The organism is Enterobacter sp. BWH52 (genome assembly GCF_001037565.1).
In the GTDB taxonomy this organism is placed as follows: domain Bacteria; phylum Pseudomonadota; class Gammaproteobacteria; order Enterobacterales; family Enterobacteriaceae; genus Enterobacter; species Enterobacter hormaechei_C.
In genome coordinates this window covers 2,228,565-2,286,235 of sequence record NZ_KQ089854.1, presented here as the reverse complement: position 1 = coordinate 2,286,235, position 57,671 = coordinate 2,228,565, and the positions used below count along the sequence as shown (strand labels likewise).

At 56.4% G+C, this 57,671-nt stretch carries 51 protein-coding genes and 2 pseudogenes (2 of these 53 cut by a window edge); 22 read left to right on the top strand and 31 right to left on the bottom strand.

What is annotated here, in order from left to right; all coding sequences use genetic code 11:
• Positions 1 to 1,085: the 3' portion of an elongation factor G gene (gene fusA, locus SK47_RS10750; protein ID WP_003857019.1), read on the top strand. It extends 1,018 nt beyond the left edge of the window; 1,085 of the gene's 2,103 nt are visible here — the last part of the coding sequence; the start codon falls outside the window, past its left edge; it ends in the stop codon at positions 1,083 to 1,085.
• A 67-nt stretch (positions 1,086 to 1,152) separates the two neighbouring features.
• Here the strand turns inward: fusA and SK47_RS10745 are convergent, their stop codons facing one another.
• From SK47_RS10745 to SK47_RS10735, 3 genes are all read right to left on the bottom strand, one after another.
• On the bottom strand, positions 1,153 to 1,578 hold the full coding sequence (locus SK47_RS10745; RefSeq protein WP_003857021.1) for a DUF3828 domain-containing protein: 426 nt from the start codon (positions 1,576 to 1,578) through the stop codon (positions 1,153 to 1,155).
• On the bottom strand, positions 1,578 to 1,940 hold the full coding sequence (locus SK47_RS10740) for a hypothetical protein (protein WP_022651231.1): 363 nt from the start codon (positions 1,938 to 1,940) through the stop codon (positions 1,578 to 1,580). The genes SK47_RS10745 and SK47_RS10740 overlap by 1 nt, the downstream gene beginning before the upstream one ends.
• 125 nt (positions 1,941 to 2,065) lie before the next feature.
• Positions 2,066 to 2,638: a flavin reductase family protein gene (locus SK47_RS10735; RefSeq protein ID WP_003857024.1), complete on the bottom strand. Its 573-nt coding sequence runs from the start codon at positions 2,636 to 2,638 to the stop codon at positions 2,066 to 2,068.
• 105 nt (positions 2,639 to 2,743) lie between these two features.
• Between SK47_RS10735 and nhoA the strand changes: the two genes are divergently transcribed.
• Positions 2,744 to 3,589: an N-hydroxyarylamine O-acetyltransferase gene (nhoA, locus tag SK47_RS10730; RefSeq protein WP_003857025.1), complete on the top strand. Its 846-nt coding sequence runs from the start codon at positions 2,744 to 2,746 to the stop codon at positions 3,587 to 3,589.
• A 79-nt stretch (positions 3,590 to 3,668) separates the two neighbouring features.
• On the opposite strand, the gene narI is transcribed toward nhoA, so the two are convergent.
• The 6 genes from narI to SK47_RS10700 form a co-directional block, all read right to left on the bottom strand.
• The gene (gene narI / locus SK47_RS10725) at positions 3,669 to 4,349 is read right to left on the bottom strand and encodes a respiratory nitrate reductase subunit gamma (protein ID WP_003857027.1); all 681 of its coding nucleotides are present in this window, start codon (positions 4,347 to 4,349) and stop codon (positions 3,669 to 3,671) included.
• A complete protein-coding gene (gene narW / locus SK47_RS10720; protein ID WP_048244133.1) occupies positions 4,346 to 5,041 on the bottom strand; it encodes a nitrate reductase molybdenum cofactor assembly chaperone in 696 nt (231 codons plus the stop codon). Before narW ends, narI begins: the two co-directional genes overlap by 4 nt.
• Positions 5,041 to 6,585, bottom strand: coding sequence for a nitrate reductase subunit beta (gene narH / locus SK47_RS10715; protein WP_003857031.1), 1,545 nt, complete (start codon positions 6,583 to 6,585; stop codon positions 5,041 to 5,043). The genes narW and narH overlap by 1 nt, the downstream gene beginning before the upstream one ends.
• Positions 6,582 to 10,322, bottom strand: coding sequence for a nitrate reductase subunit alpha (locus SK47_RS10710; RefSeq protein WP_048244131.1), 3,741 nt, complete (start codon positions 10,320 to 10,322; stop codon positions 6,582 to 6,584). The genes narH and SK47_RS10710 overlap by 4 nt, the downstream gene beginning before the upstream one ends.
• Before the next feature lie 67 nt (positions 10,323 to 10,389).
• The gene (locus tag SK47_RS10705; RefSeq protein ID WP_003857034.1) at positions 10,390 to 11,775 is read right to left on the bottom strand and encodes a NarK family nitrate/nitrite MFS transporter; all 1,386 of its coding nucleotides are present in this window, start codon (positions 11,773 to 11,775) and stop codon (positions 10,390 to 10,392) included.
• A 211-nt stretch (positions 11,776 to 11,986) separates the two neighbouring features.
• Positions 11,987 to 12,562 carry a TetR family transcriptional regulator gene (locus SK47_RS10700; RefSeq protein ID WP_003857036.1) on the bottom strand — a complete coding sequence of 192 codons (576 nt, stop codon included), beginning with the start codon at positions 12,560 to 12,562 and terminating at the stop codon, positions 11,987 to 11,989.
• A 116-nt stretch (positions 12,563 to 12,678) separates the two neighbouring features.
• On the opposite strand from SK47_RS10700, the gene SK47_RS10695 reads away from it, so the two are divergent.
• Positions 12,679 to 14,169: an MFS transporter gene (locus tag SK47_RS10695; protein WP_048244129.1), complete on the top strand. Its 1,491-nt coding sequence runs from the start codon at positions 12,679 to 12,681 to the stop codon at positions 14,167 to 14,169.
• 45 nt (positions 14,170 to 14,214) lie between these two features.
• Here the strand turns inward: SK47_RS10695 and ompC are convergent, their stop codons facing one another.
• Positions 14,215 to 15,288: a porin OmpC gene (gene ompC, locus SK47_RS10690; protein WP_023314189.1), complete on the bottom strand. Its 1,074-nt coding sequence runs from the start codon at positions 15,286 to 15,288 to the stop codon at positions 14,215 to 14,217.
• Positions 15,289 to 15,915: 627 nt separating this feature from the next.
• On the bottom strand, positions 15,916 to 16,794 hold the full coding sequence (yddG, locus tag SK47_RS10685; protein WP_023314188.1) for an aromatic amino acid DMT transporter YddG: 879 nt from the start codon (positions 16,792 to 16,794) through the stop codon (positions 15,916 to 15,918).
• 220 nt (positions 16,795 to 17,014) lie between these two features.
• Here yddG and fdnG point away from each other — a divergent pair, with 220 nt between their 5' ends.
• Genes fdnG through fdnI form a run of 3 tightly spaced genes read left to right on the top strand, consistent with a single transcriptional unit; the run spans position 17,015 to position 21,607 of the window.
• Positions 17,015 to 20,062: a formate dehydrogenase-N subunit alpha gene (gene fdnG / locus SK47_RS10675; protein WP_156172555.1), complete on the top strand. Its 3,048-nt coding sequence runs from the start codon at positions 17,015 to 17,017 to the stop codon at positions 20,060 to 20,062.
• An 11-nt stretch (positions 20,063 to 20,073) separates the two neighbouring features.
• A complete protein-coding gene (gene fdxH / locus SK47_RS10670; protein WP_003857048.1) occupies positions 20,074 to 20,958 on the top strand; it encodes a formate dehydrogenase subunit beta in 885 nt (294 codons plus the stop codon).
• On the top strand, positions 20,951 to 21,607 hold the full coding sequence (fdnI, locus tag SK47_RS10665; RefSeq protein ID WP_003857050.1) for a formate dehydrogenase-N subunit gamma: 657 nt from the start codon (positions 20,951 to 20,953) through the stop codon (positions 21,605 to 21,607). Before fdxH ends, fdnI begins: the two co-directional genes overlap by 8 nt.
• A 59-nt stretch (positions 21,608 to 21,666) precedes the next feature.
• On the opposite strand, the gene ppk2 is transcribed toward fdnI, so the two are convergent.
• Positions 21,667 to 22,485 carry a polyphosphate kinase 2 gene (ppk2, locus tag SK47_RS10660; protein WP_003857052.1) on the bottom strand — a complete coding sequence of 273 codons (819 nt, stop codon included), beginning with the start codon at positions 22,483 to 22,485 and terminating at the stop codon, positions 21,667 to 21,669.
• A gap of 161 nt (positions 22,486 to 22,646) precedes the next feature.
• Here ppk2 and araJ point away from each other — a divergent pair, with 161 nt between their 5' ends.
• Positions 22,647 to 23,822, top strand: a complete 1,176-nt coding sequence (gene araJ, locus SK47_RS10655) for an MFS transporter AraJ (RefSeq protein WP_048244124.1) — start codon at positions 22,647 to 22,649, stop codon at positions 23,820 to 23,822.
• A gap of 38 nt (positions 23,823 to 23,860) precedes the next feature.
• Here the strand turns inward: araJ and SK47_RS10650 are convergent, their stop codons facing one another.
• Complete coding sequence (locus tag SK47_RS10650; protein ID WP_048244122.1) at positions 23,861 to 25,063, bottom strand: NAD(P)/FAD-dependent oxidoreductase; 1,203 nt, start codon at positions 25,061 to 25,063, stop codon at positions 23,861 to 23,863.
• Between the two features lie 130 nt (positions 25,064 to 25,193).
• On the opposite strand from SK47_RS10650, the gene SK47_RS10645 reads away from it, so the two are divergent.
• Positions 25,194 to 25,703, top strand: a complete 510-nt coding sequence (locus tag SK47_RS10645; RefSeq protein WP_015570482.1) for an RrF2 family transcriptional regulator — start codon at positions 25,194 to 25,196, stop codon at positions 25,701 to 25,703.
• 39 nt (positions 25,704 to 25,742) lie between these two features.
• On the opposite strand, the gene adhP is transcribed toward SK47_RS10645, so the two are convergent.
• From adhP to SK47_RS10610, 7 genes are all read right to left on the bottom strand, one after another.
• Positions 25,743 to 26,753, bottom strand: coding sequence for an alcohol dehydrogenase AdhP (gene adhP / locus SK47_RS10640; RefSeq protein ID WP_023314184.1), 1,011 nt, complete (start codon positions 26,751 to 26,753; stop codon positions 25,743 to 25,745).
• A gap of 206 nt (positions 26,754 to 26,959) precedes the next feature.
• Positions 26,960 to 28,669 (bottom strand): ABC-F family ATP-binding cassette domain-containing protein, encoded by a 1,710-nt coding sequence (locus SK47_RS10635; protein WP_048244120.1) that lies wholly within the window; start codon positions 28,667 to 28,669, stop codon positions 26,960 to 26,962.
• Between the two features lie 387 nt (positions 28,670 to 29,056).
• Entirely contained in the window at positions 29,057 to 30,754 is a 1,698-nt protein-coding gene (locus SK47_RS10630; protein ID WP_003857058.1) for an NAD-dependent malic enzyme, read from the bottom strand.
• Positions 30,755 to 30,930: 176 nt separating this feature from the next.
• The gene (sra, locus tag SK47_RS10625; RefSeq protein ID WP_003857059.1) at positions 30,931 to 31,068 is read right to left on the bottom strand and encodes a stationary-phase-induced ribosome-associated protein; all 138 of its coding nucleotides are present in this window, start codon (positions 31,066 to 31,068) and stop codon (positions 30,931 to 30,933) included.
• Between the two features lie 95 nt (positions 31,069 to 31,163).
• Positions 31,164 to 31,379, bottom strand: a complete 216-nt coding sequence (bdm, locus tag SK47_RS10620; RefSeq protein ID WP_003857061.1) for a biofilm-dependent modulation protein — start codon at positions 31,377 to 31,379, stop codon at positions 31,164 to 31,166.
• Between the two features lie 141 nt (positions 31,380 to 31,520).
• Entirely contained in the window at positions 31,521 to 32,042 is a 522-nt protein-coding gene (locus tag SK47_RS10615; protein WP_023324678.1) for a VOC family protein, read from the bottom strand.
• Between the two features lie 51 nt (positions 32,043 to 32,093).
• Entirely contained in the window at positions 32,094 to 32,945 is an 852-nt protein-coding gene (locus SK47_RS10610; protein ID WP_032666370.1) for a Vmh family MBL fold metallo-hydrolase, read from the bottom strand.
• A gap of 111 nt (positions 32,946 to 33,056) precedes the next feature.
• Between SK47_RS10610 and SK47_RS10605 the strand changes: the two genes are divergently transcribed.
• On the top strand, positions 33,057 to 33,944 hold the full coding sequence (locus tag SK47_RS10605) for a LysR family transcriptional regulator (protein ID WP_003857067.1): 888 nt from the start codon (positions 33,057 to 33,059) through the stop codon (positions 33,942 to 33,944).
• A gap of 69 nt (positions 33,945 to 34,013) precedes the next feature.
• Positions 34,014 to 34,442 (top strand): OsmC family protein, encoded by a 429-nt coding sequence (locus SK47_RS10600; RefSeq protein ID WP_003857069.1) that lies wholly within the window; start codon positions 34,014 to 34,016, stop codon positions 34,440 to 34,442.
• A gap of 23 nt (positions 34,443 to 34,465) precedes the next feature.
• On the opposite strand, the gene SK47_RS10595 is transcribed toward SK47_RS10600, so the two are convergent.
• Positions 34,466 to 35,371: a LysR family transcriptional regulator gene (locus tag SK47_RS10595; protein WP_048244118.1), complete on the bottom strand. Its 906-nt coding sequence runs from the start codon at positions 35,369 to 35,371 to the stop codon at positions 34,466 to 34,468.
• A 136-nt stretch (positions 35,372 to 35,507) separates the two neighbouring features.
• Here SK47_RS10595 and SK47_RS10590 point away from each other — a divergent pair.
• Positions 35,508 to 36,257: pseudogene (locus tag SK47_RS10590) on the top strand (SDR family oxidoreductase).
• Here the strand turns inward: SK47_RS10590 and SK47_RS24465 are convergent.
• The 8 genes and pseudogenes from SK47_RS24465 to SK47_RS10555 form a co-directional block, all read right to left on the bottom strand.
• A complete protein-coding gene (locus SK47_RS24465) occupies positions 36,211 to 36,321 on the bottom strand; it encodes a hypothetical protein (protein ID WP_349861263.1) in 111 nt (36 codons plus the stop codon). The pseudogene SK47_RS10590 and the gene SK47_RS24465 sit on opposite strands and share 47 nt — an antisense overlap.
• Positions 36,278 to 37,078, bottom strand: a pseudogene (locus SK47_RS10585) (ABC transporter ATP-binding protein); the annotation flags it as partial. The pseudogene SK47_RS10585 and the gene SK47_RS24465, both read right to left, overlap by 44 nt.
• A gap of 94 nt (positions 37,079 to 37,172) precedes the next feature.
• Positions 37,173 to 38,159, bottom strand: coding sequence for an ABC transporter ATP-binding protein (locus SK47_RS10580; protein ID WP_003857075.1), 987 nt, complete (start codon positions 38,157 to 38,159; stop codon positions 37,173 to 37,175).
• Complete coding sequence (gene ddpC, locus SK47_RS10575; RefSeq protein WP_003857076.1) at positions 38,156 to 39,052, bottom strand: D,D-dipeptide ABC transporter permease; 897 nt, start codon at positions 39,050 to 39,052, stop codon at positions 38,156 to 38,158. The genes SK47_RS10580 and ddpC overlap by 4 nt, the downstream gene beginning before the upstream one ends.
• A complete protein-coding gene (locus SK47_RS10570) occupies positions 39,049 to 40,071 on the bottom strand; it encodes an ABC transporter permease (protein ID WP_003857077.1) in 1,023 nt (340 codons plus the stop codon). The genes ddpC and SK47_RS10570 overlap by 4 nt, the downstream gene beginning before the upstream one ends.
• A gap of 23 nt (positions 40,072 to 40,094) precedes the next feature.
• Entirely contained in the window at positions 40,095 to 41,627 is a 1,533-nt protein-coding gene (locus SK47_RS10565; RefSeq protein WP_003857078.1) for an ABC transporter substrate-binding protein, read from the bottom strand.
• A gap of 15 nt (positions 41,628 to 41,642) precedes the next feature.
• Complete coding sequence (gene ddpX / locus SK47_RS10560; RefSeq protein WP_003857079.1) at positions 41,643 to 42,215, bottom strand: D-alanyl-D-alanine dipeptidase; 573 nt, start codon at positions 42,213 to 42,215, stop codon at positions 41,643 to 41,645.
• Between the two features lie 12 nt (positions 42,216 to 42,227).
• The gene (locus SK47_RS10555; protein ID WP_022651219.1) at positions 42,228 to 43,082 is read right to left on the bottom strand and encodes a MurR/RpiR family transcriptional regulator; all 855 of its coding nucleotides are present in this window, start codon (positions 43,080 to 43,082) and stop codon (positions 42,228 to 42,230) included.
• Between the two features lie 266 nt (positions 43,083 to 43,348).
• On the opposite strand from SK47_RS10555, the gene SK47_RS10550 reads away from it, so the two are divergent.
• The 11 genes from SK47_RS10550 (at position 43,349) to dsbG (ending at position 56,315) form a co-directional block, all read left to right on the top strand.
• On the top strand, positions 43,349 to 44,824 hold the full coding sequence (locus SK47_RS10550; RefSeq protein ID WP_048244116.1) for an alpha/beta hydrolase: 1,476 nt from the start codon (positions 43,349 to 43,351) through the stop codon (positions 44,822 to 44,824).
• A gap of 87 nt (positions 44,825 to 44,911) precedes the next feature.
• The gene (locus tag SK47_RS10545) at positions 44,912 to 46,123 is read left to right on the top strand and encodes a diguanylate phosphodiesterase (protein ID WP_003857082.1); all 1,212 of its coding nucleotides are present in this window, start codon (positions 44,912 to 44,914) and stop codon (positions 46,121 to 46,123) included.
• An 88-nt stretch (positions 46,124 to 46,211) separates the two neighbouring features.
• Positions 46,212 to 47,108: an aminoimidazole riboside kinase gene (locus SK47_RS10540; protein ID WP_032609241.1), complete on the top strand. Its 897-nt coding sequence runs from the start codon at positions 46,212 to 46,214 to the stop codon at positions 47,106 to 47,108.
• A 171-nt stretch (positions 47,109 to 47,279) separates the two neighbouring features.
• A complete protein-coding gene (locus tag SK47_RS10535; protein ID WP_048244115.1) occupies positions 47,280 to 48,797 on the top strand; it encodes a carbohydrate porin in 1,518 nt (505 codons plus the stop codon).
• Positions 48,798 to 48,863: 66 nt separating this feature from the next.
• Positions 48,864 to 50,234 carry a sucrose-specific PTS transporter subunit IIBC gene (locus SK47_RS10530; RefSeq protein ID WP_048244113.1) on the top strand — a complete coding sequence of 457 codons (1,371 nt, stop codon included), beginning with the start codon at positions 48,864 to 48,866 and terminating at the stop codon, positions 50,232 to 50,234.
• Complete coding sequence (locus SK47_RS10525; protein WP_048244111.1) at positions 50,234 to 51,640, top strand: sucrose-6-phosphate hydrolase; 1,407 nt, start codon at positions 50,234 to 50,236, stop codon at positions 51,638 to 51,640. Before SK47_RS10530 ends, SK47_RS10525 begins: the two co-directional genes overlap by 1 nt.
• 28 nt (positions 51,641 to 51,668) lie before the next feature.
• Positions 51,669 to 52,685, top strand: coding sequence for a LacI family DNA-binding transcriptional regulator (locus SK47_RS10520; RefSeq protein WP_048244109.1), 1,017 nt, complete (start codon positions 51,669 to 51,671; stop codon positions 52,683 to 52,685).
• Positions 52,686 to 52,780: 95 nt separating this feature from the next.
• The gene (locus SK47_RS10515) at positions 52,781 to 54,331 is read left to right on the top strand and encodes a methyl-accepting chemotaxis protein (RefSeq protein WP_048244106.1); all 1,551 of its coding nucleotides are present in this window, start codon (positions 52,781 to 52,783) and stop codon (positions 54,329 to 54,331) included.
• 189 nt (positions 54,332 to 54,520) lie between these two features.
• Positions 54,521 to 54,934, top strand: coding sequence for a hypothetical protein (locus SK47_RS10510; protein WP_032609233.1), 414 nt, complete (start codon positions 54,521 to 54,523; stop codon positions 54,932 to 54,934).
• Positions 54,935 to 54,939: 5 nt separating this feature from the next.
• On the top strand, positions 54,940 to 55,497 hold the full coding sequence (locus SK47_RS10505) for an RNA polymerase sigma factor (protein ID WP_022651213.1): 558 nt from the start codon (positions 54,940 to 54,942) through the stop codon (positions 55,495 to 55,497).
• Between the two features lie 41 nt (positions 55,498 to 55,538).
• Positions 55,539 to 56,315 carry a thiol:disulfide interchange protein DsbG gene (gene dsbG / locus SK47_RS10500; protein WP_022651212.1) on the top strand — a complete coding sequence of 259 codons (777 nt, stop codon included), beginning with the start codon at positions 55,539 to 55,541 and terminating at the stop codon, positions 56,313 to 56,315.
• 39 nt (positions 56,316 to 56,354) lie between these two features.
• Here dsbG and SK47_RS10495 read toward each other — a convergent pair whose 3' ends face one another.
• Together SK47_RS10495 and SK47_RS10490 are read right to left on the bottom strand one after the other, a co-directional pair.
• The gene (locus SK47_RS10495; protein WP_032658450.1) at positions 56,355 to 57,644 is read right to left on the bottom strand and encodes a glycoside hydrolase family 10-like protein; all 1,290 of its coding nucleotides are present in this window, start codon (positions 57,642 to 57,644) and stop codon (positions 56,355 to 56,357) included.
• 7 nt (positions 57,645 to 57,651) lie between these two features.
• Positions 57,652 to 57,671, bottom strand: partial view of a VF530 family protein gene (locus tag SK47_RS10490; protein WP_003857097.1) — the final stretch only. 268 nt of this gene lie beyond the right edge of the window; only the last 20 of its 288 coding nucleotides appear in the window; its start codon lies beyond the right edge, outside the window — the gene reads right to left on this strand; the stop codon is at positions 57,652 to 57,654.

Here is a 57,671-nt window from a genome sequence, read left to right as displayed (position 1 = left end):
TACTGCGTAAAGGCGACGCGGTGTACAACCCGGTGAAGGGCAAGAAAGAGCGTATCGGGCGCATCGTGCTGATGCATGCCAACGATCGCCATGAGGTGGACGAGCTGCGCGCAGGGGATATCGCAGCCTGTGTCGGGCTGAAAGACGTCACCACCGGTGACACGCTGACCGACCCGAATGCGGTGATCACCCTTGAACGGATGGAGTTCCCGGATCCGGTTATTTCGTTGGCGATTGAGCCGAAAACCAAGGCCGATCAGGAGAAAATGGGGATCGCCCTACAGCGCCTGGCGGCGGAAGATCCGTCGTTCCGCCTGCACACGGACGAAGAGTCCGGTCAGACGATTATCTCCGGGATGGGCGAGCTGCATCTGGAGATCATCGTCGACCGCATGAAGCGCGAGTTTGGCGTTGAGGCGAACATTGGTCGTCCGCAGGTCACCTACCGTGAAACCCTGCGTAAAGCGGTGAAGGATATTGAAGGTAAATTTGTCCGACAGTCCGGCGGGAAAGGGCAGTACGGTCATGTGGTCCTGAGCCTTGAGCCGTTAGCAGCCGGGAGTGGTTTTGTGTTTGAAGATGCCACCAAAGGCGGGGTGGTGCCGCGGGAGTACATCCCGTCGGTGGAAAAAGGGTTGCGAGAAGCCATGAATACGGGTGTGCTGGCGGGCTATCCGGTGGTGGATGTGAAAGCGACCCTGACGTTTGGTTCTTACCATGACGTTGACTCCTCGGAGATGGCCTTCCGCATGGCGGCGATCCTCGGCTTCAAAGAGGGCGCACGGCGGGCGGACCCGGTTATTCTTGAGCCGGTCATGCACGTTGAGGTGGAAACGCCGGAAGAGTATGCCGGGAACATTATGGGCGATCTCTCCTCCCGTCGCGGCCTGGTGCAGGGGATGGCAGAGCAGTACGGCAGCCAGATTATTCGCGCTGACGTCCCGCTGGCTGAGATGTTTGGTTATGCCACCACGCTGCGCTCGATGTCCCAGGGGCGCGCGACGTATACGATGGAATTCCATCATTTTGCGGAAGCTCCGCGGAATGTGGCGGATGAGATTATTGCGAAGCGTGTGAAGAGTTAATTAATTGCACATGGTAGTCATTTGGCTACCATGTGTCTTTATTATCGCGACAGGGAGTTTATGCCTGTTACTTAATTAGCGTCGCCGATCGCACTTTCCATTTTCCTTGCTCTTCAACGAGACAATCTGCAATAACATGATCTTGCTTCTTACCAAATGCGACATAGACGTTTGTGCATACGGCGTCAAAATCAGAATGTAAGACGGTTATCTGATTCCAGTCATCATCCCAGTCCTGCGCTTTGATAAACATATCCGCATCGGGCATATCTTTATCGTTACTGTCGCCAGAGTACATTTCTTTAATTGCTGCAATGGTCCCTGAGGCTACGTACTCGTTCATAATGTCTGGATTGAGTACGGGTGGTTTGTTCTGATCTAACTGCGCTATATACCATTGATTGAATTTAAGTGCCGCCTGACCCGGTGCATAAATATTTTCTGCGGCCGCGAGCGGAGACAGGGCGAAAAGTAAAAAGTAGAGTGGTTTCATTAATCATGCCTGAACAGTTCGTAATGAGGTTGTATGTTGCGGTAAGCCTGCCCAGGATACATGGTGCGTTGCACAAAATCGCTGATCCACTGTTGACCATCGTATATACAAACGTGACCGCTATCATGACCAACTATATTTTGGATAACTGCGACGTCACCAGCATGGGGTTGATCATATACCAGGTGAAAGCCTGCATTGACTAATGTGCGCCCCATATCTTTTGCCAGACGCGTGTTGGGGAGTTTTAATCGACCACCCGCTCTGATCGCTTCTGTTACGTAACGAGCACAATTACCCGTGCTGCTGGGCTGCGCGTGTGATTTCGCATATGATATTGCGCCATCTTTGTTCCATGACATGGATATTTCCTTTACGAAAGATTGTTTATACAACAGCTTCTGAAATATCCTCCGTTTAACATCGTCATGATAAACATAAAATGCCATAGAAATTTTATATAATTCATATGGGTATAATTAAAAAATCATTCCAGCGCCTTCACCATTTTCCCGCTCGCGACAAACGTACCCGCTCCCAGATGATGCAGCGTATTCAGCTTATCCCCGTCAAACTGCCAGCGTCCGGCGACAAATGCGCGTTCATCCGCCGCGGCGGAAACCACTTCGCCAAACAGAGTGTCATATTTCTCTGCCGCAGAGGTGACAGGTAATAACCGGCACTCCATCCAAGCCAGACATTTCTCTTCTATAACCGGCAGGTCAAGCTCAGGGCCATAAATAACCGGGATCCCGTAGCAGTTAAATTTATCCTCGTCGCGCCCGCTGACGCTGCCGACCGCCCAGGTCCAGTTGGCTGCCGCCACGCCGGGGATCACAATGCCGAATTTCCCGCTGCGTTCGATCAACTCCCGTGACCACGCGCTTTTGTCTACCACAATCGCGATACGCGGGGGTTCAAATTCCACCGGCATAGACCATGCGGCGGCCATGACATTGCGACGATCGATGGTCTCATCCCGGCTGGTGATGAGCACGGTTGGACCGTGATTCAGAAGGCGGCTGGCGTGACGTAATTCAACAGGGCGAAAGTGGCTCATAGGATCTCCTCGTGTACACGATGAGTATGACGAAAAAGCACTTTTACGCATATGCAAAAGGGAAAATAGTTTATAAACAGGGGATATCACCTCCTGGAGCAAATCATGTCCCCATTTCTGAGTGCTTATTTTGCCCGCACGGGCTGGCAGCAGCCCGTACAGGTTAATATCGATACCCTGCGGGGGCTGCATTTACACCATAACTGCGCGATCCCCTTCGAAAATATCGACGTCGTTTTGCCGCGGGAAATCCATCTGGACGACGGGTGTCTGGTGGATAAACTGGTCACCGCACGTCGAGGGGGGTATTGCTTCGAGCAAAACGGCTTGTTTGAGCGGGTATTGCGCGAAGTCGGGTTTACGGTGCGCAGCGTGCTGGGGCGGGTTGTGCTGGCCAATCCGTCGCAGATGCCGCCGCGTACGCACCGGTTGCTGCTGGTTGAGCTGAACGGCGAGCGCTGGATCGCCGATGTGGGATTTGGCGGACAAACGCTGACGGCGCCGATTCGTTTGATCGCCAACGAGGAACAGGAAACCCCGCACGGGCGTTATCGTTTGCTGAGCGAGGGTAACGACTGGATACTGCAATTCCGCCATCACGACCACTGGCAGTCGATGTATCATTTTGACCTGGCGACCCAGTACTTCAACGATTACGTGATGGGAAACTTCTGGTCGGCGCACTGGCCGCAGTCCCATTTCCGTCATCACCTGCTGATGTGTCGCCACCTGCCGGACGGGGGCAAGCTAACGCTGACCAACTTTAATTTTACCCACTGGCAGAACGGTCATGTGGAAGAGCAGATCCATTTGCCGGATGCGGAGGCGCTGTATCAGCTGATGCAGGCGCGGTTTGGCCTGGGCGTTGATGACCCGAAGCACGGCTTTACCCTGGCAGAGCTGACGGCCGTGATGGCGGGGTTTGATACGCATCCGCAGGCGGGGAAATAGCCCGGTGGCGGCTACGCCTTACCGGGCCTACGGGAGTGTGAACGTAGGTGGAATAAGGCGTAGCCGCCACCCGACAAAATTAACGGCGCGATCTCACAACCTGATAGCGACGGGTAAAATACTCAAACGGCGCGCTCCACACGTGCACCAGGCGGGTGAACGGGAAGATAAGGAAGATCGTCATCCCCAGCACCAGATGCACGCGGAAGATCGGCGCGACGCCGCTCAGCATTTCCGACGAGCCTCCCTTGAACGTCACGATCCCCTGCGCCCAGCCGACCAGCTTCATCATCTCGCTTCCGTCAGGATACTGGGCGGAGAAAGGAATGGTCGACAGCCCAAGGATGCACTGAAGCAGCAGGATACTCATGATGATAATATCCGGCGTGGTGGACGTGGCGCGCACCCGCTGGTTGAACAGGCGGCGGATCAGCAGCATAGAGCCGCCAATCAGCGTTAGCACCCCGCAAATGCCCCCCGCAATCATGGCTAACTGCTGTTTAACCGCGATGGGTAAAAACCAGGCGTACATCCAGTGCGGGGTTAACATGCCGAACAGGTGCCCGAAGAAGATCCCCAGAATGCCGATATGAAACAGGTTCGAAGCCCAGTTCATCCCGCGCTTGCTGAGCATCTGGCTCGACGAGGCGCGCCAGGTGTACTGCCCGTAGTCGTAGCGCAGCCAGCTGCCAAGGAAAAAGACGGTGGCGCAGATGTACGGATAAATGTCATAGAAAAACACGTTCAGGTAATGAGTCATTTTGGGCCTCCGGCGCTGACGTCCACGTACTGCGGCGCGACGTCCTGGCTAAAGCGTCGTTGATATTGCTGCATCGGCGAACTGTCGCACGATGTGGCGTTGTCTTCGATAAACTTGACCTGTTCCTCTTCCCACACGGCGTCCAGCGCCTGACGGGTATCATCCCGTATTTCACCGAACACCTGTTTCGCCACGCTGTCGCTGGAAAGCCGTGTTTCCGCCAGCGACAGCAGGGCGTCAAACAGCTGGTAATGCGCGACCTCGCGCTGTTTCAGGCGGCCTCCAATCAGCGCCAGTATAGGCGCGACGTTTTGCAGCCCTTCACGTGCCTCGTCGTCGCTGACGATACTGAGATATTCCAGATAGAGCGGCAGATAGTCCGGCAGCTCGCGGCAATCCAGCTCCAGCCCGGCTTTCTCATACTGGCTCATCAGGTCGACCATCGCCTGACCGCGATCGCGCGACTCGGCGTGAACGTGCTCGAACAGCAGCAGCGACGTTGCGCGTCCCCGCTCGAAGACTTCACACCATTCGGCCTGCTTATCCAGCAGCGGGGCGCTCAGGTGCTGCTGCGCAAACGGCAGCAGCATGGGCGCATCCTGTTCCACCAGGGAAAGCGCTTCGTCACGGTTTTCCCACAGCAGCTCATCGGGATACTCAATGAGCAGCGCGATGATTTTGAGGATTTGCATTACTCTCCCTCCCCGTGATCGCGCACTTCGGTGATGTTGATCGCGTCGATGCGGCTGCTGTTGAAGAGGTTGAATTTTGTGTCGGAGCCGTGACAGCCGTCGCCGAAGGTGAAGCCGCAGCCGTTTTTCTCCGGGAAAGCGTCGCGTGCCATTTCGCGGTGGCTGGTGGGGATCACGAAGCGGTCTTCGTAGTTAGCAATCGCCAGATAGCGGTACATCTCTTCAACCTGCGCTTCGGTCAGGCCGACCTCTTCAATGGCGCGGGTATCGGTCACGCCTTCCACGGTCTGGGAGCGCTTGTAGTGACGCATTGCCATCATGCGCTTCAGGGCGCGCAGCACCGGGCCGGTATCGCCCGCGCTGAGCATGTTTGCCAGGTATTGCACCGGGATGCGCAGGCTTTCTACCGCAGGCAGTACGCCGTCGCTCTGCGGCAGACCACCCGCGTCCGCGTAGGACTGAATCGGTGACAGCGGCGGCACATACCAGACCATCGGCAGGGTGCGGTATTCCGGGTGTAGCGGCAGGGCGAGCTTCCAGTCCATCGCCATTTTGTAAACCGGGGAACGCTGCGCTGCGTCGATGACGTTCTGCGGGATGCCCTGCTTCAGGGCTTCTTCAATCACCGCCGGATCGTTCGGGTTAAGGAACACGTCGCACTGGCGCTCATACAGATCGGTTTCATGCTCGGTGCTGGCCGCCTCTTCAATGCGGTCTGCGTCATACAGCAGCACCCCGAGATAGCGGATGCGTCCGACGCAGGTTTCCGAGCAGACAGTCGGCTGGCCGGACTCGATGCGCGGATAGCAGAAGATGCACTTCTCTGACTTGCCGCTTTTCCAGTTGAAGTAGATTTTTTTGTACGGACAGCCGCTAATGCACAGACGCCAGCCGCGGCATTTGTCCTGGTCGATCAGCACAATGCCGTCCTCTTCGCGTTTGTAAATCGCACCGCTCGGGCAGGTGGCGACGCAGCTCGGGTTCAGGCAGTGCTCGCACAGGCGCGGCAGGTACATCATGAAGGTGTTTTCGAACTGGCCGTACATCTCTTTCTGGATCTTCTGAAAGTTTCGATCGCGGGCGCGTTTTTCGAACTCGCCGCCCAGCAGCTCCTCCCAGTTTGGTCCCCAGACGATCTTATCCATCCGCTTACCGTCGATCAGCGAACGTGGGCGGGCGGTAGGGAGGTGATCCCCCTCCGGGGCGCGGTGCAGATCCTGGTAATCGAAGGTGAAAGGTTCATAGTAATCGTCAATCTGCGGCAACACGGGGTTGGCGAAAATTTTCGACAGGACGCCCATTTTTCCGCCGAGGCGTGGGGTCAGCTTGCCGTGAATACCGCGGATCCAGCCGCCTTGCCACTCATCCTGATCTTCCCAGTTTTTCGGATAGCCGATGCCGGGTTTGGTTTCGACGTTATTAAACCACGCGTACTCCATCCCTTCGCGCCCGGTCCAGACGTTCTTACAGGTGACCGAGCAGGTGTGGCAGCCAATGCATTTATCGAGATTCAGTACCATGCCAACCTGTGAGCGTATTTTCATTTTTTCGCCTCCTGTACCTGATCCCGACCTTCGCCGTCCAGCCAGTTAATGTTTTTCATTTTGCGGATCATGATGAACTCGTCGCGGTTCGAGCCGACGGTGCCGTAATAGTTGAAACTGTACGCCAGCTGCGCGTAGCCGCCGATCATGTGGGTCGGTTTCGGGCAGACGCGGGTAACCGAGTTGTGGATCCCGCCGCGCCGTCCGGTTACTTCTGAACCCGGAATGTTCAGGATTCGCTCCTGAGCGTGGTACATCATGGTCATGCCCGGCGGCACGCGCTGGCTGACCACCGCGCGGGCGGTGAGGGCGCCGTTGGCGTTGAAGGCTTCAATCCAGTCGTTGTCCTCAATGCCCAGCTCGCGCGCGTCGGTTTCGCTGATCCAGACGATGGGCCCGCCGCGCGACAGGGTCTGCATCAGCAGGTTTTCGCTGTAGGTGGAGTGAATGCCCCATTTCTGGTGCGGCGTCAGAAAGTTAAGCGCTTTTTCAGGGAAGCCGTTCGGCGGGATCTCGCGCATATGGGTTACGCTGCGGGTATCAATCGGTGGACGATAGGCCACCAGACTCTCCCCGAAGGCGCGCATCCAGGCATGATCCTGATACAGCTGCTGGCGGCCGGAAATCGTGCGCCACGGGATCAGCTCGTGAACGTTGGTATAGCCTGCGTTATACGACACGTGCTCGCTCTCAAGGCCGGACCACGTTGGGCTGGAGATAATTTTGCGCGGCTGCGCCTGAATATCGCGGAAGCGGATTTTCTCATCTTCTTTGTTCAGCGCCAGATGGGTGTGATCGCGCCCGGTCAGTTCGCCGAGGGCTTCCCAGGCTTTGACCGCGACCTGACCGTTAGTTTCCGGGGCAAGGGCGAGGATCACCTCTGAAGCATCAATGGCGGTCTCGATGCGCGGACGGCCTTTGGCCGGGCCGTCGAGCTTGACGTAGTTGAGCTTGCCGAGGAAATCGACCTCATTCTGGGTGTTCCACGATATGCCTTTTCCGCCGTTGCCGAGCGTGTCCAGCAGCGGGCCAAGCGCCGTAAAGCGCTCGTAGGTTTCCGGATAGTTGCGCTCGACGACTGCAATGTTTGGCGCGGTTTTGCCGGGGATCAGATCGCACTCGCCTTTGCGCCAGTCCAGAATATCAAAAGGCTGCGACAGCTCCCCCGGGGAGTCATGCTGTAGCGGCTGTAGCACCACGTCAGTTTCGGTGCCGAGATGCCCTACGCACACTTCAGAGAACACCTTAGCGATGCCCTTGTAAATCTCCCAGTCGCTGCGGGACTCCCACGCCGGGTCAACGGCGGCTGAGAGCGGGTGAATAAACGGATGCATGTCCGAGGTATTCATATCGTCTTTTTCATACCAGGTGGCGGTGGGCAGGACGATATCCGAGAACAGGCAGGTGCTGGACATACGGAAATCAAGCGTCACCAGCAGATCAAGCTTGCCCTCAATGGCGGCGGTTTGCCATTCCACCTCTTCAGGTTTCACGTCGTCCGTTGAGCCTAAATCCTCACCCTGAATACCGCTCTCGGTGCCAAGCAGGTATTTCAGCATGTATTCATGGCCTTTCCCGGACGAACCGAGCAGGTTAGAACGCCAGACGAACAGGTTGCGCGGGTGGTTCTTGCCGTTGTCCGGCTGTTCGCAGGCGAAGCGAATATCACCCGATTTTAACGCCTGTACGGTGTAATCCTGCGGCGACATCCCGGCGGCGTCGGCGCGAGCTTTCACGTGCAGCGGGTTGAGGTTGAGCTGCGGCGCGGAAGGGAGCCAGCCCATACGCTCGGCGCGGACGTTGAAATCAATCAGGTGACCGGTAAACTTCGATGCGTCTGCGAGGGGAGAAAGCAACTCCCTTGCGGTGAGCTTCTCATAGCGCCACTGGCTGGCGTGGTTGTAAAAGTACGATGTGCTGTTCATCTGGCGCGGCGGACGGTTCCAGTCCAGCGCGAAGGCCAGCGGCAGCCAGCCGGTTTGCGGGCGCAGCTTTTCCTGGCCGACATAGTGCGACCAGCCGCCGCCGCTCTGCCCGACGCAGCCGCAGAAGACCAGCATGTTGATCATCCCGCGGTAGTTCATGTCCATGTGGTACCAGTGGTTCACACCGGCCCCGAGAATGATCATCGACCGTCCGTGGGTCTTATGCGCCGTGTCGGCAAATTCACGGGCGATTTTTTCTATCAGATAAGCGGGGACGCCGGTAATTTGTTCGCCCCAGGCTGGGGTGTAGGCTTTTATCTCGGCGTAGTTTGTCGCCGCGTTACTGTCTTCCAGACCGCGATCGAGGCCGTAGTTTGCGAGCACCAGATCGTACACGCTAACCACGCGTCTCTGGCTGCCGTCGGCCAGCGTCAGGGTTTTACTCGGTACTCGGCGCGTCAGCACCGGCTCCTGCTTCACGCTGCGGAAATGCGGGTTCTCGTTGCCCCCGAAGTAAGGGAAGGCCACGTCTGCCACGCTGTCGTGGGTGATGAGCAGGGAAAGCGTCAGCTCGGTTTCCTGTCCCGCGGCCAGCGACTCCAGGTTCCATTTGCCTTTTTCACCCCAGCGGAAGCCGATGGAACCATTCGGCGCCACCAGATTTCCGGCCACGTCAAAGGCGATGGTTTTCCACTCCGGATTATTGGTTTCACCCAGCCCGTCGGCCAGATCCGATGCACGCAGCATGCGGCCCGGCACCACGCGACCGTCAGCCTGTTCATCCAGCAGAACCAGCATCGGCATATCGGTGTAGCGGCGGCAATAGTTGAGGAAGTAATCGCTCGGGTTATCAAGATGGAACTCTTTGAGGATCACATGCCCCATCGCCATGGCAAGGGCGCTGTCGGTACCCTGTTTGGGGGCCAGCCACTGGTCGCTGAGCTTTGCCACCTCCGAGAAGTCCGGCGTAATGGCGACGGTCTTGGTGCCTTTGTAACGCACTTCGGTAAAGAAGTGGGCGTCCGGGGTGCGCGTCTGCGGCACGTTCGAGCCCCAGGCAATGATATAGCTGGAGTTGTACCAGTCCGCCGATTCCGGCACGTCGGTCTGTTCGCCCCAGGTCATCGGCGACGCCGGAGGCAGATCGCAATACCAGTCATAGAAGCTCAGGCAGGTGCCGCCGAGCAGGGAGAGATAGCGCGTACCGGCGGCATAAGAGACCATCGACATGGCCGGGATGGGGGAAAAACCGGCTACCCGATCCGGGCCGTAGTTTTTGATGGTCCAGACGTTGGCGGCAGCAATCAGCTGGTTAAGCTCTTTCCAGTTTGAGCGGATAAAACCGCCTTTACCGCGCGCCTTCCTGTAGCTCTGCGCTTTCTGCGGATCGTTCTGAATGGCGTCCCAGGCCAGCACCGGGTCGGTATACTGCGCCAGCGCCTCGCGCCAGAGTTCGATCAGCCTGCGGCGCACCAGCGGGTATTTCAGGCGGTTGGCGCTGTAGAGATACCAGGAGTAGCTTGCGCCACGTGGGCAGCCGCGCGGTTCGTGGTTAGGCAGGTCAGGGCGGGTGCGCGGGTAGTCGGTCTGCTGGGTTTCCCAGGTCACCAGGCCATTTTTGACATAAATCTTCCAGCTACAGGAGCCGGTGCAGTTAACGCCGTGGGTGGATCGCACAATCTTGTCGAACTGCCAGCGCTGACGGTAGCTGTCCTCCCAGTCGCGGTTGGTGTGGTACACCTGCCCGTGCCCATCGGCGAAACTGTCGCCTTTTGTTTTGAAGTAACGGAAGCGGTCCAACAGTTTGCTCATGACATTTCTCCTGCTTCGATAGCATGGCCGGAGGGTGAGGCATCACGCTCCGGCGAAGAGGTAGTTATTATTTTTGTGAGGATTTGCGGCCGTACACCAGCCAGGTGACGAGCACGCAGACGATGTAAAACACGAGGAAGACCTTCATGGCGCCCACCGGAGAACCGGTCATCGCCAGGGATGTGCCAAAGGCTTTGGGAATAAAGAACCCGCCCACCGCACCGATGGCAGAGATAAAGCCCAGCGCGGCAGCCGTTTCGGTCACCGCTTCATGCTGTGCCTGTTCGTCGCTCCCGCCCTGTTTTTTTACGCGGTCGAGGGTGATTTGGCGAAAGATAATCGCGATCATCTGGAAGGTCGAGCCGCTGCCCAGGCCTGCGGTCAGAAACAGGCCCATAAAGACCAGATAGAAGGCGATAAAACTGCCTGAACCAGACCCGGGGAGTGTCAGGAAAATCAGGGCGCTAAAGATGGCCATAAAGACGAAGTTGATCAGCGTCACCCGTACGCCGCCCAGCCTGTCTGAAATCATCCCGCCAGCCGAACGCGCCAGGGCGCCAATCAGCGGACCAAAGAAGGCGAGGTGGAGGATATTTACGTCCGGAAACTGGGTTTTCGACAGCATGGCAAAGCCTGCCGAGAAACCGATAAACGAGCCGAAGGTTGCCAGATAAAGCAGGCTCAGCAGCCAGAGGTGAAAGCGCTTAAGTACCGGAAGCTGGCTGGCAATGGATGCTTTCGAGCTGGCGATGTCGTTCATGCCAAAAAACGCCGCAAGGGTGGCCAGAATCAGCAGCGGCGCCCAGATCCACGCCGCGTTCGCCAGCCACATCGTCGAGCCATCCTCCTGGGGGACGCCGTGAACGCCGAGAAAGGTAAACATCGGCAGGAAAATCACCAGCGGCGCAACCAGCTGCATCACGCTCACACCCAGGTTACCCAGCCCGCCGTTAATGCCCAGCGCGCTGCCCTGTCTGGCTTTCGGGAAGAAGAAACTGATGTTTCCCATGCTGGAAGCGAAGTTGGCGCCGGCAAAACCGCACAGCAGTGCAATGATGATAAAGACCCAGTAAGGCGTGGCGGTATTCTGGATGGCGATCCCAAGCCAGACACAGGGTACGACCAGGATAACGGTGCTTAACACGGTCCAGTAACGCCCGCCAAATATCGGCACCATAAAAGAGTAGGGGACACGCAATATCGCGCCGGAGAGAGAAGGTAATGCCGTTAGCATAAAAAGCTGATCGGTGCTGAAATTAAATCCGACCTTATTAAGGTTTACCGCAATAGCGCTAAACAACATCCAGACACAAAACGCGAGAAGCAAACACGCCACGGAAATCCATAGGTTTCTTCGTGCGATATGTTTCCCTTTATTCTCCCAAAATTGCGCATTTTCCGGTTTCCAGTTACTCAACAGATGCTGGTTACTCTTCTCGCTTTGATGTGACATATCACCCTCTTGCTTACCCAAGTGGAGAGAAAAAATTAAATAAAAACAGAAAGATACCTGTCGGTAGCTTGTAGGAATTATTGGATGTTATGGGATACATCTGAAAGGATAGATAAAAAAGCGAATCCCTGAGTTTGGAATGGGAATCTGGGTTCGCTTTATGTGTTACTAATTGTAACTTTTTGCGGAAATTAATACCCCGATGGGAGTATTAAAACAATTCGAGGGAGATAAGTTTATCCAGATGCTTATTAAAGGCCGCGTCGTCCATTTCAGGCATATTTAATACGTATATGCCATCAAGGCCACATACCAGACCAATTAAACGCCAGGCGATATTTTCCGGCTGGTCAGCAAGCGTAAAGGCGTTGGCCTCCGCCCCGGCCCTGATAATCGCAACCGTTTCCTGGTGCCACATCTCCATAGTCAAAACGTAGGCGCCTTTAATATCGCTATCCCGGCTGGCGAGAATTTGCGCCTCTCGCCACAGCCGAATGTAGGGCTCAAACCCGCCGTCATCGCTGCCGAGCATGGCATGCAGGCGCTCGCGCCAGCCAGCGTTTTCGCCAACGATTTCAGCATCCAGCAAATCGCGGATTAGCCGGACAAACGCCAGCGACTTAAGCTCGCCCGCCGACGCAAAGTGGTGATGCAACTGCCCGGTGGCGACGCCCGCTTCGGTGGCGATGCGGCGCACGGTCATTGCAGCGAATCCTTCGGTCAGCGCCACGCGCATCGCGGCCTGGAGGATCTCTTCCCGCCGCTCGTCCTTGCTCAGATAACGCATAATTTCTCACTCTCAATGGCAACGAAACGAGTGTAACAAAGAGCTGGACAAGTGTTCAACTTTACGTAGGATCGCAATCTGGACATGTGTCCAATTTTTAACTGAAAAGGAAATTTATGTTTCGTCAGTGGTTAGCGTTAGTGATTATCGTGCTGGTATATATCCCGGTGGCGATTGACGCGACGGTGCTGCACGTGGCGGCGCCAACATTGAGCATGACGCTGGGTGCCAGCGGCAACGAATTGTTGTGGATTATTGATATTTACTCGCTGGTGATGGCGGGGATGGTGCTGCCGATGGGCGCGCTGGGCGATCGCATAGGTTTTAAGCGCCTGCTGATGATCGGCAGCGTGCTGTTTGGCCTGTCATCCTTAGCGGCGGCTTTTGCGCCGTCCGCGGGCTGGCTGATTGCCGCCCGCGCGTCGCTGGCGATAGGCGCGGCGATGATTATTCCGGCTACGCTTGCAGGGATCCGCACGCTGTTTATTGATGCGCGGCACCGTAATATCGCCCTCGGCGTCTGGGCTGCCGTTGGGTCGGGCGGCGCGGCGTTTGGCCCGCTGATTGGCGGCATGCTGCTGGAGCACTTTTACTGGGGTTCGGTGTTCCTGATTAATGTGCCGATCGTGCTGATGGTGGTTTCGCTTGCTGCGCGCTTTGTGCCTGCTCAGCAGGGTCGGCCCGAGCAGCCGCTCAATATCAGCCATGCCATTATGCTAATTGTGGCGATTTTACTGCTGGTCTATAGCGCCAAAACCGCCTTGAAAGGGGTGCTGTCGCCGTGGATGGTGACCATTACGCTGCTTACCGGGGCGGTGATGCTGTTTATCTTCGTCCGTATCCAGCTGCGCGCGCGCGTACCGATGATCGACATGCGTCTGTTTTGCCATCGCATTATTTTAAGCGGCGTGGTCATGGCGATGACCGCCATGATTGCGCTGGTGGGCTTTGAACTGCTGATGGCGCAGGAGTTGCAGTTTGTGCATGGTTTTACGCCGTTTGAAGCAGGGATATTCATGCTGCCGGTGATGGTGGCGAGCGGATTTAGCGGGCCGATCGCGGGTGTGCTGGTCGGGCGTCTGGGGCTACGCATTGTCGCGGCCGGAGGCATGGGGCTTAGCGCGGTCAGTTTTATCGGCCTGTCGACCCTCGATTTCAGCACCCAGCAGTGGCAGGCGTGGAGCCTGATGGTGCTGCTGGGCTTCAGTGCCGCCAGCGCACTGCTGGCATCGACGTCAGCGATCATGGCTGCCGCGCCGAAAGAGAAAGCGGCCGCCGCAGGCGCAATCGAAACCATGTCCTACGAGCTGGGTGCTGGTCTGGGGATCGCCATTTTCGGTCTGCTGTTAACCCGCAGCTTTTCGGCGTCAATTGTACTGCCGCAGGGGCTGAGCGCGTCGCTGACCGATAAAGCCTCGTCGTCCATCGGTGAAGCGATGAAGGTGGCGCAGGAGCTGACGCCGTCGCTGGCCGAGCCGGTGATGACGGCGGCGAAAACTGCGTTCATCACCTCGCACAGCGTGGCCCTGGGCAGTGCGGGAGGCATGCTGCTGATTCTGGCGGTCGGGATCTGGTTTAGTCTGGCAAAGGTCGGAGGGCAGCAGTAATAAAAAAGGCCAGCCGGGAGGGCTGGCCTTTTGAACTAACAGATCTTAGAACTGGTAGGTCAGACCTACAGCCACGATGTTGTCGGTAGCCACTTTGGCATCTTTGGTGAACTGGCTGTCATCCACGAGGTTGATTTTGTAATCAACGTAGGTGGACATGTTTTTGTTGAAGTAGTAGCTCGCGCCAACGTCAACGTATTCAACCAGATCCTGGTCGCCATAAGAACCGATGTCTTTACCTTTGGATTTCAGGTAAGCGATGGATGGACGCAGACCGAAGTCGAACTGGTACTGCGCCACAACTTCGAAGTTCTGCGCTTTGTTGGCAACGTGACCGTTACCGAACGCCGTCATGTTGCGGGTTTCAGAGTAGGTGGTTGCCAGGTAGATGTTGTTCGCATCGTACTTCAGGCCAGCAGCCCAGACTTCTGCGTTTTCGCCACCGGCGTTCAGGTCGCTTGCAGCACGAACCTGACGGTCGGTACGGTCAGATTTCGCGTAGGTCGCACCCACACCGAAGCCGTCGAATTCATAGGTAGAAGAGAGACCCCAGCCGTCACCGTTGGATTCGGTGATCTCTGAACGGTCGTTTTTACCCTGGTACTGAGCAGCCACGTTCAGGCCGTCAACCAGACCAAAGAAGTCGGTGTTACGGTAGGTTGCAACGCCAGTGGTACGGCCGGTCATGAAGCCGTCAGTCTGCGTCCAGGTATCGCCACCGAACTCTGGCAGAACGTCAGTCCACGCGCCGATGTCATAAGCCACACCGTAGTTACGACCGTAGTCGAAGGAACCGAATTCATCGAATTTCAGACCAGCGTAGGCCAGACGGGTTTTGTTGCCGTCGGAACCCTGAGCTTCGGAGCGATTGCCCTTGAACTCATATTCCCACTGGCCGTATCCGGTCAGCTGATCGTTGATCTGAGTTTCACCTTTGAAGCCCAGACGAACATACGTTTTGTCGCCGTCGCTACCAGCATCATCAGAAAAATAGTGCAGACCAGTAACTTTGCCGTACAGATCCAGTTTGTTACCGTCTTTGTTAAAAACTTCAGCCGCGTTAACAACGCCAGCTGCCAACATGGAAGTCACTGCCACTGCAACTAATTTAAGTTTCATCTTAAATAATCCTTATAATTTTATTTAGGTATTTCCTAAGCCACCCGAGCGATTTTTAAACGAGGTTTATCGTCAATGGCAGACTATTTTTAAAATTCCGTAGACTGCTTTCAATAATAAGTTTCAAAATATTAAAGATAATTTCAATTAGTGTGATCCCGATCGGGTAAATTGCCCTTAAATCGCTCAATCAGGTTAATATATAGACATAAATTGATTATTAACAAAGCACGATAATATGGCTGTAAATAATTGTCGGACGTTTTAGTTTTTCGATGGAATTAAAGGGTTTTGACAGAGAGTGTCAACGTGTGGGGCGCGATAACATCTTTTAAAACAGCGGATTATGAATTTTTCGGTGAGCCAGTGTCTGTTTTCTAAGTGAAATATTCAGAAATAAACTATTGCACTTTGTGCTATATAGCGCGGTAATATTGGCGCTGAACTAATTACCTGTGTTGTCAGTTTATGTCAACTTCCACAACGGCTCTGGCTATCTGTGGGCATTCTATACAGAAATTTTAGTTGTCTCGAATGTTACTCATTATATTCGAGGGTGTGATCACACATTAAATAATTGTTAATTTTGTGCCGGGCATATTGGGTACCCGGCAAAAAATAAAAATACTATTTGCGGGTGGCATACCAGCACAGTAACGATCCGGCGCACACCATTAATGCCCCTTGCCAGAATGAGAATGAAAGCGGAGAGCTCAGCACAATAGCCGCCAGCGCGGCGGAAAGAACGGGCGTGAAATAAGAGACAGCCGCAAGCACCGTGACGTTACCGTGAAGAATACCGATATTCCAGGCGGCGTAGCCAAAGCCAAGCGCAACCCCACACATCAATAGCTTCACCACAACCGGGACGCTGAACACCATTTCGGGCTGATCGCTGACGGCATATTTGACCCACAGGCTCAGGGCGGTCAGCAGGACGAAAAGGGTAATGCCATTTTGCCCTTTGGCATACTTGCTGGTGACGGTGCAGTAGGCGGCCCAGATAAAAGCGCCAGCAAACGCCAGCCCATAACTCAGCGGACTTGAAACGACGTTCTGCATGATGTCATTCAGTTGCAGACCGTTTTCGCCACCTAAAACCCAGCACACCCCCAACAGCGAGATGAGAAGCCCAGGGATGACCCACAGGGTGGATTTTTGCCCGTTGAACAAAATCGCGAAGGCAATCGTCAGGCTTGGCCACAGATAATTGACCATACCGACTTCAATCGCCTGTGAGCGCGTCGCGGCATATCCCAGCGACAGGGCCAGGCACATCTCATAGCTGACAAACAGGATGCTGCCCGCAAGAAGATAGCGCCTGGAAAAACGCCGAAGATCGGGAAAACCCACCGTTACCAGACACAGCAGCCCGCTGACGGTGTAAATCATCGCCGCGCCGCCCACCGGGCCCAGTCCTTCACTGACGCTGCGGATGAGACCCACCATGGTGCTCCACAGCAATATGGCCGCCAGGCCTGTCAGCGTTGCTCTTTTTCTGTCCATTACCCTGCCAGTCTTCAAAAAATCAAAGGGAAAACTTATAGCATCTATCCGCTACACCTGGCGAATTTTCTACGGGGGAGATACCCCGAAAAGAGTAGCAAATCGTACCAGCGGTGACTATTTGGGGGGCTAAGTATAGCGACCTTGATTTGACGCAATAAAAAAAGGGGCTTTGCTGTTAGTTTGCCGCGCGAAGTCTTATCAGATAACGAGGACAACAATGGACGTCAGCCGCAGACAATTTTTTAAAATCTGCGCGGGCGGTATGGCCGGAACAACAGCCGCGATGCTGGGATTCGCTCCCAAAATGGCGCTGGCTCAGGCACGCAACTATAAACTGCTGCGCGCGAAAGAGATCCGTAACACCTGCACATACTGCTCCGTGGGTTGTGGGCTATTAATGTATAGCCTGGGTGATGGCGCGAAGAACGCCAAAGAAGCGATTTATCATATTGAAGGGGACCCGGACCATCCGGTGAGCCGCGGGGCGCTTTGCCCGAAAGGGGCGGGGCTGCTGGACTACGTCCACAGTGAAAACCGTCTGCGCTACCCGGAATATCGTGCGCCGGGGTCTGACAAATGGCAGCGTATCTCCTGGGACGACGCTTTCTCCCGAATTGCAAAACTGATGAAAGCGGATCGCGACGCCAATTTTATTGAGAAGAACGAGCAGGGCATCACGGTAAACCGCTGGACCTCCACCGGGATGCTGTGTGCCTCTGCGGCAAGTAATGAGACCGGCATGCTGACGCAAAAATTTGCGCGCTCCCTCGGCATGCTGGCGGTTGATAACCAGGCGCGCGTCTGACACGGACCAACGGTAGCAAGTCTTGCTCCAACATTTGGTCGCGGTGCGATGACCAACCACTGGGTTGATATCAAAAACGCAAACGTCGTGGTGGTTATGGGCGGTAACGCCGCTGAAGCCCATCCGGTGGGGTTCCGCTGGGCGATGGAAGCGAAAAACAACAACGATGCGACGCTGATTGTCGTCGATCCACGCTTTACGCGTACGGCATCGGTGGCTGATATCTATGCGCCGATCCGCTCCGGTACGGATATTACGTTCCTTTCCGGCGTACTGTTGTACCTGATCGAAAACAATAAGATTAACGCGGAATACGTTAAGCATTACACCAATGCCAGCCTGCTGGTGCGGGAAGATTTCGCTTTCGAAGATGGTCTGTTCAGCGGCTATGACGCCGAGAAACGTCAGTACGATAAATCATCCTGGAACTATCAGTTCGACGAAAACGGCTACGCGAAACGCGATGAGACCCTGAGCGATCCGCGCTGCGTGTGGAACTTGCTGAAACAGCACGTTTCCCGCTATACGCCGGACGTGGTGGAAAACATCTGCGGTACGCCGAAAGCGGACTTCCTGAAAGTGTGTGAAGTGCTGGCCTCCACCAGTGCCGCCGACAGAACCACTACTTTCCTGTACGCGCTGGGCTGGACGCAGCATACCGTGGGCGCGCAGAACATTCGCACCATGGCGATGATCCAGCTGCTGCTCGGCAACATGGGGATGGCCGGTGGCGGCGTGAACGCCCTGCGCGGGCACTCTAACATTCAGGGCTTAACCGACCTAGGCCTGCTGTCGACCAGCCTGCCGGGTTACCTGACCCTGCCGTCCGAGAAGCAGACCGACTGGCAAAGCTGGCTTGACGCCAACACGCCAAAAGCGACGCGTCCGGACCAGGTGAACTACTGGAGTAACTATCCGAAGTTTGCCGTCAGTCTGATGAAATCGTTCTACGGCGACGCGGCGCAGAAAGAGAATGACTGGGGCTTTGAGTGGTTGCCGAAATGGGACCAGGCTTACGATGTCATCAAGTATTTCAATATGATGGATAAGGGCGACGTCACGGGGTATATCTGCCAGGGCTTTAACCCGGTGGCGTCATTCCCGGATAAAAACAAAGTCGTTCGCAGCCTGAGCAAGCTGAAGTACATGGTGGTTATCGATCCGCTGGTCACCGAAACGTCTACGTTCTGGCAGAACCACGGTGAATCAAACGATGTCGATCCGGCATCCATTCAGACCGAGGTGTTCCGCCTGCCATCGACCTGTTTTGCGGAAGAGGACGGTTCTATTGCCAACTCTGGCCGCTGGCTACAGTGGCACTGGAAAGGTCAGGATGCGCCGGGTGAAGCGCGTAATGACGGCGAAATTCTGGCCGGGATTTACCATCGTCTGCGCGAGATGTACCGCACAGAAGGCGGCAAAGGCGCTGAGCCGCTGCTGAAGATGAGCTGGAACTACAAGCAGCCGGATCATCCTGAGTCCGAAGAGGTGGCAAAAGAGAACAACGGCGTGGCGCTGGCCGACCTGTACGATGCCAACGGCAATCTGGTGGCGAAGAAAGGCCAGTTGCTCAATAGCTTCGCGCTGTTGCGTGACGACGGTACCACCGCCTCGTCCTGCTGGATCTACACCGGCAGCTGGACTGAGCAGGGTAACCAGATGGCCAACCGCGATAACGCCGATCCGTCAGGCCTGGGTAACACCCTGGGCTGGGCATGGGCGTGGCCGTTAAACCGCCGCGTACTGTACAACCGTGCCTCCGCAGACGTGAACGGTAAGCCGTGGGATCCGAAACGCATGCTGATCGAGTGGAACGGCACGAAGTGGACGGGGAACGATATCCCGGACTTCAACACCGCCGCGCCGGGTAGCAACACCGGGCCGTTTATCATGCAGCCGGAAGGGCTGGGACGTCTGTTTGCTATCGACAAACTGGCGGAAGGGCCGTTCCCTGAACACTACGAGCCGATGGAAACGCCGCTCGGCACTAACCCGTTGCACCCGAACGTGGTGTCAAGCCCGGTGGTACGCATCTACGAAGACGACATGCTGCGTTTAGGTAAAAAAGACAAGTTCCCCTATGTCGGCACTACTTACCGCCTGACCGAGCATTTCCATACCTGGACCAAGCACGCGCGGCTTAACGCCATCGCGCAACCGGAACAGTTTGTGGAGATAAGCGAAACCCTGGCGAAGGCGAAAGGCATTGCCAATGGCGATCGCGTGAAGGTCAGCAGCAAGCGCGGCTTTATTCGCGCGGTGGCGGTGGTCACCCGTCGTCTGCAAACGCTGAACGTGCACGGCCAGCAGGTGGAAACGGTGGGCATACCACTGCACTGGGGCTTTGAAGGGGTAGCGCAGAAAGGCTACATCGCCAATACCCTGACGCCAAACGTCGGCGATTCCAACTCGCAAACGCCGGAGTATAAAGCGTTTCTGGTCAACATCGAGAAAGCGTAAGGAGCGATTAAATGGCGATGGAAACACAAGACATTATTAAACGCTCCGCGACCAACCCGATAACGCCCGCGCCTCGTGCGCGGGACTACAAGGCAGAAGTCGCCAAGCTGATCGATGTCTCTTCCTGCGTGGGCTGTAAGGCCTGCCAGGTGGCCTGCTCGGAGTGGAACGATATCCGCGACGAGGTGGGGCACTGCGTTGGGGTCTATGACAATCCTGCTGATCTGAGCGCCAAGTCCTGGACGGTGATGCGCTTTAGCGAAACCGACCAGAACGGCAAGCTGGAGTGGCTGATCCGTAAAGACGGCTGTATGCACTGTGAAGATCCGGGCTGCCTGAAGGCGTGCCCGTCTGCCGGGGCAATCATTCAGTACGCCAACGGGATCGTCGACTTCCAGCAGGATAACTGCATCGGCTGCGGCTACTGCATCGCAGGCTGTCCGTTTAATATCCCGCGCCTCAATAAAGAGGATAACCGGGTCTATAAATGCACCCTGTGCGTCGATCGCGTCAGCGTCGGCCAGGAGCCTGCCTGCGTGAAGACCTGTCCTACCGGGGCGATCCACTTCGGCACCAAAAAAGAGATGCTGGAAGTGGCGCAGCAGCGGGTGGATAAGCTCAAAGCGCGCGGCTATGACAAGGCCGGGATTTATAACCCGCAGGGCGTGGGCGGCACGCACGTCATGTATGTTCTGCACCACAATGACCAGCCGGAGCTGTATCATAATCTGCCGAAAGATCCGGCGATCGATACATCAATCAACCTGTGGAAAGGGGCGCTTAAACCGCTTTCAGCGGCGGGCTTTATCGCCACCTTTGCCGGGCTGATTTATCACTACATCGGTATCGGGCCGAATAAAGAGGTGGATGACGACGAGGAGGAGCATCATGAGTAAGTCGAAAATGATAGTGCGCACAAAATTTGTCGATCGCGCCTGTCACTGGACGGTAGTCATCTGCTTCTTCCTGGTGGCGGTATCCGGCATATCGTTCTTCTTCCCGACGCTACAGTGGCTCACGGAAACCTTCGGGACACCGCAGATGGGGCGCATTCTGCATCCGTTCTTCGGCGTGCTGATTTTCGTGGTGCTGATGTTTATGTTCGTGCGTTTTGTTCATCACAATATCCCTGACAAGCAGGATATTCCGTGGCTAAAAGGGATTGTTGAGGTTCTGAAAGGCAACGAGCATAAAGTCGCGAAGGTGGGGAAATACAACGCCGGGCAGAAGATGATGTTCTGGACCATCATGAGCATGATTTTTGTGCTGCTGGTGACCGGGGTCATCATCTGGCGTCCGTATTTTGCGCACTATTTCCCGATTCAGGTAGTGCGTTATGCGCTGCTGATCCACGCGACCTCGGCCATTATTCTGATCCACGCCATTCTGATCCATATGTATATGGCCTTCTGGGTGAAAGGATCGATTAAAGGCATGATTGAAGGGAAGGTGAGCCGCCGCTGGGCGCAGAAGCACCATCCGCGCTGGTACCGCGACGTTGAGCGTCTTGAAGCGCAAAAAGAGAGTTCGGAAGGGTTGAAGTAAATCTTGCGCCGTCGGCATTGTCCGGCGGCGCTGCGCTTGTGCTGGCCTGCTTCCCCGTATCAAAATCGCTCTGCAATATACCGGAAGGGATATTTTGTAGGCTTCACTTTGCCGATCTTGCGTTTCGGTAAATCCACTTTGTCTACGTGAATTTCTTTATAGGGGATCTGTGAAAGCAGATGCGAAATAATATTCAGCCGCACCCGTTTTTTATCTTCTGAGCGCGCCACAAACCACGGCGCCCAGGCGGTGTCGGTCGCTTTAAACATCGCGTCACGGGCGAGGGTATATTCATCCCACAGATTAAAAGATTTTATGTCCATTGGAGAAAGCTTCCAGATCTTGCGACCATCATTAATGCGATCGCGCAGGCGGCGTTCCTGCTCTTTTGGCGTTACTTCAAGCCAGTATTTCAACAATATGATCCCGGCATCGACCATCGCTTTTTCCATTACCGGCGTTCCATCAAGAAATTTTTCGGCCTGCTCTTCAGTACAGAAACCCATTACTTTTTCCACCCCCGCGCGGTTGTACCAGCTGCGGTCAAAAATAACGATTTCCCCGGCAGAGGGCAGATGAGGAACGTAACGCTGAAAATAGAGCTGACTTTTCTCTTTATCGGTGGGGGCCGGTAACGCAACAACGCGAAACACCCGGGGGCTGACGCGTTCGGTGATGGCTTTGATGACGCCGCCTTTACCGGCGCCGTCTCGCCCTTCAAAAACAATACAGACTTTTAACCCTTTGGCGACCACCCATTGCTGGAGCTTAACCAGTTCAACATGGAGGCGGCGCAGCTCTTGCTCGTACGTTTTGGTTTTGAGCGGCGCGTTTTTAACGACATCATCAACAACACGGGTTTTCTTCTTACTGACCATGGCGGGTCTCCCTATGGGTCCGGTCGCGGGATCGAGGCCGTACTAAGCGTGTAATCGGCCTGAATGAATGGATTAATGTGTCAGAAAGCTGATTTGAACTGGTTCACCATACAAGTTTAATCAATAATGCACGCTGCGTATTTTTTAACAGTGGTCGCGGTATGAAAAAGACAATTTTTTCGTTAGCACTGGCTACCTTTGGTCTGGGGATGGCTGAATTTGGCATCATGGGCGTGCTGACAGAACTGGCCCATGATACGGGCATTTCGATTCCCTCTGCCGGAAATATGATTTCGTTTTACGCTTTTGGCGTGGTGATCGGCGCGCCGATTGTGGCGCTGTTCTCCAGCAAATTTTCGCTGAAAACAACGCTGCTGTTTCTGGTGGCGATGTGCGTCGTTGGTAACACACTCTTTACCTTCTCTGACTCCTACGTGGGGCTGGCGGCGGGGCGCTTAATCTCTGGTTTTCCGCATGGCGCGATTTTCGGCGTGGGGGCGATAATCCTGTCAAAAATCGCACCGCCGGGTAAAGTGACGGTCGCTGTGGCCGGGATGATTGCCGGGATGACCGTTGCCAACCTGCTTGGCGTGCCACTCGGGACGTGGCTGGGACATGAATTTAACTGGCGTTACACCTTCTTTTTGATTGCGGTCTTTGACGCGCTGGTGATCCTGTCTGTTCTGCTGTGGGTGCCAGACATTCACGACACGACAACCACCCGGCTGACAGAACAATTCCATTTCCTGAAGAAACCGGAACCGTGGTTGATTTTTGCCGCTACGATGTTTGGCAATGCCGGGGTGTTTGCCTGGTTTAGCTTCGTGAAGCCGTTTATGGTCAACGTGTCAGGCTTTTCCGAGGGCGTGATGACCGCGATCATGATGCTGATGGGGCTGGGCATGGTGCTGGGAAATGTCTTCAGCGGCAAGCTGTCGTCGCGCTTTAGCCCGCTGCGCATTGCTGCCACCACCGACCTGGTGATTGTGGCTTCGCTGCTGGCGTTGTTCACCTTTGGCGAGCTTAAAATAGCTTCACTGGTAATGGGATTCGTGTGCTGCGCCGGGCTGTTTGCGCTCTCTGCGCCGCTGCAAATACTGCTGCTGCAAAATGCGAAAGGCGGCGAGATGCTGGGGGCCGCAGGCGGACAAATGGCGTTTAACCTCGGCAGCGCAATTGGCGCGTATTTCGGTGGAATGATGATTACGCTCGGCTTTAGCTGGAGTTATGTCACGCTGCCGGCAGCGATCTTATCCTTCTCAGCGATGACCTCTCTGTTGATGTATGGTTATTTATGTGCCAAAAAGCGTCAGGCCAACGCAGGAGCGCTGGCCTGATTCCACATGTTGCCCGCTGGTCGCGGTGCTGGAGTGGACTACACGAATTTCGCCAGCGGGTCAGCGGCGGCAAAAGCAACCGCTTTGTCTGCTGCTGGCGGGTAAATCAGTTCGTTGGTGATGGCGACTTTGATCTTTTTGCCTTCCTCGCGCACGGATTTAATGCGCTGATCCCAGCCCTCGGTGTATACCGCACCCCAGCTACCCAAATCCAGACAGGTGACGTAGTTCACCTGACGGTAAGGATACGGCTCCAGATTTAACAGGCTGGCCGCCGCGTTGTGTCCGGCGAATTTCCCCAACTGGATCGCGTGCTGGCAGGTCATCAGCGCCGTGTTGCCCACATCGTCCGTTTTGGCATGCGCCATATCACCCGTCGCGTAAACCTCCGGATGCGCAGGAACCTGCAATGTGTCGGTGACGATAAGGCGTCCCTGAGTGTCGCGTTCCCCGTCAATTTGCAGGCTGAGGGGGTTAGCTTCTACCCCTGCCGTCCACACTACAGTGGCGCTGGCAATGCGTTCTCCGTTTTTCAGCGTTACGCCGCTGGCATCGATGGCTTCAACTTCACTGTTTAAACGCCATTCAACGCCCAGCGCGCTGCTTGCTTCTTCAATGGTGTTTCTCAGCGCCTCGCTGTAACGCCCGCCAATGGTTGCACCCCTTTCAACTACGATTATTTTAGTCTTTGTATTGGCGCCGAAGCGAGTGCGGAGCCGGGCAGGGAGTTCCGTTGCCAGCTCGATGCCGGTAAAGCCGCCGCCACACACGACCACGGTATTACGCTCCGGGGTGGAGGGGCGCGAAACCAGCGAATCAAGATGTTGCTCGAATAACCTGGCGGAGTCGAGTTGGTCGATATCAAAGGCGTATTCAGCCAGACCGGCAACAGGAGGACGTTTAGTCTGGCTACCGGTTGCGAGGATCAGACGTTCCCAGGCGACGTCAGCAATCGCGCCGTTTGAATCGCGATACAAAACGGTTTTAGACGAGGTATCAATACGTTGTGCTTCGCCCGCAATAAAGGTAATGCCCAGCTCAGCAAACAGTTCGGTCAGCGGCGCGACCATCGTCGACACGTTCTCTTCATAAAAGCGTGGGCGAACGCGTAGCTCCGCAACAGGGGCCAGCACGGCAATGCTGAGGCTATTGTTACCCGCCAGAGCAGAAAGGCGCGCGGCGCTGACCGCAGCCCACATACCGGAAAACCCACTACCCACAATTAAAATCTGCTTTTTCATACTCGATCCTTTAGTGCGTCAGGCTGTATGTCTGACATAACTGCCACTATACTTGTCGGAGTTAACTGCGACAACTTCTTTCTGAGTTAAAAATCGTTATAATGCAGCGAACAATGACCCGGAGTGAGCCATGGCGTTTTACAGTTCTGGTGTGGAATATGGCATTCATAGCCTGATGTGTATGGTGGATGCAAAAGGCAATGAACGTGAGATGAGCGTCCGGGAGATGGCGGCCTTGCAGGGCGTGCCGTACGACTATCTTGGAAAAATCTTCACCCGTTTATCACGCGCGGGGCTGGTTATCAGCACCGAGGGTAAAGGGGGAGGCTTCCGGCTGGCGCGTCCGGCAGAGCTGATCAGCGTGCTGGACGTGGCGCACGCCATCGACGGCGAGAAGAATATGTTTGAGTGTCGGGAAGTGCGTCAGCGCCTGGCGGTGTTTGATGAAACGCCACCTGCCTGGGTCTGTGACGGCCCGTGTGGGGTGCGCTCGGTCATGGACAGCGCGCAGCAGCGGATGGAAGAGGAGTTAGGGCGCCATACCATCCTGGATCTGGCGCGGAAGATGTATCGAAAAGCGCCTGACACGTTCCAGATCGAGGTTCAGGAGTGGATTTCCGATCGCCGTTCGTCCACGTGAAAAGCCGGGCAGGGCAAAGCCGCTACCCGGCCGCCGCGGTTAAGAACGTAAATCAATCACCATACGGCCACGGATCTGGCCCTGTTCCATCTCTTTAAAGATAGCGTTGATATCTTCCAATGGGCGCATCGTGACTTTCGGAACCACCTTACCTTCAGCCGCAAACTGGAAGGCTTCGAGCAGATCCTGACGGGTACCCACCAGAGAGCCCACCACCTGAATCCCATCCAGGACCAGACGTGGAATATCCAGGCTCATCGCTTCCGGCGGCAGGCCAACAGCCACCACGCGGCCTCCGGCGCGAACTGCGTCAACGGCAGAGTTGAAGGCCGCTTTCGCTACTGCCGTCACCACCGCCGCATGCGCACCGCCGGTTTTCTCCTGAATCACTTTTGCCGCATCTTCACTGCGAGAGTTCACGGTTAAGTCTGCGCCCATGCTGGCAGCGAGCTTCAGCTGCTCGTCATTCACGTCAATGGCGATAACCTTCGCATTGAAGACATTTTTGGCGTATTGCAGCGCGAGGTTGCCCAGACCGCCCAGGCCATAGATCGCAATCCACTGGCCGGGTTTGATGTCAGAGACTTTTACCGCTTTGTAGGTGGTGACCCCGGCGCAGGTGATGCTGCTGGCCGCCGCGGAGTCCAGCCCGTCCGGGACTTTAACCGCGTAATCCGCGGTTACGATGCACTCTTCCGCCATGCCGCCGTCAACGGAGTAACCCGCGTTTTTCACGTCACGGCACAGCGTTTCGTTGCCGGTATTACAATATTCACAGTGGCCACAGCCTTCAAAGAACCACGCCACGCTTGCACGGTCGCCTACTTTTAGCGACGTGACGCCAGGACCAATCTCTTTGACGATACCAATCCCTTCGTGGCCGAGGATCACCCCGGTTTTGTCGCCAAAATCACCATTCTTAACATGGAGATCGGTATGGCACACGCCACAGCACTCCATCTTCAGCAGCGCTTCACCATGTTTAAGCGCGCGTAAGGTTTTCTCTGTAACATTAACCTGATGATCCTGAGTGACAACAGCAGCCTTCATGTGTTTCTCCTTTCATGATGAGTATCTGCATAGCAGGTGTAATACCCATTAAGGATTAATACTTTGACGCTGTAATGCAAGGCAACCGCAACATAATGTCATCATTTAGCTCAGTTTCAGATTAAGAATACGGCAATCCTCTAATAATCAGTAGGGAAAAACACTGACGTAAAAAAGACCCGGCGTAATGACCGCCGGGTACAGACTTACAGTTGGGCTTCTATCTCCTCAATCTCTTTTCGCCATTGCGCCTGCAACTGCGGTTTTTGATGTTTGGGCTTACGCGCCAAATCTTCTTCCAGCAACGTTTCCAGGGCGACAAGGCGTTCGAGCAGATCGTCTGACGCTGAAGAGGGTGCCTTCAATGCGGCGTTCGATGCCTCAGGTACAACCGGACCGGCGTCCTCACGCAGGCGCTCAAAGACCGCCTCCGCATCGTGCCATTCGCTCAGCCTGCCGTCCTCAATCAGCCAGAAGCGGTTACAGCACTGGCTAATTAACTGACGATCGTGGCTCACCAGCAGCACTCCGCCTTCAAACTGTTGCAGCGTTTCCGCCAGCGCCTCTTTGCCCTCCATATCCAGGTGGTTGGTCGGTTCATCTAGGATCAGCAGGCTATAACGGGCAAGGGTCAGGCCGACGAACAGCAGGCGCGAACGTTCCCCGCCGCTGAGCGTACTGACTTTTTGCCCGTGCCGCGCCCACGAGAAGCCGGCACTGATGAGCGCCATTTTACGGGTTTGCGGATCTGGCGCGAAAGATTCCAGCGCATCCAGCAGCGCCGTATCGTCTGGCAACTGATGCAGCGTCTGGTCGTAGTAGCCGGGTGAGACGCGCGGATGACGCTTAAGCCGCTCGTCCGAGATCTCGTCGCAAAAATGTCGCCAGATAAGCTTCAGCAGCGACGATTTTCCGCAGCCGTTACGACCCACAATTGCCACGCGATCGCCGCTCTTCAGCCGCGCGCTGACGAGGGTAAACAGGTCTGGCAGACCCGGCGCCGGGGGGACGCCGAGGTCGGTTATTTCCAGCAGGCGGTCGGCCCGAAGCGCGTCCCCGCGCAGGGTTAAGGTCCACGGGCTTCCCGCCGTCAGTTCCGTCTGGTTTTCTTTAAGCCGTTCGACCTGTTTTTCCATCTGCTTAGCCTTACGGGAGAGATCTTCGTTGTCGTAGACCTTGCCCCAGGTCGCGAGGCGTTTGGCGCTGGCCGTGACGCGGTCGATCTCTTTTTGCTCTGCCTTATGCCTCAGCGCATCGCTTTCGTCTTTCGCCTCCAGCGCCTGACGGGCGGCAGTGCAGGGAAGGGCGAAGTAGTGCAGTGTTTTATCGCGCAGGATCCAGCTGCCGTTGGTTACCGCGTCCAGCAGTTGCCTGTCGTGTGAAACCAGCACAAAGCTGCCGGACCAGCTCTGTAAAAACTGCTCCAGCCACAGCAGGGTCGGCAGGTCGAGGTGGTTGCTCGGTTCGTCCAGAAGCAGCAGATCCGGATCGCTTATCAACGCCCGCGCCAGCAGCAACCGCGTATGCTGACCGCCGCTCAGCGTGGCGGATTGCAGCGCCGTTTCCTGCGTCGTAAAGCCCATTCCGGCCAGCAGCGTCTCGGCCTTCCAGCGAAGACTGTCGCGCTCACCGGTCGGCAGCTGCGCCAGCACCGCATCCAGCATGGTCAGGGGATAAAGGGTCTCCGGCAGATGTTGTTCCACGCGCGCCAGCAGGCAATGTCCCGCCAGTGAAACGGTTCCGGCAGCAGGGGACTGCGTTCCGTCGAGGATTTTCAGCAGCGTACTTTTTCCGCAGCCGTTATCACCCAGCAGGCCAATGCGGTCGCCTTTTTTCAACGTAAAGGAGAGAGAGTCGAAGAGCGTGCCAAACGCGGTATCAACACGTAAAGAATGTGCAGTGAGTAGAGTGCTCATTGTTGCTTACCCAGGAGTTACAGGCATGTTTATGCCTCGTCAAACATCGCTGACGATAACTCAGTAAGCCCGAGAGAAGGGATTTCAGGGGTTAGTGTCTTCGCTCAAGCGGAAGTTATCGCAGCACGATACCGATAACGCTTGAGCTGGTGCGATCACCAAATGTATGTGAAACATTGAAAATTTCACAGTACAGCATAATTGGCCTCCTTATATATTCAGTAGGTTAATGGATGAAGGGAGTGTAGCGGGGGAAAATGGGTTTGGCTAGTGGGAAGTGCCGTATATTCCCCTCACCCTAACCCTCTCCCCAAAGGGGCGAGGGGACTGTCCGGTGCGGTTTTCACCCTCTCCCCTTTGGGGAGAGGGCTGGGTGAGGGGCGATGCTTAAATCGAAGTACGACGATAGCTACGGTATTCCGGCATCCAGAAATTATCATCAATCGCTTGCTGCAACGCATCGGCAGAGGTTTTCACCGCGACGCCTTGCTGCTGCGCCATTTTGCCTACCGCGAAGGCAATTGCGCGGGACACTTTATGAATGTCTTTCAGCTCCGGCAGTACCAGGCCTTCACCGTTATTCACCAGTGGTGAGTGACCTGCCAGCGTTTCGCTCGCGGACATCAGCATTTCGTCGGTGATGCGGGACGCGCCGGAAGCGATCACTCCCAGACCAATACCCGGGAAGATATAGGAGTTATTGCACTGCGCAATGGGGTAGAGCTTGTCCTTCCACACCACCGGATCGAACGGACTGCCGGTCGCGACCAGCGCATTGCCTTCGGTCCAGGCGATGATATCCTGCGGCGTCGCCTCCACGCGTGAGGTCGGGTTCGATAGCGGCATCACGATAGGGCGTTCGCAGTGCTTATGCATCTCGCGAATGATCTCCTCCGTGAAGAGGCCGGTCTGCCCGGATACGCCGATCAGAATATCCGGTTTCACGTTGCGCACCACGTCAAGAAGCGAGAGCACCTCGTTATCCGTATCCCAGTTTTTCAGGTTCTCGCGCTTCTGCACCAGTTTGGTCTGGAACGGGAGCAGGTTAGGCATACCGTCGGTCAGCAGGCCAAAACGGTCCACCATAAAGACGCGGGAGCGGGCGAGCTCTTCGCTTAAGCCTTCGCGCTGGGTCTGGGCAATAATTTGCTCGGCGATGCCGCAGCCCGCGGAGCCTGCACCCAGGAAGACAATTTTCTGATAGCTGAGCTGGCTGCCTGCCGCACGGCTCGCAGCAATCAGCGTACCGACGGTCACTGCCGCAGTGCCCTGAATGTCATCGTTGAACGAGCAGATCTCATCGCGGTAGCGGTTCAGCAGCGGCATGGCGTTTTTCTGTGCGAAGTCTTCGAACTGCAACAGCACGTCCGGCCAGCGGTGCTTCACGGCCTGGATGAAATCATCCACAAACTGATAGTACTCGTCGTCGGTAATGCGCGGGTGACGCCAGCCCATGTACAGCGGATCGTTCAGCAGTTGCTGGTTGTTGGTCCCCACGTCCAGGACTACCGGCAGGGTGTAGGCCGGGCTGATCCCGCCGCAGGCGGTATACAGCGAGAGCTTACCGATGGGAATACCCATCCCACCAATGCCCTGGTCGCCAAGGCCCAGAATACGTTCGCCATCGGTTACCACGATCACCTTGATGTTGTGGTTCGGCACGTTTTGCAGTATGTCATCCATGTTGTGACGGTTCTGATAAGAGATGAACACACCGCGGGAACGACGGTAGATCTCTGAGAAGCGTTCACATGCCGCGCCGACGGTTGGGGTGTAAATGACGGGCATCATCTCTTCGAGATGGTTCTGCACCAGGCGGTAGAAGAGGGTTTCGTTGGTGTCCTGGATATTACGCAGGTAGATGTGCTTATCGATTTCGGTTTTAAAACCCTGATACTGGATCCAGGCGCGTTCCGCCTGTTCTTCAATGGTTTCAACCACTTCAGGCAGCAGGCCCAGCAGGTTAAAGCTGCTGCGCTCTTCCATGCTAAAGGCGCTGCCTTTGTTCAGAAGGGGAAACTCCAGTAAAACCGGACCGGCGTAAGGAATATAAAGGGAACGATGTTTTTTCAGTTTGTTGTCCATGTCACTCACTCTTTTTAAGAAGATCCGTCCCTGACACTGCTGTTTGTCATCTTTCTGGCCTGTGCTACGGGGTGCGGTCGGTTGGTATTATAAAGGAGCTGAATATTAATTACCGCAACACATAAACAAAAACACCATCGGGATTACCGATGGTGTTGTGAATATCGTGCCGGAACTTACTTGCCGGAAGGGCGTTTTCTGCCGGTAGCGTGGGTAACCTGCGTTTCGCTACCCTCCTCAATAACCACTTTACGCTTGTTAGAGAGCTTGTAGTTCAGTCCCAGAATGTGGCGTGCCTGACGGTTCGATTTCATTTTAACTCCTCAATCCCGTTGATAGTTTTAAGGACAAGTTTGCTCACGCAAACGAAATGTAACCCCTTAGGTTGCAGATCCAGCTTAGCAGGTTTTTACAAAGGTGCATTTTGCCCGCTGACCACATAGTTGATGGTTTGCTGGTAGATGTCACTGAGGATGTCATTGTCTGTGGCTTCCACCCACTTGGTCAGTTCCATCAAAATGTCATCTTCGGTAACAACACCGTGCTCTGCCTGAAGACCCTGCGCAATCGCGTTAACGAGTTCGGGTTGTGCTGCTGTGGTATGTGCCGGGTAATAAGTAAACATGCTGCCTCCGTGTCGTTGTCTGTTTAATGTTACGGCGTGCAAAATCGTAATTCACATTCAGATTGGCAAATATTTTCGCCGTTGTGGTTCAGATTCGTCCTGGAAATAAAAATATCATCTCTCCTGGCACACAAATAAAATTCAGGGTTTCCAGCGGCGTAAATTTGTCGTTTTTTCATAAGGCATGGGCGTCGGCCAGGAGATCAATTCCACAATGCTGCCCCAGGGGGTCTGCCCATAGCAGAAAGCATTCCCTTCACCTTGCTCATCCGGAAACGTGAGCGGCTTTGGCGCGGTAAATATCTCCCCGCCGGCAGCGGTGAAAGCGGCTATCGCCTTATCAAAATCATCAACATAAACAGCAAAATGCTGGAGGCCAAAGTCGCTTGCGCGGGCGGGCATTCCCTGTTCAGGGCCATGCATTTCGAAAAGTTCAATGCCGGGTCCATGGGGCATAACAAGCATACGAATGGCGTGAATTTTTGTGCCGGGAAATAATTTTAAGGTGTGCTGCTGGGCGGCCTGATCAATATTATCGGTTTCCGCATCGACAGAATGATATAAAACCTGTGCGCCGAAAGCGCGTTCAAAAAATAGGGTGGCTTTTTCAATGTCGGGCACCGTAATACCGATATGGTCGATGCCCCTTACTGACGATGGCATAGTAAACTCCTGCTATAAAAAATTTAAATATAGCAGGAGATAATCAGGATATTACCACTTCATTTCGCCGGTATTCACTTTGGCACTCAATTCCAGCGAACTGGCTTCCGCCAGATTCGGCCATTGTTTTTTCATCGTGCTAATGACGCCGGTTGACGCTTTATGTGTCATGAGGGCCTGTTCAAACTGATGTAGATAGCGACGGGTAAAGTCGATAGCGCCGGTACCCGCTGGCGGTGTCCCAAGGTAGTGGCCCGGAATAACGTGTTCGGGCTTAAGGGCTGCCATGCTATCCAGCGTCTGCTGCCACTGTTTGCGGCTTTCCGGCGTTTGGGTATCCGCCGTCCAGACGTGAATACCCCACGAGACGCCCGTGCCGCCGAGGATGGTTTTTGCGGATGGGATCCAGACGTACGCCGCATAGCTCTCAGGCTCTTCAATATTCACTCTTTCACCATCAATCATAAAGGTGGTTGAGGCAAGCACTTGCGGCACGTAGAGTTGTGACGGCGCGCCGTCTTTCATCTGTGGCCCCCAGAAGGCGAGCTTCGCGTCTTTTGTGGCCCTGATATGGTCCACCACCTGTTGCGTGGCGACAACTTTGGCATTAGGGAAGGCTTTCACCAGCGGTTGCAGGCCGAAATAGAAATCCGGATCGCCGGAGGTGATCACGATTTTGTTCAGCGTTTTACCGCTGTGGCGAATTTTTTCCACCAGCGCTTCGCCATCTTTCACGCTGAACTGGGCGTCAAACAGTACCGCCTCTTTCGGGCCAGACACCAGCGTGGAAGAAACGGCAAAAATGCCTTTTTCCTGCGGGTTGTACGTATCAACGGTCAACGGCGCGGCAAAGACGGCCGGAGTGAAAAGGGTTGTCAGCAAAGCAAGGCGGGCGATAGTCATGGTCATGTCTCTGTTCTTCAGGAAAGTCTCTATTGTACGGATCTCTTCATTTGCCAGAATTCCTGAAACAGGACATGCTTAGTTTCATAAATCGAGCAAATGGAGGTCAAAATGGATCGCGTTATTGCCGCCCAGGTGTACAACCGCATCTGTGAGCTGGGGAGTTTAAGCGCGGCGGCGCGGGCGCTGGGGATCTCCCGTCCGATGGTGAGCCGTTATCTGGAGCAAATGGAGAAGTGGGCCGGGGCGCGGCTGGTGAACCGCTCCACCCGCAAGCTGACGCTGACGGCGGCGGGGGAGAAGGTCCTGCAAAAGACCCGCACGCTCTCGCAAATTTCTCAGGAAATTGAAGATCAGTCAGTGAAGGATTTACCCTCAGGCACGCTTCGTGTCGCCTGCGCGCACTTTACGGCGATGCATATTATCGTTCCGGTGCTGCCCGATCTGTTGCAGCGTTACCCTCAGCTGCGCATTGAGCTGGATGTTAACAATCATCCGGTAAGTCTGGTGGGCGAGCGAATTGACGTGGCGATCCGCATCACCGATAACCCTGAACCGGGCATGATCGCCCGCCGACTGGGAGAGTGTCGGTCCGTACTTTGCGCCTCGCCGCACTACCTTGCCAGTCGGGGCGTTCCAGTGCAGCTGGAGGATTTATCCCGGCACAACTGCCTGCATTACAGCTTTTTTGCCGGTCAGTCGTGGCGTTTTTTGACGCCAGAAGGGGAGTCGGTCACGACGGCGGTCAGCGGCAATCTCAGCGCCAGTATCTCGTCATTGCTGATGGAGGCGGCGATAAACCACTGTGGTATTGCCATGCTGCCCGAGCGCGAGGCCGACGCGGCGCTACGGCAGGGCAGCCTGGTGCCGGTGCTCGGCGCCTTTACGCCAAAACCGATCGGTATTTTTGGTATTTATCAGTCGCGAGACTATCAGCCTGCGGCGCAGCGTGTGTTCCTGGATGCACTTGCAAACCACCTTGCCACGCGCTCGGACTAGTCTGTCTTCCCTGCAAAATGGATTATGCGTCCTATACTTATCCCTTTGTAAGCCAAAAGGAGAGCAAGAATGACGATTCATAAGCACGGTTCAGCACACTGGTCTGGCGACATCAAACGCGGCAAAGGGACGGTCTCAACAGAGAGTGGCGTCCTTAACCAGCAACCTTACGGCTTTAACACCCGCTTCGAGGGCGAAAAAGGGACTAACCCGGAAGAGCTGATTGGCGCAGCGCACGCGGCCTGTTTCTCTATGGCCCTGTCGCTAATGCTGGGCGAAGCGGGTTATACTGCCGATTCCATCGATACCACGGCGGATGTCTCGCTGGATAAAACCGACAGCGGTTTTGCCATCAGCAAAGTGGCGCTACAAAGCAAGGTGACGGTACCGGGTATCGATCCGCAGCAGTTCGACGGCATTATTCAGAAAGCGAAGGCGGGTTGTCCGGTATCGCAGCTGTTGAAAGCCGAAATCACGCTGGATTACAAACTGAACTGATATCAGGCCGGGCAAATGCCCGGCTAACCTTTCACTGCCGCAGGGAAAACCTCGGCAAGCCACGCAATAAACACTCTCAGGCGATGCGTTAAATGCCGACTCTGGGGATAGACCACGTGAAAAGGATACGCCTTAGGACGCCAGTCGCTCAGGATCTCTACCAGCGCGCCCGTTTCCAGATGCGCTCTCGCAGCATAGCCAAACGTCTGAATAATCCCTAAACCCGCCAGCGCCGCGGCCAGATGTGCGTTGCTTTCATTGACCCCAAGATGGTGCGGTACGCTGATCTCCAGCGGCTCACCCCGGTCGAGGAAGCGGAACGGAAATGCGCGTCCGGTAACCGGGGAAAGGTAGCTAATCAGCTTATGGCCGTTGCGCAGCTCCTGCGGATAGGCAGGGATGCCGTGAGCTTTAAGATAGCCCGGCGCCGCGCAGGCGATCATCCCGGCATCACCGATATGCCGCGCGATAAGCGAAGAGTCATCCAGCGCGCCGCCGCGGATCACGCAGTCCACGTTTCCGCTGATTAAATCTACCGGACGATCGGCTACCCCCAGGTTAATGCGCAGATCCGGGTAGCGCTGAAAAAAATCCGGCAGCAGGGGGATCAGCACGTCCCGGGCGGTTGAGCCCCCCACGTCAATACGCAAATGGCCTTTGGGCGTGCAGCACGATGCGCGAAAGGCGGTATCAATGTCCTCTATATCAATTAATACCCGTAGCGCTTTCTCGTAGTATTCCATGCCTTCTGCCGTCGTGACCACCCGGCGCGTCGTGCGATGCAGCAGCCGTGTTTCCAGGTGCGCTTCAAGTGATTTTACCAGCTTGCTCAGCGTGGCTATCGGCATGTTCAGGGAGTCTGCCGCTCGGGTAAAGCTTCCGGATTCAACCACCCGCGTAAAGGCACGCATTGCCATTAGCTGATCCACATAGATCTCCTCTGATTATTTCCTGCTGTGAAAATTCATTTTCATTTTTGCCCGTTTATCGCTAATCCCGCAAGGTCTAAAGTCTGCCTGACGCGGGCAAACGCTCCTCTTTTACATCACAACAAAGGTTATGAGTATGAATACAACGCTTGCAGGAAAAATCGCTCTGGTGACCGGTGGCAGCACCGGTATTGGTCTCGCAACGGCACAGGAGCTGGCGGCGCAGGGAGCGAAGGTCTATATCACCGGACGTCGTCAGGCCGAACTGGAAGCTGCCCGGGCAGACATTGGCGCCGCGGCGGTAGCTATCCGCGCGGACGTCTCCAGAATGGCCGATCTGGATGCGGTTTACGCGCAGATTGCTAAAGAAGAAGGACGACTCGATATTCTGTTCGCCAACGCCGGGGGCGGCGACATGCTGCCGCTGGGCGCTATCACCGAAGAGCAGTTTGACCGGATTTTTGCCACCAACGTGCGCGGCGTGCTGTTCACCGTCCAGAAAGCGCTGCCGCTGCTCTCATCTGGTTCATCCATTATCCTCACCGGATCGACGGTTTCGATTAAGGGGACGGCGAATTTTAGCGTCTACAGCGCCAGTAAAGCCGCCGTGCGTAACTTTGCCCGCTCCTGGGCGCTGGACTTACAGGGCCGCGGGATACGCGTCAACGTCGTCAGCCCTGGCCCCGTGAAAACGCCCGGTCTTGGCGATCTGGTTTCCGAATAACAGCGTCAGGGATTATACGATGCGCTGGCGGCCCAGGTACCGCTGGGTCGCCTGGGCGCGCCGGGCGAAGTCGGGAAAGCCGTGGCGTTTCTGGCGTCCGATGCCGCCAGCTTTATTAACGCCACGGAGCTGTTTGTCGATGGCGGGATGGCGCAAATCTAGCGGTTACGCCAGCAGCGTACGCTTCGGCCTTCGGCTGCGGGCTGAAGCGGCTGCGGCCGTTCACATCCCTGCATCGCCAGCGGGCAGCGGTCGCGGAAGTAGCAGCCATCGGGCAGGTGGCGATTACCGGGAAGATCGGTTTTGCGTAATGCCAGATCTTCGTCCAGCGGTTCTCCGGTACGGGGAACGGAGTCAAGCAGCAGCTGCGTATACGGATGCCGCGGCTGACTCAGCACCTGGTCCGCCGGACCCAGCTCCACGATCTGCCCCAGATACATCACTGCCACCCGGTCGCTCATGTGCCGGACCACCGAGACGTTGTGCGAGATCAGTACGTAGGTCAGATTTCGCTGCTGTTGCAGGGCAACCAGCAAATTGAGGATCTGCGCCTGGACAGAAATATCCAGCGCGCTGGTGGGTTCATCCAGCACGATGATGTCAGGATCTGAAGAGAGCGCCCGGGCGATAGCGATGCGCTGGCGCTGTCCGCCCGAAAACGCATGCGGCAGGCGGTCAAGATATTCTGCTCGAATGCCCACCTGCTGCGCCAGCGTCTCAGCCAGCTGACGACGCTCCCGTTCGCTGCGGCGTTGCTGTATCCACACCGGCTCGGTGATTATGCGCCAGACGGGTAAACGCGGATCGAGGGACGAGAGCGGGTCCTGAAATACCATCTGCATACCGCCTGCCGCATTTGCGCGCTGACAGGCACCTGTACTCGGTTTGAGCATGCCCATCAGCAGTTGCGCCAGCGTGCTCTTTCCACAGCCGGATTCCCCCACAACGCCCAGCGTTTCGCCGCGATGGATCCGGAGATCCATGCCGTTGAGGGCGTGTACCTGCTCCGTCACGCGCCCCAGCCAGTTTTTGCGCGCAGGAAAATTCACATGCACGCTATCCAGTTCCAGCAGTACCTCAGACATGTCGTCTCTCCTGTTGTGGGTACCAGCAGGCAGCCTGTTGGCCTTCTGCGCCCGTGGAAATTAAGCGTGGCGTTTCGCTGCATTTCGCCCCGGCAGCAAAACAGCGTTCGCGAAAGGCACATCCGCGCGGGAGGTGGCTGAGGTTAGGCACCGTGCCGGGAATGGCCGGGAGGATCTCGCGCGGTTCACCATTTTCCGGGGCACACCGCAGCAGGCCAATCGAATAGGGGTGTACAGGATGGTGGATCAAAGTCTGCGTGCTGCCGCTTTCGATCACGCTGCCCGCGTACATAACGTACATCCGGTCACAAAGCTGCGACACCACCGCCATATCGTGACTGATAAACAGCACCGACGTCCCGCTGGCGCGCGCTTTGTGTTTCAGTAGCCGCAGCACCTGACGCTGAACGGTCACGTCCAGCGCGGTGGTCGGCTCATCGGCAATGATCAGCTCCGGCTCGCAGGAGAAGGCAAGGGCGATCATCACCCGCTGGCGCATGCCGCCGGAAAGCTCAAACGGATAGCGTTCCATCACCTGTGCCGCATCCGGGATTTGCATCTCGCCCAGCAGGGCGATCGCCTTCTGCTGCGCGTCGCGGCGGGAAAGCGACTGATGCTGGCGGATCACCTCCACCATTTGCCTGCCAATCCGGCGCGTAGGGTTAAGCGCCGTCATCGGCTCCTGAAAAATCATCGCCACCCTGGCGCCGCGCCACTGACGAAGCTGTTTTTCCGACGCGTTCAGGACATCTTCCCCGAGCAGGGTGACCCGGCCATGGTGAACATGGTAACTGCCTTCCGGCAGCAGGCGCATCGCCAGCATCGCGGTGACCGATTTTCCCGAGCCGGATTCGCCCACCACGCCGACAATTTCACCCCGGCCAATCTCCAGCGAGACGTGGTTGAGCGCGTGGACGTCACCGCGAAAAATGGGGAAGCTCAGATGCAAATCTTCAATCGATAATACGGAATCACTCATGACTGCTTCCCTCCTGATTTGGGATCCAGCAGGTCGCGAAGACCATCGCCAAACAGATTAAACCCAACCGCCGTGATCAGAATTGCCGCCCCCGGAAACGCGCAGTACCACCACTGGTCAAGCACGTAGTTACGCCCCACGGCCACCATCGCGCCCCATTCGGCGGTCGGCTGCTGCGCGCCTAATCCAATAAAGCCCAGCGTGGCGGCCATCAGAATGGCGCTGCCGATATCCAGCGACGCCTGTACGATCAGCGGCGGAAGGGCGTTACGCAGGATATGCCAGCTGATCAGGTGCCAGCGCGATGCGCCAAAGGTGCGGGCGGCCTGCACGTAGGTGAACTGGCGCACCAACAGCGTTTGCCCGCGTGCCAGCCGCACGTAAAACGGAATGCGTACAATCGCAATCGCCAGCATCGCGTTAAACAGGCTTGGGCCGAGCGCGGCGGCCAGCGCCATCGTCAACACCAGCGAGGGGATGGAGAGCATAATGTCCATGATACGCATAATGATGGCGTCGCCGCGTCCGCCGAGTACGCCGGACAAACAGCCGAGCAGAGAACCGATGCCGCCCGCAATCACCACCACCGCCAGCCCCGCCGTGATGGACTGCTGGCTGCCCACCAGCACGCGGCTGAACAGATCCCGGCCCACCTCATCGGTGCCAAACCAGTGCTGGGCTGAAGGCGCCTGCAATCGCGCGGTCAGATCCAGCGCATTCGGATCGTGCGGGACTATCCACGGCGAGACCATCATCATCAGCAGCATCACGATCATAATCACCCCGCCGATCAGCGTGAGCGGGCTTTTGCGTAACATCCAGAATAGCTTTGCCCAGTTAATGCGCTGTTTAGCGGTGCTGACAGGGACGGGCGTTTCCTGAGTTAACATCATTCGGCACCTCCGCGCCCGATTCGCGGGTCGATCCACAGATACAGCAGATCCACCACCAGATTGACGAAGACATAGGCCAGCGATACCACGACCGCGAAGCCCATGACGGCAGGGAAGTCCAGCGCCTGAATGGAGGTCACCACCCAGGCTCCCATTCCCGGCCAGGCAAACACGGTTTCGGTAAGGACTGCCCCGTACAGCAGATCGCCCAGCGCCAGCCCGAGCACGGTAATGGAGGGGATCATGGCGTTGGGTAAGGCGTAGCGCAGCACGATGTACCACCCCGGCAACCCGCTCGCGCGGGCGGTACGAATATAATCCTCGCTCAGTTGCTCCAGCATCGCGGAACGTACCTGACGCGCCACAATACCCAGATGCACAAAGGCCAGGGTCAGGGAGGGGAGAATCAGGTGCTGTAGGGCGTTGAAAAACACCTCGCCGTTGCCTTCCAGCAGAGCGTCCAGTAGATAAAAACCGGTAACGTGGGCGGGCGGATCGAGCCAGTCGTCCAGCCTGCCGCCGCCGGGCAGAATTTGCAGTTGCCCGTAGAACAGAACGATAACACCCAGTCCCAGCCAGAAGGCAGGCGTCGAGATGCCGGTCATCGCCATCAGTCGCACCAGGTGATCCAGCCAGCGGTTACGGTACACCGCCGATAAAATGCCCAGCGGCACGCCAATCACCAGGGCCAGCAGCAAAGAGCAGAAGGCCAGTTCCAGCGTGGCGGGGAAAAAGGCTTTCAAATCTTCCGCAACGGGGCGACCGGTGCGAATGGATGTGCCCAGATCGCCATGCGCCAGCGCCTCTACATAGCGGCCAAACTGAATATAGAGCGGTTGATCCAGCCCCAGCTGCTGGCGGATGCCCTGCACGATTTCATCGCTGGCGCGGTCACCGGCCAGCAGGCGGGCCGGATCGCCGGGGATCAGGTGTGAAATAATAAAAGTAATAATACAGACACCGGCCACCACCAGGATTAACCCCCAGCAGCGCTGGCGCACAATGCTCCAGAACGTCATACACTTCCCCCCGGCGTGGGCCGTTACTTACTCATGGTGGCGATGTTAAAGACCTGCTCAAGCATCGGATTAAAGGTGAAGCCTTTGACCTCTTTGTTCATCGCCAGCTGATAGTTCTTCTGGAACAGATAAACGTAAGCCGCCTCGTCAATCACCACTTTCTGCGCCTGCTGGTAATCTTTGGTGCGCTCCGCCTGATCGGTGGTTTTCAGTGCCGCCTGCAACAGCGCATCGACCTCTTTGTTCTCATAGAATGAGCGGTTACCCGGCAGCCCTTTTTTGTCCGATTCGAACCAGTAATTCATGAACATGTACGGGTCAGCGAAGTCCGGGCTCCAGTTACCAATCGCAATGTCATAATCACCTTTGCCGACGCGGTCGCGCATGGTGGCGTTCGCCAGTTTCTCGAGCTTGACGTTAATCCCCAGCTTGCCCAGGCTCGCCTGCGTGGAGAGGGCGATAGGCTCCCAGTTCGGGTCGTTATCGGAGTAGAGGAACGTCAGGCTGGCGGGTTTATCGTTGACTTTTTCCAGCGCCGCTTTGGCTTTGGCCTCGTCAAAGCTGTACTGCATGGCGTTCGCATCAAAGCCCCACATGCCCTCCGGGATCGGGCCGCGCATCTGCTTGCCGTTCCCGCTGAGAATGCCTTTCACCATCCCCTGATAATCGGTCGCCCAGGAGACCGCGCGGCGCAAATCCACCTGATTCATCGGAGGCTTACTGTTGTTCAGATAGAGGTAGGTCACCCGCAGGGACGGGTATTCCGCCACGGCCACTTTGCCTTCCTGCTTCAGAGCGGCAAGCTGATCCACCGGCAGGGCGTCGGCGATATCCAGATCGCCACGGGAAAGTTGCAGGCGACGCGAGGCGCTTTCACCGATAATCTTGACCGAGACACGCTTGAAGTGCGGCTTTTCACCCGGCCAGTGTGGGTTGGGCACCATCACCAGCTGCTGACCTTTCCGCCAGCTTTTCAGCATAAACGGTCCGGAACCCGCGGTGTTTTGCGCCAGGAAACCGCGTGCGTCGTCGGCGGCATTGGCTTTCAGCACCGCCGGGTTGACGATCGACGCGCCGTCATTGGCCAGCGTGTAGAGGAACGGGGCGAACGGCTGGCTGAGGGTGAATTTCACCGTATGCTCATCCACCGCGTCCACTTTCAAATCTTTCGGGAACGCTTCGGAAGGTCCCTGGTTAATTTTCAGCAGACGTTCAAACGACAGCTTGACCGCTTCGGCGGTCACCGGCGTGCCGTCGGAGAATTTTGCATTATCTGCCAGGGTGAACGTCCACTCTTTCTGGTCGTCAGACGCCTTCCAGCCCGTCGACAGATCGCCTTCCACCTCCGTGGTGCCAGGCTTGTATTTCACCAGACGCTGGTACGAGGGGTAGGTCACCGTCCAGTCGTTGTTATCGATAGTGACCGCCGGATCCAGCGTTTGCGGATCGGCAGCTTTCCCAATCACCAGCATATCTTTTGGCACCGCCGCCAGCGCGAGAGGGGCGCTCAGGGCGAGCGTAGCGGCAATCAGGGTTGTAAGCAGCGTTGTTTTCATGGCGGGGCTCCAGAATTACAGTGAGTGTGTGGTCGGATAACAGGCGAACTGGTCATCTAACAGCGGGTAGCTGGCGGCATTCGGCAGTTCGAAATGCCACCATTCGCTGCTGATGCCCACAAAACCGCCGCCGTACATAACGGCGTTCAGGAGCAGACGATTTCGCTGCGCCTCAGGCGGAACGGAAGGGTGCCAGGCATGAGAACGGTCGTGCATTTCGTCAAACCCGGCACCCATATCCAGCACGTTGTCGTGTTCATCCATCAGCGTGACGTCAATGGCGGTGCCCCGGCTGTGGTTAGAGCCAATTGCGACATCCACCACGTATTCCGGATTGGGGCAGGCATCCCAGAGTTGCGACTGCGCCTGCTGGGGGCGGTAGGCGTCGTAAACCACCAGCTTCAGACCGGCCAGCGCGGCGATGCCGATCGCTTTCGCCAGCGCGGTGGCGGCATCCGTATGCAACAGGCACGCGGCGTGCTGGTAGATCGGGCGGCCAGTGATGTTATCGGCGGTCGCGTATTTCAGATCGATATGCAGCGTGGGAAAGGTTTTCGCCACATCAATCAGTTGACTCTCTTCAGGCATAGCTCCGCTCCTTTAGCGTTCAAATTGACCAAACTCTTGTTGTAGTTGTCGGTTGATTGCCAGACGTTCCGGCAGCGCATCCCCCAGCGCCTCCACAACGCCCGACAGCAGCAGGTTGAACAGACAGCTCACCGGCGCCAGCGAATCCCAGAAATGGCCGGTATCGGTCTTCACCTGGAGTAAATCAATCGGGTAATCCCGCGCCCACGGGCACCAGATATCGGTGATCAGCGCCATCGCCAGGCCTTTTTCGCTCGCCACGCGGCAGTACTGGCGGGCAATGGCGGAGTAGGCGCGGGTATCCGTCAGCACGATATACGGGTTCGCAAAGCCGGAGTTAAGCGACTCCACCCAGCTACCGGAGAGCCCTTCTGAATAGCTCACCCGCGGGCGCAGATACTCCAGATGGCTGAAGAACGCATTGGCGATCCCGCGCGTGGACTGGATCCCCAGCACGAAAACGGCGTCGGCATGGGTAAGTTGCTGGACCACCTGCCTGAACGTTTCGCTTTGCGCCAGCTGGTAGACATGGGCAATGGCGTCCACCTCCAGCGACAGGGAGTTCTGAAGGCGATCCGACAGCGGCTGTTGCTGCTTCCAGGAGTCGAGACGCTCGTTAATGCCCCAGGGCTGGTGGGGATCGCGCAGGCTTTTTTTGGCGTCGTCCAGGTTGCGATAGCCCAGCTTGCGCAGAAAGCGTCCGACGGTGATCCCGCTGGTGGCCGTGGCCAGCGCCACGCTCTCTGCCGTTTCAAAGGGGATCTGCCCGACGTGCGCCAGCATCCAGCTTGCCACCCGTTTTTCGCTCGGGGTGAGCTGGCTAAAGGTCGCTTCGATACGGCTCAACACCTCAGGTTTGGTCGTCATACCGCCTCGCTGTTAACTGGCTGTCAAAGGCCGGGTTTCTGTTACCGGATTAACAATGCAGGACGCGTGCCATGTTCACATTGCGGCGAAAACGCGCTGTGCAGCAAAGTTAATGCAATATTTGTTTAACATGTGATCAACATTTGTGCAGCGTAGTTCACTTTTGGTGCAGTGTGCAGGCTGAAGGGTATCTATTTGGTGAATACGTCAGCCTCTTCACATTTTTTGGTAAGATGAAAGCTCTGGGAAAAAAGAGGGAGCCTTACATGGCGAATTTGCCCTGGCGGGTCAGCGTGCGCCTGATGGCTCTCGCAAAAAAAATAGCGATGGTCATCGGGATCATTGTGCTCGTTCTGCTTTCGGTGCGGGTTTATCTTTCGCAGCAGGGGCCAGCCCTGCATCACTGGCACACCTGGCGGGCTGATGAAATGTCCGTGCAGGAGATGGATAACGCGACCTTCGTAGCGTATGTCGCGCGGGAAAACGCCATCTTCACCGCTCTCGACGCTGAGGTGACGGCGAAAGTCACCCCCGCAGAGCGCACGCCGCTGAACCGTTATTACCGCCAGAGCCTGGTGTGGCCAGGACACTTTTCCCCGGATGCAAACCGGTCGTTCGTGCTGATGCCTGCCGGAAAGCCGCGCGGGGGGGTGGTATTGCTGCACGGTCTGACGGATTCGCCCTACAGCGTCAGGCATCTGGCAGAGAATTATCAACAGCACGGCTTTGTGGCCGTAGTGCCTCGTTTGCCCGGACACGGCACGGCACCGGGCGCGCTGACAGACGTTGACTGGGAGGCGTGGCTGGCGGCAACGCGCCTCGCGGTTCGTGAAGCGACACGCCTGACGGGGAACGATCTCCCCCTGCATCTGGTGGGCTACTCCAACGGCGGGGCGCTGGCGATGAAATATGCCCTCGACGCCCTTGATGCGCCTGCACTGCGTCAACCTGAGCAGATCGTTTTGCTCTCACCGATGATTGGCGTCACGGCGTTTGCGCGCTTTGCCGGATTCGCCGGGCTACCGGCTATGTTACCGGCGTTTGCCAAAGCCGCGTGGCTCAACATTTCGCCAGAATATAATCCTTATAAATACAATTCGTTCCCGGTGAATGCGGCACGTCAGTCCTGGCTGCTTACCCAGGCGCTGCATGAGCAGATAAATCGCGGTGTTCATGATCACAAACTGGCGCAGCTTCCGCCGATACTTGCTTTCCAGTCGGTCATGGATTCAACGGTCAGTACCCGCGCCGTGGTCAGCGGGCTGTTTGACCAGCTTCCGGCAAACGGCAGCGAACTGGTGGTTTTTGATATCAACCAGGCCGGGAGTTTCCGTCCACTGTTCAGGCCATCATCCTGGACGGCGGTGGCTGACCTGCTGCCGGAGGCAAAAAGACGTTACAGTGTCACAATTGTGACCAATGCCAGCCCCGACAGGTTTGATATGGTGGCAAAGAAAACGCCAGCGGGCAGCACCCGGGAAACGGTGATGCCGCTGTCGGTCGCGTATCCGCAGGAGGTTTATTCCCTGTCACATGTTGCCATTCCGTTCCCGCAGGATGACGATCTTTATGGCCGCCATCCTGCGGTGAAAAACCGCTACGGTATCAGCCTCGGGACGATAGCCCTGTGGGGAGAAACATCGGTTCTGAGCGTCGGCAAAGATGCGCTGATGCGCGTGACGTCGAATCCGTTCTACGACTATATGCAGACGCGGATCGACAGCCGTATCGGTGATAATTAAGCCCAACGTGGAATAGATTAGGTCACACCGGGGAACTGTGTTAAACAGTACCGTTCAGGCGTATACCCCATACCGGACCCCGTTTCTGTGCTGACAACTCTCATTTATCGAAGCCAGCTGAGCTTAACCTGCACCTCTGCAGCGTTAAGCGCGCTGGTTGAACAGGCCAGGATCCGTAACACGGAGCAGGGCATCTCAGGCATTCTTCTCTCCCGTGGACGTGACGTTCTGCAAATTCTCGAAGGCACGGAACAGCGCGTCGTCGCGCTTTTTAACTCCATCCGTGCTGATGACCGGCATACCGGCGTAGTGGAGCTGATGCGCGATTACGGCCCGCGCAGACGTTTCGAAGACGTGGGAATGCTGCTGTTTGACCTGGACGTTCAGACCCCGAAAGCGGTTCTGGCGTCGGTTCTGCATTACAGCAAGCTGGAAAGTTATCTGACTTCTGAGGATCGGGTCTTCAAATTCATTCAGACCTTTATCACCGGTAAAACCGCTATCCCACCCGCTTCGGACTATGAGCCCGATAAATGGACGCTTTCGCGAGAGCGCGCGCCGTTTGGTAAAGGGTTAGGTCTGCTGGCGGGACAGCCCTGCCAGTTTGCGCTGCAACCCATTGTCGAGCCGTCCGAAGGCAAGATCAGTTCTCTCGAAGCGCTTATACGCGGAAACGACGGCGGCAGCCCGGAGCATTTCTTCCGTAGTCTCGATCGTGAACTGATTTACGAAGTCGACCTGCAAACAAAAGCCTGGACCTTTGCGCTGGCGCAAAAGCTCGGCATCGGCAGCCACAAACTGGCGGTGAACCTGCTGCCAATGTCGCTGGTTAACGTGCCGGGCGCGGTAGAGTTCCTGGTAACGCAGATCAAAAAGCACAATCTACAGCCGGAGCAGGTGATCATTGAAGTCACTGAGAACGAGATGATTTCAGGCTTCAACCAGTTTAACAGCGCGATTAAACAGCTGCGGGCGGAAGGGGTTGGGCTGGCGATAGATGATTTTGGTTCCGGCTATGCTGGTCTTTCGCTGCTCACGCGGTTCCAGCCGGATAAACTCAAAATCGACAGAGAGATCGTCAGCGATATCCACCTGAGCGGGCCCAAGCAGGCGATTGTGAAGTCGATAATCAGCTGCTGCACCGATCTGGAGATTACGCTGGTCGCAGAAGGCATTGAGAAGATAGAAGAGTGGTGCTGGCTTGAATACGCCGGTATTCGGCGCTTCCAGGGCTTTTTGTTCGCCCGCCCGCAGCTCAATGGCGTGGGTGATATCCACTGGCCCCATCGGGTGGGTTAAGCAAATTTTCCCTCGCCATATTTCCCCGACACCCTGCCTGTGCTTAAATAGCTAAACCGGTTTAACATGATTTAGCTAAGAAGGTGATATGGAGACGATCTGGGTACTTGGCGATGCAGTGGTGGATCTGTTGCCCGACGGAGAGGGCAAACTGCTGCAATGTCCTGGCGGCGCACCAGCCAACGTCGCGGTAGGGGTAGCGCGTCTGGGCGGCAGAAGCGCCTTTATAGGCCGGGTGGGCGACGACCCCTTCGGGCATTTTATGCAAAAAACGCTTGCGGATGAGCAGGTTAATACAGAATGGCTGCGGCTGGACCCGCAGCATCGCACCTCCACGGTGGTGGTGGATCTCGATAACGACGGTGAACGTTCCTTTACCTTTATGGTTCGCCCGAGCGCTGACTTGTTCCTCGACGCCGCCGACCTCCCGTCATTCCGCGCCGGGGAGTGGCTGCACGTCTGCTCAATCGCGCTCAGCGCCGAACCCAGCCGTTCCGCGACGTTTCAGGCGATGGCCGCGATCAGACAGGCGGGGGGATTCGTCAGCTTTGATCCCAATATTCGCGCCGATCTCTGGCACGATGAAGTCGAGCTGCGTCAGTGTCTTGAGCGGGCATTAGCCTGTGCAGATGTGGTGAAAATCTCGGTGGAAGAGCTGGCGTTCTTAACCGGAAATGCGCAGGTCCATGAGGGGCTGGCGGCGCTGATGCGCACCTGTCCGGCCAGGCTGGTGCTGGTAACGCAGGGAAAAGAGGGCGTCACCGCCTGGCAGGAAGGCGCGTTGACACACTATGCTGCATCACCCGTGGAATGCATTGATACCACTGGCGCGGGGGATGCTTTCGTCGCCGGGCTACTGTTCGGTCTGGCACGTTATGGCCAGGCCCGTCTCTCAGAGGTCATCACGTTAGCGCAGCGCTGTGGGGCGCTGGCGACAACCGCAAAAGGGGCAATGACCGCGCTGCCTTATCATCACGAACTGTAATTCACCTCTCCAGGCCACCATTCGGCGGCCTGAATTGTCGCCTCGATCACACTTACTAAAACGGTTTAGCAAAAAACATTGCCGATCTAAAATTCAACGGTTTAGTATCACCAGCCTAAACCGGTTTAGCAATTTAGCACTTTCACCGATAGTTATTAGGGATGCGACAAAATGTATAAAAAACGCAGACTTGCCGTGATGATAGGCATGCTGGCCGGCAGTACCTCTGTTTTTGCCCAGACGGATATTACCCGTATCGAAGCGCGCCTGGCGGCGCTGGAGCAGCGTTTGCAGGAGGCGGAAACCCGCGCGCAGGTTGCTGAAAAGCGCGCCACAGCAGCGGAACAGAAAACGCAGCAGCTGGTGGCTGCGCAGCAGAAAGCGCAAACCTCCACACAGGCGGTGGCGCAACGCACCACGGTGCTGGAAGAAAAAGCCGACCGGACAGGCGGTTTTGAATTTCACGGTTACGCCCGTTCCGGCCTGCTGATGAACGACGCGGCCTCCAGCAGCAAAAGCGGCCCTTATCTGACGCCCGCCGGGGAAACGGGCGGGGCCATCGGGCGTCTGGGGAACGAAGCGGATACCTACGTTGAGCTGAATGTTGAGCACAAACAGACGCTGGAGAATGGCGCGACGACGCGCTTTAAGGCGATGCTGGCCGACGGTCAGAAAACCTATAACGACTGGTCGGCAGACAGCAGCGACCTGAACATTCGTCAGGCCTTTGCCGAGCTGGGCAATTTGCCGGACTTTACCGGCGCGCTGAAGGGCAGCACCTTCTGGGCGGGTAAGCGTTTTGACCGCGACAACTTCGACATTCACTGGCTGGATTCCGACGTGGTATTTCTCGCCGGGACCGGTGGCGGCGTCTACGACGTGAAGTGGAACGATACGCTGCGCAGTAACTTCTCCCTTTATGGCCGTAACTTCGGCAGCGAAGAGGAGATCGACAACAACGTTCAGAACTACATCCTCAGCATGAATCACTTCGCCGGGCCGGTGCAGATGATGGTCAGCGGCTTACGAGCAAAAGATAACGACGACCGTAAGGACAGCAACGGCGATCCGATTAAAACCGACGCGGCCAATAACGGAGTACATGCGCTGGTTGGTCTGCATAACGAGAGCTTCTACGGCCTGCGGGAAGGTTCCGCCAAAACGGCGCTCCTTTACGGCCACGGTCTGGGCGCCGAGGTGAAAAGCATTGGTTCAGACGGCGCGCTGCTGTCAGAAGCCGATACCTGGCGTATTGCTAGTTACGGTGTCACGCCTCTGGGCGGTGGCTGGCACATTGCGCCCGCCGTGCTGGCGCAAAGCAGTAAGGACCGCTACGTGAAGGGCGACAGCTATGAGTGGATCACGTTCAACACGCGTCTGATCAAAGAGGTGACCCAGAATTTCGCCCTCGCGTTCGAAGGCAGCTATCAGTACATGGATTTAAGCCCGGAAGGCTACAAGGATCGCAATGCGGTTAACGGTAGCTTCTACAAGCTGACCTTCGCCCCGACGTTAAAGGCGGGCAAGATTGGCGATTTCTTCAGCCGTCCGGAGCTGCGCCTGTTCGCCACCTGGATGGACTGGAGCAGCAAGCTGGATAACTACGCCAGCGATGACGCCTTTGGCAGCAGCGGCTTTAACGCGGGCGGGGAATGGAACTTTGGGGTGCAGATGGAAACCTGGTTTTAACCCTTCACGCTCCCGCATCGCGGGGGCGTTTCAAACACCATAAAAAGAGGTCAGGAAGAGGTATCTATGGATTTTAATCATATTGCGCGCGAGCTGATTCCGCTGCTCGGTGGCAAAGAGAACATTGCCAGCGCGGCACATTGCGCCACGCGCCTTCGTCTGGTGCTGGTCGATGATGCGCTTGCCGACCAGCAGGCTATCGGCAAGGTTGAAGGCGTGAAAGGCTGTTTTCGCAACGCCGGGCAGATGCAGGTGATCTTCGGCACCGGGGTGGTGAATAAGGTTTACGCCGCGTTTATTCAGGCGGCAGGAATTAGCGAGTCCAGTAAATCGGAAGCGGCGGATATTGCGGCCCGCAAGCTGAACCCGTTCCAGCGTATCGCGCGTCTGCTCTCCAACATCTTCGTGCCGATTATCCCGGCGATCGTGGCCTCGGGTCTGCTGATGGGCCTGCTGGGGATGGTTAAAACCTACGGCTGGGTTAATCCGGATAACGCGCTCTATATCATGCTGGATATGTGCAGCTCGGCGGCGTTTATTATTCTGCCGATCCTGATTGGCTTCACCGCCGCGCGGGAGTTTGGCGGCAACCCGTATCTGGGGGCAACGCTCGGCGGCATCCTGATTCATCCGGCGCTGACCAACGCCTGGGGCGTAGCGTCCGGCTTCCACACCATGAACTTCTTCGGTCTTGAAATCGCCATGATTGGCTATCAGGGAACCGTATTCCCGGTACTGCTGGCGGTGTGGTTTATGAGCATTGTGGAAAAACAGCTGCGCCGGGCAATACCGGATGCGTTAGATCTGATCCTGACGCCGTTCCTGACCGTCATTATCTCCGGCTTTATCGCGCTGTTGATTATTGGCCCGGCGGGACGCGCGCTGGGCGACGGGATCTCCTTCATTCTTAGCACCCTGATTGCCCACGCGGGCTGGCTGGCCGGGCTGTTGTTTGGTGGGCTCTATTCGGTGATTGTCATTACCGGCATTCACCACAGCTTCCACGCCATTGAAGCCGGACTGCTGGGTAATCCGTCGATTGGCGTTAACTTCCTGCTGCCGATCTGGGCGATGGCGAACGTGGCGCAGGGCGGGGCGTGTCTGGCGGTGTGGTTCAAAACCCGCGATGCTAAAATCAAAGCCATTACCTTACCGTCGGCGTTTTCCGCGATGCTGGGCATCACCGAAGCGGCAATTTTTGGCATCAACCTGCGTTTTGTGAAGCCGTTTATCGCGGCGCTGATCGGTGGTGCGGCGGGCGGTGCCTGGGTGGTGTCGGTGCATGTCTACATGACCGCCGTTGGCCTGACTGCGCTTCCCGGCATGGCGATTGTCCAGGCCAGCTCGCTGCTCAACTATATTATCGGCATGGTGATTGCCTTTGGCGTGGCGTTCACCGTCTCTCTGCTGCTGAAATATAAGACGGACTCTGAATAATGACCTTACCTTCCCGCTGGCCTGCCGTGTTGCAGGCCGTGATGCAAGGCCAGCCGCGTGCGCTGGCGGACAGCCACTATCCGCAGTGGCATCCCGCGCCGGTGACGGGGCTGATGAACGATCCGAACGGCTTTATCTGGTTTGCCGGACGCTATCATCTGTTTTATCAGTGGAACCCGCTGGGCTGCGATCATCGCTACAAGTGCTGGGGACACTGGAGCTCAGCAGATCTGGTGCACTGGCAGCACGAGCCAATGGCGCTGATGCCTGACGAAGAGTATGACCGCAACGGCTGTTACTCCGGCAGCGCCGTGGATAACAACGGCGTGCTGACCCTGTGCTATACCGGCAACGTTAAGTTTGACGATGGCGGCCGCACCGCCTGGCAGTGTCTGGCGGTGCAAAATGACGACGGCACGTTTGCCAAACTGGGACCGGTGTTGCCTCTGCCGGACGGGTATACCGGGCACGTCCGCGATCCGAAAGTGTGGCGCCATGACGGGCAGTGGTACATGGTGCTCGGGGCGCAGGATCGGCATAAGCGCGGCAAGGTGCTGCTGTTTACGTCAGCCGACTTACACATCTGGGCGTCCTGCGGCGAAATCGCCGGTCACGGCGTCAACGGACTCACGGACGCGGGCTATATGTGGGAGTGCCCGGATCTGTTTGAGCTTGATGGCACACACGTCTTGATCTGCTGTCCGCAGGGGCTGGCGCGCGAACCGCATCGCTATCTCAACACCTATCCGGCCGTCTGGATGAGCGGGGCATTTGATTATCAAACCCCTGCATTTACGCACGGCGAGCTGCATGAGCTTGACGCCGGATTCGAATTTTACGCGCCGCAAACCACGGTGGCAGAAGATGGCCGCCGCCTCCTCATCGGCTGGATGGGCGTGCCGGACGGCGAAGAGATGCTCCAGCCTACGCGGGCGCACGGCTGGATCCACCAGATGACCTGTGCTCGCGAGCTGCGCTACCGCGACGGTAAGCTCTGGCAGACCCCGGTCCGTGAGCTGGAAACGCTGCGCGAGGATGAACACCACTGGCAGGGACGCGCCAGCGATGCCCCGGTGCTGGCGGGAGCGCGTCTTGAGTTCGAACTGAGCGCCTCGTGCGTGAACGTGGATTTTGCCGGCGCGTTGCGACTGATTGTGGATGATGCGGGGATCCGTCTGGAACGCGCCAGTCTGAAAACCGCAGACACGCTGACCCGCTACTGGCAGGGCACTGTTCATCATTTACGCGTGCTGTGTGACCGTTCCAGCGTCGAAATTTTCATCAATCACGGTGAAGGCGTCATTAGCAGCCGCTATTTTCCTGACCATCCGGCCCAGGTACGCTTCGAAGGTGCGTCCGACATCACATTACGCTACTGGTCGCTGCGCAGCTGCATGATAGAATAGAGGTTTTGGCAGCCGGATCTAAGTCGTTGTGAGAAAAACAAAACGCGTCACCATTAAAGATATCGCTGAGCTCGCGGGGGTATCAAAAGCCACCGCCAGCCTGGTGCTGAACGGCCGCAGCAAAGAGCTTCGGGTGGCGGAGGAGACACGCGAGCGCGTGCTGGCGATTGCCAAAGAACATCATTATCAGCCCAGTATTCACGCCCGTTCGCTGCGAGACAACCGCAGCCACACCATTGGTCTGGTGGTGCCGGAAATCACCAACTACGGGTTTGCCGTTTTTTCTCATGAGCTGGAGACCCTCTGCCGCGAGGCGGGTGTTCAGCTGCTGATCTCCTGTAGCGATGAAAATCCGGGCCAGGAGACGGTGGTGGTCAATAACATGGTGGCCCGCCAGGTGGACGGGCTGATTGTCGCCTCCAGCATGCTCAACGACGCGGACTATCAAAAGCTGAGCGAACAGTTGCCCGTTGTGCTTTTTGACCGTCATATGAACGACAGTACTCTGCCGCTGGTCCTCACCGATTCAGTTACCCCAACCGCCACACTGGTGGCCGACATCGCGCGCCAGCATCCGGATGAGTTCTACTTCCTCGGCGGCCAGCCGCGGCTTTCCCCGACGCGTGACCGTCTGGAAGGGTTTAAGCAGGGGCTGCGTGACGCTGGCGTCGAGTTACGTCCGGAGTGGATCATTCATGGTAATTACCATCCGAGCTCCGGCTACGAAATGTTTGCCGAGCTTTGCGCACGCCTGGGCCGCCCGCCAAAAGCCCTTTTTACCGCCGCCTGCGGTCTGCTGGAAGGGGTGTTGCGCTATATGGGGCAACATAATCTGCTGCAAAGCGATATGCGTCTGGCCAGCTTTGACGATCACTATCTCTATGATTCTCTGACCATTCCTGTCGATACCGTTCGTCAGGATAACCGCCAGCTCGCCTGGCACTGCTTTGATCTGATTGGCAAACTGATTGAAGGGGAAACGCCGGAGCCGATCCAGCGTAAGCTGGATGCCACCCTGCAACGGCGATACAAGGCCGTGGAGTGACAGGGTAACGTATGAGGGGTACATCTATAACTTTAATTAATTAAAGATTGGATTCAGCCGATAACCAAAGGGAAATTATATCCCTGAGGTGTGTTATGTCGTTGAAAAAATCATCCCTGATTATCCTGTTTTCCCTGCTTTTCTTCTTTGTGGCCAGCACTATCACCAGCGTTGGGCTCATCATTAAAAGTAATACTTCGCTGGATAATGTGAACAAAGAAATTCAGGTTGTCCTGTCCATTATTGATCCCATTAACCACAGCCGAACCCTGCGCGTCAGGGTTATGGAGTATGTGAAAATGGTGGAAGCGGGGGACGCTACCGACCCGTCTGCGAAACTGGCCTCGGTTAAAGAGGCGCTGACCAAAGCCGATAGTGCATTTTCGGCGTTTATGGCCTCGCCGCGTTTGCAGGAAGAAGCCCCGCTGGTCACTGCCTACCAGGAGGCGTGGCAAAACTACCGTAACCAGGGACTGGCACCGCTGATTGCCGCTGCCGCCGCTCACGATGTGTCGCGGTTCAACGCTCTTATTCCCGTGGTGTCTCAACTCGATCGCCAATATGAAATTGTGCTCGATCAGGTTCTCTCCGTTCACCAGAAGTACGCCAAAACGCTGAACGAGGATGCGAGTCATAATTTCGTGTCGGGTCTGGTTATTATCGCCTGCATTGCGGTGCTGTTCGTGGTGGTTATCTTCGCCGTCAGCCTGCTGATGAAACGCGTGGTCTTTGCGCCGGTGAACCTGGCGCGCGAGCACTGTCGCCAGATTGCGGCCGGGAAGCTGGACGTACCGGTACCGATCAAGCGTGATTCCGGGAATGAAATCAATCACCTGATGTCCTCGATGGAGCAGATGCGCCAGGCGCTGCTCTCCACCATTTCTCAGGTGCGCGACGCAAGCCACACCGTGACGCATGCGGCGCAGGAAATTGCCTCCGGCAATATCGACCTGGCCTCCCGTACAGAGCAACAGGCTTCGGCCCTGACCCAGACGGCCGCCAGCATGGAAGAGCTGAGCGCGACGGTGGCGAATAACACCGACAACGTTTTCCAGGCCGGTAAGCTGGTGCAGGATGCCGTGAAAAATGCCCATACCGGTGAAGCGGTAACCCGTGAAGTCATCGAAACGATGAATACTATCGCGTCCAATTCGAAGCGTATTGAAGACATCACCAGCGTCATCAACAGCATTGCTTTCCAGACTAATATTCTGGCGCTAAACGCGGCCGTTGAAGCGGCGCGTGCTGGCACGCAGGGGCGAGGATTTGCCGTGGTAGCAAGTGAAGTGCGCACCCTGGCACAAAAAAGCGCGGTGGCGGCGAAAGATATCGAAAGCCTTATCGCCCAGTCTGTTTCCAGCGTGAAAAACGGTGCACAACTGGTGAATCGTTCGGGAGAGGTGATTGATTCTATTATCAGCTCTGTGAATAAAGTGCATACGCTGATGGAACAGATTTCGGTTGCCTCAGAAGAGCAGAGCCGCGGGATTGGTCAGGTTGGGCAGGCCGTAACGGAGATGGACGGTGTGACCCAGCAGAACGCGGCGCTGGTGCAGCAATCCGCCGCCGCCGCGGCCTCGCTGGAGGAGCAGGCGCAGCAGCTGTCCCAGAGTATCTCGAGCTTTAGTTTGCCTGCTACGGCGTGATGTTCAGAGAGGCTCCTGAGGGAGCCTTTTTAATGTCTGCATGTAGCCGCTGCACAATCTCCTTCAGCCATTACTGTTATCCGTACAAAGCCGCTATCACATAAATTTTATCTTTCCCCGGCAATATTTCTGTTCCTCATCCGTCTACCTCATCAGAGACCATAATCATTCAATATAAACGAGGTACACATGAGAAATTTTGATATGCACGGAAAAGGTCACGGGCGTGGTTTGGGCCGCCATCGTATGGGTAAGGGCATCGTGATTGGCACAGTCCTGTTCGTGGTGCTTGGCCTGCTGGTCATGTCCCTGTGGAACGCGTTGCTCCCGGCCATCCTGGGGGTTAAAGCCATTGGCTTCTGGCAGGCGCTGGGGATCCTGCTGCTGAGCCGCATTCTTTTCGGTGGGCTGGGTTTCCGTCCGGGCATGTTCGGTGCGCACCGCCGTATGCACGAACAATGGATGAATATGAGCCCCGAACAACGTGAGGCCTTCATTCAGCAGCGTCGGGCGGGATTTGGGCGCCACGGTCATTGCCGGTGGCACGATGGCCGGGATGAAAAGCGAGATGATAACGGTGCAAAAGCGCCGGAAGCCGAGTGAGCGATATGAAAGCCGGTGAGGCGGGGGAATCATTACTGATCTCGGCACTCAATGCCTGCCGCACGCGGCTAAAAGCCTTCATTCGCGGAAGGACTGCGGTTCGTGATGATGTCGATGATATTCTTCAGGAAGTGACCTGGCAGTTGATGAAAGTGGAACAACCGGTCGAGAACGTCGCCGCCTGGCTGTTTCGCGCCGCACGAAATGAGATGATCGACCGGGCGCGAAAAAAGCACGAGGTTTCACTGCCGGGGTACCTGACAGCAGATGACGAGGACTTTCCGGAGCAGGAGATTGCAGAAACGTTATTCGGCGTACCGCAAACGCCGGAAGAGGAGTATCTCAACATGCTGCTATGGGAAGAGTTGGGGCAAGCCCTGTCGGAACTGCCGCCACCTCAGCGCGAGGTGTTTGAAAAAACGGAATTTGAGGGCTACAGCATGAAGGTGCTGGCAGAGGAAACAGGCGACAGTGTGCAGGCGTTATTATCCCGTAAACACAAAGCTGTGCGATTTTTGCGTAGTCGCCTCAAGGATATTTATGAAGCGTTGACAGGGCAATAAACTTCGACCACTCTGAAAAACAATATCTTAGAGGGGGCGTTATGCTTCAACGGTTAGCAAAGAAAAAGGTGCTGTTACTCTCTGCTCTGATGGTTTCGGGGCTGGTCAGGGCAGAGGAGTCGCTTCCGGATGTGGTGAAGCACTTCAGTGAACAGCAGGACATCAAGATCATTAAGAAAATTGACGCACCCGGCGGCGCGCCAGCGTGGCTGGGGCAATATCAGGACATGGGCGTGACGCTCTTTCTGACCCCTGACGGAAAGCACGTCGTGTCTGGCTATCTGTATGATGAGAAGGGAACCAACCTCAGCGAGGCCTTTTTCCAGAAAGAGATCTACGCCCCGATGGGCCGCGAGATGTGGAAAAAGCTCAATGCGGCGCATCCCCTGAAGGAGGGCGCGGAGAGTGCCCCGCGCAAAGTCTTCGTCTTTGCCGACCCGTTCTGCCCGTACTGCAAGCAGTTCTGGGCTGAAGCGCAGCCGTGGGTGAAGGCTGGCAAGGTCCAGCTCAACACGCTGCTGGTTGCGTTTCTTAACCCGAACAGCGGGCGTAACGCCTCCGCGATCCTGAATGCGAAAGATCCGGTGTCGGCCTGGAAAGCGTACGAGCTGTCCGGCGGTAAAAAGCTGCCGAAACCTGAAGGAGCGGCGTCCCGGGAAACCGTTGAGATCCTGCAAAATCACCAGACGCTCATGGACAGTCTCGGCGCGAATGCCACACCGGCTATTTATTACCTGAATGAGCAAAACGAACTGCAACAGGTCGTGGGTATGCCAGACGCAAAACAGCTTGAGGCAATGTTCGGACCGAAGCCGTAAAAAGAAAGGCAGAAACAGGACGTTTCTGCCTTTTTTCAGTCAACTACCCCAGCGTCCCCGGAGGTAATTTACTGCTTCCTGCGTCTGCGGCTGGTTAAGATAGTCTTCACGGAACAGGATGGTGCCCTTAACGTCTGGCAGTGAATCATTGAGGTCGAGCTGTTTTTTCAGCTCCGGTACGCCGCCGTTCACCGTCCAGTCCGGTTCATTTCTGGAAGGCGCGCCCACTTTGTAGAACGCGATCCCGATATACAGACGGGTGTGGGTCGGTTTCACTACGTCAGCCCACCATTTTGTCAGCACATCGTAACGTGCCGCGTCGCGGGCGAAGGGCCAGTAGATCTGCGGCGCAATGTAATCCAGTAATCCCTGCTGTACCCATTTGCGCGTGTCAGCGTAGGATTCATCATAGGCTGCGGCGCCGCGCGTGTCCGAGCCTGCCGGGTCGAAGGAGCGATTGCGCCAGACCCCCGCCGGGCTGACGCCAAATTCGACCTCAGGTTTAGCCTGCTTGATCGCCCTGGAGACCTGCACAATCAACTGCTGCGTATTGTGTCGACGCCAGTCCGCTTTTGACGCAAATCCTTCGCCATAGCGCCTGAAGGTCCAGGCATCATTCAGGGGGGAGCCCGGCGTCTCGGTGTAAAAATAGTCATCGAACTGAACGCCGTCGACAGGGTAATGATTTACCACTTCCATCACCACCTGGGTTATCCAGTCCCGCACCTCGGGAATGCCCGGGTCGAGAACAAAACGATCCCCCGAGGTGCGAATCCACTCCGGATGCAGGACGTACACGCTCGAAGGATGAAGCGACGAGGTGCGGTTAAGCGCGGCGATGGTCGACGGCTTCGTGTTGGTGGAAACGCGGTATGGGTTAAACCAGGCATGAACCTTCATCCCACGCTTGTGCGCTTCATCCAGCATAAACTGAAGCGGATCGTAACCGGGATCTTCCCCGATAGTCCCCGTCAGGGTATCTGACCAGGGCAGTATTTTAGAAGCCCACAGCGCCGTACTGTCCGGTTTTACCTGAAAGAAGACGGTGTTGATCCCAAGATTTTTCAGCTTATCGAGCTTGTCCGTCAACGCCCGCTGTTGCTGGGCGATGCGCTGGTCCGCGCTACGGCCATTCACCGATGAAACGGGAGGCCAGTCGAGACGGGAGACGGTCGCCAGCCAGATCCCGCGCATGGGTTCGTTAGTCTGCTGTACAGGTTTCGCCTGCGGCAGCGGGGTTACGAGTGATTTAGGTGGTTTGGAAGTGCAACTTACCAGTAAAAGCGCGCAGCCAAGCAGCGCGCCAGTCCGTTTTACGTGTCGCATCATTTGCGTGTTAGCTCCTGGGTGTCCGGC

Bases quoted from the DNA above. Each gene is read 5' to 3' on its own strand.
- SK47_RS10745 (WP_003857021.1), bottom strand. From the start codon at position 1,578: ATGAAACCACTCTACTTTTTACTTTTCGCCCTGTCTCCGCTCGCGGCC.
- SK47_RS10740 (WP_022651231.1), bottom strand. From the start codon at position 1,940: ATGTCATGGAACAAAGATGGCGCAATATCATATGCGAAATCACACGCG.
- SK47_RS10735 (WP_003857024.1), bottom strand. From the start codon at position 2,638: ATGAGCCACTTTCGCCCTGTTGAATTACGTCACGCCAGCCGCCTTCTG.
- nhoA (WP_003857025.1), top strand. From the start codon at position 2,744: ATGTCCCCATTTCTGAGTGCTTATTTTGCCCGCACGGGCTGGCAGCAG.
- narI (WP_003857027.1), bottom strand. From the start codon at position 4,349: ATGACTCATTACCTGAACGTGTTTTTCTATGACATTTATCCGTACATC.
- narW (WP_048244133.1), bottom strand. From the start codon at position 5,041: ATGCAAATCCTCAAAATCATCGCGCTGCTCATTGAGTATCCCGATGAG.
- narH (WP_003857031.1), bottom strand. From the start codon at position 6,585: ATGAAAATACGCTCACAGGTTGGCATGGTACTGAATCTCGATAAATGC.
- SK47_RS10710 (WP_048244131.1), bottom strand. From the start codon at position 10,322: ATGAGCAAACTGTTGGACCGCTTCCGTTACTTCAAAACAAAAGGCGAC.
- SK47_RS10705 (WP_003857034.1), bottom strand. From the start codon at position 11,775: ATGTCACATCAAAGCGAGAAGAGTAACCAGCATCTGTTGAGTAACTGG.
- SK47_RS10700 (WP_003857036.1), bottom strand. From the start codon at position 12,562: ATGCGTTATCTGAGCAAGGACGAGCGGCGGGAAGAGATCCTCCAGGCC.
- SK47_RS10695 (WP_048244129.1), top strand. From the start codon at position 12,679: ATGTTTCGTCAGTGGTTAGCGTTAGTGATTATCGTGCTGGTATATATC.
- ompC (WP_023314189.1), bottom strand. From the start codon at position 15,288: ATGAAACTTAAATTAGTTGCAGTGGCAGTGACTTCCATGTTGGCAGCT.
- yddG (WP_023314188.1), bottom strand. From the start codon at position 16,794: ATGGACAGAAAAAGAGCAACGCTGACAGGCCTGGCGGCCATATTGCTG.
- fdxH (WP_003857048.1), top strand. From the start codon at position 20,074: ATGGCGATGGAAACACAAGACATTATTAAACGCTCCGCGACCAACCCG.
- fdnI (WP_003857050.1), top strand. From the start codon at position 20,951: ATGAGTAAGTCGAAAATGATAGTGCGCACAAAATTTGTCGATCGCGCC.
- ppk2 (WP_003857052.1), bottom strand. From the start codon at position 22,485: ATGGTCAGTAAGAAGAAAACCCGTGTTGTTGATGATGTCGTTAAAAAC.
- araJ (WP_048244124.1), top strand. From the start codon at position 22,647: ATGAAAAAGACAATTTTTTCGTTAGCACTGGCTACCTTTGGTCTGGGG.
- SK47_RS10650 (WP_048244122.1), bottom strand. From the start codon at position 25,063: ATGAAAAAGCAGATTTTAATTGTGGGTAGTGGGTTTTCCGGTATGTGG.
- SK47_RS10645 (WP_015570482.1), top strand. From the start codon at position 25,194: ATGGCGTTTTACAGTTCTGGTGTGGAATATGGCATTCATAGCCTGATG.
- adhP (WP_023314184.1), bottom strand. From the start codon at position 26,753: ATGAAGGCTGCTGTTGTCACTCAGGATCATCAGGTTAATGTTACAGAG.
- SK47_RS10635 (WP_048244120.1), bottom strand. From the start codon at position 28,669: ATGAGCACTCTACTCACTGCACATTCTTTACGTGTTGATACCGCGTTT.
- SK47_RS10630 (WP_003857058.1), bottom strand. From the start codon at position 30,754: ATGGACAACAAACTGAAAAAACATCGTTCCCTTTATATTCCTTACGCC.
- sra (WP_003857059.1), bottom strand. From the start codon at position 31,068: ATGAAATCGAACCGTCAGGCACGCCACATTCTGGGACTGAACTACAAG.
- bdm (WP_003857061.1), bottom strand. From the start codon at position 31,379: ATGTTTACTTATTACCCGGCACATACCACAGCAGCACAACCCGAACTC.
- SK47_RS10615 (WP_023324678.1), bottom strand. From the start codon at position 32,042: ATGCCATCGTCAGTAAGGGGCATCGACCATATCGGTATTACGGTGCCC.
- SK47_RS10610 (WP_032666370.1), bottom strand. From the start codon at position 32,945: ATGACTATCGCCCGCCTTGCTTTGCTGACAACCCTTTTCACTCCGGCC.
- SK47_RS10605 (WP_003857067.1), top strand. From the start codon at position 33,057: ATGGATCGCGTTATTGCCGCCCAGGTGTACAACCGCATCTGTGAGCTG.
- SK47_RS10600 (WP_003857069.1), top strand. From the start codon at position 34,014: ATGACGATTCATAAGCACGGTTCAGCACACTGGTCTGGCGACATCAAA.
- SK47_RS10580 (WP_003857075.1), bottom strand. From the start codon at position 38,159: ATGAGTGATTCCGTATTATCGATTGAAGATTTGCATCTGAGCTTCCCC.
- ddpC (WP_003857076.1), bottom strand. From the start codon at position 39,052: ATGATGTTAACTCAGGAAACGCCCGTCCCTGTCAGCACCGCTAAACAG.
- SK47_RS10570 (WP_003857077.1), bottom strand. From the start codon at position 40,071: ATGACGTTCTGGAGCATTGTGCGCCAGCGCTGCTGGGGGTTAATCCTG.
- SK47_RS10565 (WP_003857078.1), bottom strand. From the start codon at position 41,627: ATGAAAACAACGCTGCTTACAACCCTGATTGCCGCTACGCTCGCCCTG.
- ddpX (WP_003857079.1), bottom strand. From the start codon at position 42,215: ATGCCTGAAGAGAGTCAACTGATTGATGTGGCGAAAACCTTTCCCACG.
- SK47_RS10555 (WP_022651219.1), bottom strand. From the start codon at position 43,082: ATGACGACCAAACCTGAGGTGTTGAGCCGTATCGAAGCGACCTTTAGC.
- SK47_RS10550 (WP_048244116.1), top strand. From the start codon at position 43,349: ATGGCGAATTTGCCCTGGCGGGTCAGCGTGCGCCTGATGGCTCTCGCA.
- SK47_RS10540 (WP_032609241.1), top strand. From the start codon at position 46,212: ATGGAGACGATCTGGGTACTTGGCGATGCAGTGGTGGATCTGTTGCCC.
- SK47_RS10535 (WP_048244115.1), top strand. From the start codon at position 47,280: ATGTATAAAAAACGCAGACTTGCCGTGATGATAGGCATGCTGGCCGGC.
- SK47_RS10530 (WP_048244113.1), top strand. From the start codon at position 48,864: ATGGATTTTAATCATATTGCGCGCGAGCTGATTCCGCTGCTCGGTGGC.
- SK47_RS10525 (WP_048244111.1), top strand. From the start codon at position 50,234: ATGACCTTACCTTCCCGCTGGCCTGCCGTGTTGCAGGCCGTGATGCAA.
- SK47_RS10515 (WP_048244106.1), top strand. From the start codon at position 52,781: ATGTCGTTGAAAAAATCATCCCTGATTATCCTGTTTTCCCTGCTTTTC.
- SK47_RS10510 (WP_032609233.1), top strand. From the start codon at position 54,521: ATGAGAAATTTTGATATGCACGGAAAAGGTCACGGGCGTGGTTTGGGC.
- SK47_RS10505 (WP_022651213.1), top strand. From the start codon at position 54,940: ATGAAAGCCGGTGAGGCGGGGGAATCATTACTGATCTCGGCACTCAAT.
- dsbG (WP_022651212.1), top strand. From the start codon at position 55,539: ATGCTTCAACGGTTAGCAAAGAAAAAGGTGCTGTTACTCTCTGCTCTG.
- SK47_RS10495 (WP_032658450.1), bottom strand. From the start codon at position 57,644: ATGATGCGACACGTAAAACGGACTGGCGCGCTGCTTGGCTGCGCGCTT.